General features: G+C 62.5%; 47 protein-coding genes, 3 rRNA genes and 1 other RNA gene (1 of these 51 cut by a window edge). 27 read left to right on the forward strand and 24 right to left on the reverse strand.

What is annotated here, in order from left to right; genetic code table 11:
- Positions 1–356 precede the first annotated feature (356 nt).
- The 4 genes from dnaA to gyrB all read left to right on the forward strand — a co-directional run bounded on the left by dnaA (position 357) and on the right by gyrB (position 6628).
- Positions 357–1817 carry a chromosomal replication initiator protein DnaA gene (dnaA, locus tag OCT39_RS00005; RefSeq protein WP_263585690.1) on the forward strand — a complete coding sequence of 487 codons (1461 nt, stop codon included), beginning with the start codon at positions 357–359 and terminating at the stop codon, positions 1815–1817.
- A 77-nt stretch (positions 1818–1894) separates the two neighbouring features.
- Positions 1895–2998, forward strand: a complete 1104-nt coding sequence (gene dnaN, locus OCT39_RS00010; protein ID WP_263585691.1) for a DNA polymerase III subunit beta — start codon at positions 1895–1897, stop codon at positions 2996–2998.
- 66 nt (positions 2999–3064) lie between these two features.
- On the forward strand, positions 3065–4168 hold the full coding sequence (recF, locus tag OCT39_RS00015; RefSeq protein ID WP_263585692.1) for a DNA replication/repair protein RecF: 1104 nt from the start codon (positions 3065–3067) through the stop codon (positions 4166–4168).
- A gap of 39 nt (positions 4169–4207) precedes the next feature.
- Positions 4208–6628: a DNA topoisomerase (ATP-hydrolyzing) subunit B gene (gene gyrB / locus OCT39_RS00020; RefSeq protein WP_263585693.1), complete on the forward strand. Its 2421-nt coding sequence runs from the start codon at positions 4208–4210 to the stop codon at positions 6626–6628.
- Between the two features lie 86 nt (positions 6629–6714).
- Here gyrB and gmhB read toward each other — a convergent pair whose 3' ends face one another.
- The 4 genes from gmhB to glyQ all read right to left on the reverse strand — a co-directional run bounded on the left by gmhB (position 6715) and on the right by glyQ (position 11304).
- Positions 6715–7278 carry a D-glycero-beta-D-manno-heptose 1,7-bisphosphate 7-phosphatase gene (gene gmhB / locus OCT39_RS00025; protein WP_263585694.1) on the reverse strand — a complete coding sequence of 188 codons (564 nt, stop codon included), beginning with the start codon at positions 7276–7278 and terminating at the stop codon, positions 6715–6717.
- Between the two features lie 11 nt (positions 7279–7289).
- Positions 7290–8084, reverse strand: a complete 795-nt coding sequence (locus OCT39_RS00030) for a lipopolysaccharide kinase InaA family protein (protein WP_263585695.1) — start codon at positions 8082–8084, stop codon at positions 7290–7292.
- 196 nt (positions 8085–8280) lie between these two features.
- Positions 8281–10344, reverse strand: coding sequence for a glycine--tRNA ligase subunit beta (gene glyS, locus OCT39_RS00035; protein ID WP_263585696.1), 2064 nt, complete (start codon positions 10342–10344; stop codon positions 8281–8283).
- Entirely contained in the window at positions 10345–11304 is a 960-nt protein-coding gene (glyQ, locus tag OCT39_RS00040) for a glycine--tRNA ligase subunit alpha (protein WP_263585697.1), read from the reverse strand.
- 107 nt (positions 11305–11411) lie between these two features.
- Between glyQ and rfaD the strand changes: the two genes are divergently transcribed.
- Complete coding sequence (rfaD, locus tag OCT39_RS00045) at positions 11412–12368, forward strand: ADP-glyceromanno-heptose 6-epimerase (protein WP_263585698.1); 957 nt, start codon at positions 11412–11414, stop codon at positions 12366–12368.
- The gene (gene waaF, locus OCT39_RS00050; protein WP_263585699.1) at positions 12361–13407 is read left to right on the forward strand and encodes a lipopolysaccharide heptosyltransferase II; all 1047 of its coding nucleotides are present in this window, start codon (positions 12361–12363) and stop codon (positions 13405–13407) included. The genes rfaD and waaF overlap by 8 nt, the downstream gene beginning before the upstream one ends.
- On the opposite strand, the gene OCT39_RS00055 is transcribed toward waaF, so the two are convergent.
- Positions 13397–15055: a sulfatase-like hydrolase/transferase gene (locus tag OCT39_RS00055; RefSeq protein WP_263585700.1), complete on the reverse strand. Its 1659-nt coding sequence runs from the start codon at positions 15053–15055 to the stop codon at positions 13397–13399. The two genes, waaF and OCT39_RS00055, sit on opposite strands and share 11 nt — an antisense overlap.
- A 146-nt stretch (positions 15056–15201) precedes the next feature.
- Between OCT39_RS00055 and OCT39_RS00060 the strand changes: the two genes are divergently transcribed.
- Entirely contained in the window at positions 15202–15963 is a 762-nt protein-coding gene (locus OCT39_RS00060) for a glycosyltransferase family 2 protein (RefSeq protein WP_263585701.1), read from the forward strand.
- On the opposite strand, the gene OCT39_RS00065 is transcribed toward OCT39_RS00060, so the two are convergent.
- Positions 15874–16965 carry a glycosyltransferase family 9 protein gene (locus OCT39_RS00065; RefSeq protein ID WP_263585702.1) on the reverse strand — a complete coding sequence of 364 codons (1092 nt, stop codon included), beginning with the start codon at positions 16963–16965 and terminating at the stop codon, positions 15874–15876. The two genes, OCT39_RS00060 and OCT39_RS00065, sit on opposite strands and share 90 nt — an antisense overlap.
- An 81-nt stretch (positions 16966–17046) precedes the next feature.
- Between OCT39_RS00065 and OCT39_RS00070 the strand changes: the two genes are divergently transcribed.
- The gene (locus OCT39_RS00070; RefSeq protein ID WP_263585703.1) at positions 17047–18240 is read left to right on the forward strand and encodes a glycosyltransferase family 4 protein; all 1194 of its coding nucleotides are present in this window, start codon (positions 17047–17049) and stop codon (positions 18238–18240) included.
- Here OCT39_RS00070 and OCT39_RS00075 read toward each other — a convergent pair.
- Complete coding sequence (locus OCT39_RS00075) at positions 18222–18938, reverse strand: 3-deoxy-D-manno-octulosonic acid kinase (RefSeq protein WP_263585704.1); 717 nt, start codon at positions 18936–18938, stop codon at positions 18222–18224. The two genes, OCT39_RS00070 and OCT39_RS00075, sit on opposite strands and share 19 nt — an antisense overlap.
- Between OCT39_RS00075 and OCT39_RS00080 the strand changes: the two genes are divergently transcribed.
- The 3 genes from OCT39_RS00080 to waaA are packed head-to-tail and all read left to right on the forward strand — an operon-like array spanning position 18937 to position 22785.
- The gene (locus OCT39_RS00080) at positions 18937–20031 is read left to right on the forward strand and encodes a glycosyltransferase family 9 protein (protein WP_263585705.1); all 1095 of its coding nucleotides are present in this window, start codon (positions 18937–18939) and stop codon (positions 20029–20031) included. The two genes, OCT39_RS00075 and OCT39_RS00080, sit on opposite strands and share 2 nt — an antisense overlap.
- Positions 20021–21451 (forward strand): bifunctional D-glycero-beta-D-manno-heptose-7-phosphate kinase/D-glycero-beta-D-manno-heptose 1-phosphate adenylyltransferase HldE, encoded by a 1431-nt coding sequence (gene hldE / locus OCT39_RS00085; RefSeq protein ID WP_263585706.1) that lies wholly within the window; start codon positions 20021–20023, stop codon positions 21449–21451. The genes OCT39_RS00080 and hldE overlap by 11 nt, the downstream gene beginning before the upstream one ends.
- Positions 21451–22785 carry a lipid IV(A) 3-deoxy-D-manno-octulosonic acid transferase gene (gene waaA, locus OCT39_RS00090; protein ID WP_263585707.1) on the forward strand — a complete coding sequence of 445 codons (1335 nt, stop codon included), beginning with the start codon at positions 21451–21453 and terminating at the stop codon, positions 22783–22785. Before hldE ends, waaA begins: the two co-directional genes overlap by 1 nt.
- Here the strand turns inward: waaA and rpiA are convergent.
- On the reverse strand, positions 22782–23453 hold the full coding sequence (gene rpiA / locus OCT39_RS00095; protein WP_263585708.1) for a ribose-5-phosphate isomerase RpiA: 672 nt from the start codon (positions 23451–23453) through the stop codon (positions 22782–22784). The two genes, waaA and rpiA, sit on opposite strands and share 4 nt — an antisense overlap.
- A 155-nt stretch (positions 23454–23608) precedes the next feature.
- Here rpiA and ilvA point away from each other — a divergent pair, with 155 nt between their 5' ends.
- A complete protein-coding gene (gene ilvA, locus OCT39_RS00100) occupies positions 23609–25123 on the forward strand; it encodes a threonine ammonia-lyase, biosynthetic (RefSeq protein ID WP_263585709.1) in 1515 nt (504 codons plus the stop codon).
- Positions 25124–25536: 413 nt separating this feature from the next.
- On the opposite strand, the gene OCT39_RS00105 is transcribed toward ilvA, so the two are convergent.
- The 3 genes from OCT39_RS00105 to OCT39_RS00115 all read right to left on the reverse strand — a co-directional run bounded on the left by OCT39_RS00105 (position 25537) and on the right by OCT39_RS00115 (position 26727).
- On the reverse strand, positions 25537–26169 hold the full coding sequence (locus OCT39_RS00105; protein ID WP_263585710.1) for a 5-formyltetrahydrofolate cyclo-ligase: 633 nt from the start codon (positions 26167–26169) through the stop codon (positions 25537–25539).
- Between the two features lie 4 nt (positions 26170–26173).
- Positions 26174–26357, reverse strand: a non-coding RNA gene (ssrS, locus tag OCT39_RS00110) — 6S RNA.
- Positions 26358–26418: 61 nt separating this feature from the next.
- A complete protein-coding gene (locus tag OCT39_RS00115; RefSeq protein WP_263585711.1) occupies positions 26419–26727 on the reverse strand; it encodes a cell division protein ZapA in 309 nt (102 codons plus the stop codon).
- A gap of 188 nt (positions 26728–26915) precedes the next feature.
- Here OCT39_RS00115 and OCT39_RS00120 point away from each other — a divergent pair, with 188 nt between their 5' ends.
- The 4 genes from OCT39_RS00120 (at position 26916) to OCT39_RS00135 (ending at position 31468) form a co-directional block, all read left to right on the forward strand.
- Complete coding sequence (locus OCT39_RS00120) at positions 26916–27494, forward strand: YecA family protein (RefSeq protein WP_263585712.1); 579 nt, start codon at positions 26916–26918, stop codon at positions 27492–27494.
- A 28-nt stretch (positions 27495–27522) separates the two neighbouring features.
- Entirely contained in the window at positions 27523–28863 is a 1341-nt protein-coding gene (gene pepP / locus OCT39_RS00125) for a Xaa-Pro aminopeptidase (RefSeq protein ID WP_263585713.1), read from the forward strand.
- 71 nt (positions 28864–28934) lie between these two features.
- The gene (ubiH, locus tag OCT39_RS00130) at positions 28935–30164 is read left to right on the forward strand and encodes a 2-octaprenyl-6-methoxyphenyl hydroxylase (protein WP_263585714.1); all 1230 of its coding nucleotides are present in this window, start codon (positions 28935–28937) and stop codon (positions 30162–30164) included.
- 47 nt (positions 30165–30211) lie between these two features.
- Complete coding sequence (locus OCT39_RS00135) at positions 30212–31468, forward strand: UbiH/UbiF/VisC/COQ6 family ubiquinone biosynthesis hydroxylase (protein WP_263585715.1); 1257 nt, start codon at positions 30212–30214, stop codon at positions 31466–31468.
- 10 nt (positions 31469–31478) lie between these two features.
- Here the strand turns inward: OCT39_RS00135 and OCT39_RS00140 are convergent, their stop codons facing one another.
- From OCT39_RS00140 to gpmI, 3 genes are all read right to left on the reverse strand, one after another.
- Positions 31479–32777 carry a S41 family peptidase gene (locus OCT39_RS00140; RefSeq protein WP_263585716.1) on the reverse strand — a complete coding sequence of 433 codons (1299 nt, stop codon included), beginning with the start codon at positions 32775–32777 and terminating at the stop codon, positions 31479–31481.
- Positions 32778–32857: 80 nt separating this feature from the next.
- The gene (locus tag OCT39_RS00145; protein ID WP_263585717.1) at positions 32858–34009 is read right to left on the reverse strand and encodes a murein hydrolase activator EnvC family protein; all 1152 of its coding nucleotides are present in this window, start codon (positions 34007–34009) and stop codon (positions 32858–32860) included.
- Positions 34006–35571: a 2,3-bisphosphoglycerate-independent phosphoglycerate mutase gene (gene gpmI / locus OCT39_RS00150; RefSeq protein WP_263585718.1), complete on the reverse strand. Its 1566-nt coding sequence runs from the start codon at positions 35569–35571 to the stop codon at positions 34006–34008. Before gpmI ends, OCT39_RS00145 begins: the two co-directional genes overlap by 4 nt.
- A 266-nt stretch (positions 35572–35837) precedes the next feature.
- Here gpmI and OCT39_RS00155 point away from each other — a divergent pair, with 266 nt between their 5' ends.
- The 3 genes from OCT39_RS00155 (at position 35838) to OCT39_RS00165 (ending at position 37611) form a co-directional block, all read left to right on the forward strand.
- A complete protein-coding gene (locus tag OCT39_RS00155) occupies positions 35838–36257 on the forward strand; it encodes a rhodanese-like domain-containing protein (protein ID WP_263585719.1) in 420 nt (139 codons plus the stop codon).
- 66 nt (positions 36258–36323) lie between these two features.
- Positions 36324–36839 (forward strand): protein-export chaperone SecB, encoded by a 516-nt coding sequence (gene secB / locus OCT39_RS00160; protein ID WP_263585720.1) that lies wholly within the window; start codon positions 36324–36326, stop codon positions 36837–36839.
- 19 nt (positions 36840–36858) lie between these two features.
- Positions 36859–37611, forward strand: coding sequence for a 16S rRNA (uracil(1498)-N(3))-methyltransferase (locus tag OCT39_RS00165; protein ID WP_263585721.1), 753 nt, complete (start codon positions 36859–36861; stop codon positions 37609–37611).
- A 26-nt stretch (positions 37612–37637) separates the two neighbouring features.
- On the opposite strand, the gene OCT39_RS00170 is transcribed toward OCT39_RS00165, so the two are convergent.
- Positions 37638–38180, reverse strand: coding sequence for a hypothetical protein (locus tag OCT39_RS00170; RefSeq protein WP_263585722.1), 543 nt, complete (start codon positions 38178–38180; stop codon positions 37638–37640).
- Positions 38173–39801, reverse strand: a complete 1629-nt coding sequence (locus tag OCT39_RS00175; protein ID WP_263585723.1) for a sodium:solute symporter — start codon at positions 39799–39801, stop codon at positions 38173–38175. Before OCT39_RS00175 ends, OCT39_RS00170 begins: the two co-directional genes overlap by 8 nt.
- A 189-nt stretch (positions 39802–39990) precedes the next feature.
- Here OCT39_RS00175 and OCT39_RS00180 point away from each other — a divergent pair, with 189 nt between their 5' ends.
- From OCT39_RS00180 to ruvX, 4 genes are all read left to right on the forward strand, one after another.
- On the forward strand, positions 39991–40683 hold the full coding sequence (locus OCT39_RS00180; protein WP_263585724.1) for a S1 RNA-binding domain-containing protein: 693 nt from the start codon (positions 39991–39993) through the stop codon (positions 40681–40683).
- Between the two features lie 84 nt (positions 40684–40767).
- Positions 40768–41727 carry a glutathione synthase gene (gene gshB / locus OCT39_RS00185; protein WP_263585725.1) on the forward strand — a complete coding sequence of 320 codons (960 nt, stop codon included), beginning with the start codon at positions 40768–40770 and terminating at the stop codon, positions 41725–41727.
- 70 nt (positions 41728–41797) lie between these two features.
- Positions 41798–42355 carry a YqgE/AlgH family protein gene (locus OCT39_RS00190; protein WP_263585726.1) on the forward strand — a complete coding sequence of 186 codons (558 nt, stop codon included), beginning with the start codon at positions 41798–41800 and terminating at the stop codon, positions 42353–42355.
- Entirely contained in the window at positions 42355–42810 is a 456-nt protein-coding gene (gene ruvX / locus OCT39_RS00195) for a Holliday junction resolvase RuvX (RefSeq protein ID WP_263585727.1), read from the forward strand. The genes OCT39_RS00190 and ruvX overlap by 1 nt, the downstream gene beginning before the upstream one ends.
- 37 nt (positions 42811–42847) lie before the next feature.
- Here the strand turns inward: ruvX and pyrB are convergent, their stop codons facing one another.
- Complete coding sequence (pyrB, locus tag OCT39_RS00200) at positions 42848–43873, reverse strand: aspartate carbamoyltransferase (RefSeq protein WP_263585728.1); 1026 nt, start codon at positions 43871–43873, stop codon at positions 42848–42850.
- Positions 43874–44419: 546 nt separating this feature from the next.
- Between pyrB and OCT39_RS00205 the strand changes: the two genes are divergently transcribed.
- From OCT39_RS00205 to OCT39_RS00220, 4 genes are all read left to right on the forward strand, one after another.
- Positions 44420–45954: ribosomal RNA gene (locus OCT39_RS00205) — 16S ribosomal RNA — on the forward strand.
- A gap of 282 nt (positions 45955–46236) precedes the next feature.
- Positions 46237–49124: ribosomal RNA gene (locus tag OCT39_RS00210) — 23S ribosomal RNA — on the forward strand.
- 130 nt (positions 49125–49254) lie between these two features.
- Positions 49255–49370 (forward strand): 5S ribosomal RNA (rrf, locus tag OCT39_RS00215).
- The 16S, 23S and 5S rRNA genes sit together here, the layout of an rRNA operon.
- Before the next feature lie 314 nt (positions 49371–49684).
- Positions 49685–51016 (forward strand): deoxyguanosinetriphosphate triphosphohydrolase, encoded by a 1332-nt coding sequence (locus OCT39_RS00220; RefSeq protein WP_263585729.1) that lies wholly within the window; start codon positions 49685–49687, stop codon positions 51014–51016.
- Here OCT39_RS00220 and OCT39_RS00225 read toward each other — a convergent pair.
- From OCT39_RS00225 to OCT39_RS00255, 7 genes are all read right to left on the reverse strand, one after another.
- Entirely contained in the window at positions 51013–51921 is a 909-nt protein-coding gene (locus OCT39_RS00225; RefSeq protein ID WP_263585730.1) for a nuclease-related domain-containing protein, read from the reverse strand. The genes OCT39_RS00220 and OCT39_RS00225 overlap by 4 nt on opposite strands.
- A gap of 51 nt (positions 51922–51972) precedes the next feature.
- The gene (locus OCT39_RS00230; protein ID WP_263585731.1) at positions 51973–52347 is read right to left on the reverse strand and encodes a translation initiation factor Sui1; all 375 of its coding nucleotides are present in this window, start codon (positions 52345–52347) and stop codon (positions 51973–51975) included.
- Positions 52331–53044, reverse strand: coding sequence for an HAD family hydrolase (locus OCT39_RS00235; RefSeq protein WP_263585732.1), 714 nt, complete (start codon positions 53042–53044; stop codon positions 52331–52333). Before OCT39_RS00235 ends, OCT39_RS00230 begins: the two co-directional genes overlap by 17 nt.
- 269 nt (positions 53045–53313) lie before the next feature.
- Positions 53314–53658 (reverse strand): hypothetical protein, encoded by a 345-nt coding sequence (locus tag OCT39_RS00240; RefSeq protein WP_263585733.1) that lies wholly within the window; start codon positions 53656–53658, stop codon positions 53314–53316.
- 148 nt (positions 53659–53806) lie between these two features.
- A complete protein-coding gene (gene fba, locus OCT39_RS00245; RefSeq protein ID WP_263585734.1) occupies positions 53807–54871 on the reverse strand; it encodes a class II fructose-bisphosphate aldolase in 1065 nt (354 codons plus the stop codon).
- A 49-nt stretch (positions 54872–54920) separates the two neighbouring features.
- Positions 54921–56090, reverse strand: coding sequence for a phosphoglycerate kinase (locus tag OCT39_RS00250; protein WP_263585735.1), 1170 nt, complete (start codon positions 56088–56090; stop codon positions 54921–54923).
- A gap of 34 nt (positions 56091–56124) precedes the next feature.
- On the reverse strand, positions 56125–56797 hold the 3' portion of the coding sequence (locus OCT39_RS00255) for a type I glyceraldehyde-3-phosphate dehydrogenase (RefSeq protein WP_263585736.1). The gene runs 371 nt beyond the window's last position; 673 of the gene's 1044 nt are visible here — the last part of the coding sequence; the start codon falls outside the window, past its right edge — the gene reads right to left on this strand; it ends in the stop codon at positions 56125–56127.

Raw genomic sequence — 56797 nt, forward strand, 5'->3', positions numbered from 1 at the left:
CCTTAAAGCGCGCGCATCGAGACATTACTATTACTAATAAAGTTATTTTAAACCTGCTGTTATTAATGGTGGGGATACTATTTGTGGATAAGTGTTTTTTATATTTTATTAACAGGTGGTTAAAACTATAAAAAATGTGTGCATAAGCGGTCGAAAAGCGGCTTGAAAGATGTGAAAGGGGTGTGGATACTGCCGGAGAAAAACACCGTTAAGCGAACTGTCCCCACACCGCACCGAACTTTTCCCGATAGCTCGTGCCAAGTTGTCCACAGGCCAAAAAGGAGCCCTTGCACGTGTGGATAACAGGAAGGCTGAGCGCTACAATAGTCGGCCGTTTTCAACTGATGGTGAGATGAGTGTCACTCGCGCTTTGGCAGCAGTGCCTGGATTATCTGCAGGACGAACTAAGCTCCCAGCAGTTCAATACATGGATTCGCCCCTTGCAGGCCGAAGAGGGAGGCACCAACGAGCTCTGCTTGCTGGCGCCGAACCGTTTCGTGCGCGACTGGGTGAGCGATAAATACGCCAAGCGCATCAGTGAGCTGATCCGCGAGCTATCACCGGCAAAGCCGCCCAAGGTGAGTCTGACCGTTGGTAGCCGCCGTGCGGCCGCCCCCCAACCGCGAGAGCTGGGTAACCCGGTGTCGGCCGCACCCCAGCGCCCCGCTGCGCCGGCGGTTCATACCCCACCGCGTGGCGATATCGCCGACGAGCGCGAAATCGATGCCGAGCGCGAGGAGTCTGCAAACAAGCGTACCGGCGAGCGTCAGGTACAGGTCGAGGGCAGTCTCAAGCACGCAAGCGGCCTCAATCCCAACTTCACTTTCGACAAGTTTGTCGAGGGTAAGTCGAACCAGCTCGCCCGCGCGGCCTCCCGGCAGGTGTCGGAAAATCCGGGCGGCGCCTACAATCCGCTGTTTCTCTATGGCGGAGTGGGCCTGGGTAAAACCCACTTGATGCACGCGGTGGGCAATGCCCTGGCGGGCAAGCGTGAAAACGCCCGCGTGGTCTATCTGCACTCCGAGCGCTTCGTCGCCGATATGGTCAAGGCGCTGCAGCTCAACGCAATCAACGATTTCAAACGTTTTTACCGTAGCGTCGACGCGCTACTCATTGATGATATTCAGTTTTTTGCCGGCAAGGAGCGTTCGCAGGAGGAGTTTTTCCACACCTTCAACGCGCTGTTGGAAGGCGGTCAGCAGATGATTCTGACCTCGGATCGCTATCCCAAAGAGATCAACGGCGTGGAAGAGCGCTTGAAATCGCGCTTTGGCTGGGGGTTGACGGTGGCCATCGAGCCGCCAGAGCTTGAAACCCGCGTGGCGATCCTGATGAAAAAGGCCGACCAGGCAAGCGTCGATTTGCCGCACGATGCGGCGTTCTTCATCGCCCAAAAGATTCGTTCCAACGTGCGCGAGCTCGAAGGCGCGCTCAAGAAAGTCATCGCCGACTCTCACTTTATGGGCAAGCCGATTACCCAGGATTTCATCCGCGAATCGCTGAAGGATCTGCTCGCGCTTCAGGACAAGCAGGTGGGCGTGGACAACATCCAGCGCACGGTGGCGGAGTACTACAAGATCAAGGTGGCGGATCTGCTCTCCAAGCGCCGTTCGCGCTCGGTAGCGAGGCCACGCCAGGTGGCGATGGCGCTGGCCAAGGAGCTGACCAACCACAGCCTGCCGGAAATCGGCGATGCCTTTGGCGGGCGCGACCATACGACGGTGCTGCACGCCTGTCGCAAGGTCAAAGCGCTGCAGGAAGAGAGCGCCGACATTCGCGAGGATTACAAAAACCTCATGCGCCTGCTCACCAGTTGAGCCTTCGCAATGCGCCTGTTCATACATAGATGTTCGACGAGCCGATGCGGCCATTGATCCTTTAACCCGGAGTAGTGATGAAGTTTTCAATTTCCCGAGAGGCGCTGCTACGTCCCCTCACGCTGGTAGCCGGCGTGGTCGAGCGCCGTCAAACGCTGCCGGTGCTCTCCAACGTGCTGATTCAGGTCGAGGGCGATCAGGTCGCGCTGACCGGCACCGACCTCGAGGTCGAGCTGGTCGGCCGTACGGTGGCAAGCCAGGTGGAGCAGGAGGGCGGCGCGACCGTTCCCGCGCGCAAGTTGATGGACATCTGTAAATCGCTGCCGGATCAGTCCGAGATCCAGCTAGCCCTCGAAGAGGGGCGAGCGGTACTGCGCAGCGGCCGCTCGCGGTTCACGCTATCGACCCTGCCGGTTGCGGAGTTCCCCAACATCGAGGATGGCGAAGGTAGCCAGGAGCTGAGCATCCCGCGCGGCACGCTCAAGCATCTGATCGAGGCGACCTCCTTTGCCATGGCGCAGCAGGATGTACGCTACTACCTCAACGGTATGCTACTCGATATCCAGAATCAGCTGCTGCGCGCCGTCGCCACCGATGGCCACCGGCTGGCGATGTGCTCACGAGACGTCGATGTCAGCATCGAACAGGGCCAGAAAATGATCGTGCCCCGTAAAGGTATCCTCGAGCTTTCGCGCCTTCTGGACGACAGCGATGAGCCGGTGAGCCTGACGTTGGGGGCGACCCACCTGCGCGCTCACACCGGCGACTTCACTTTCACCTCGAAGCTGATCGACGGCAAGTTCCCCGACTACGAGCGCGTGGTGCCCAAAAACGGTGACAAGGTGTTGATCGCCGAGCGCGCCGAGCTACGTCAGGTGCTGTCGCGTACCGCGATTCTTTCCAACGAGAAGTACCGTGGCGTGCGCCTGTATCTGGAAGAAGGCAACCTCAAGGTGATGGCCAACAACCCGGAGCAGGAAGAAGCCGAAGAGAACGTGGCGATCGAATACACCGGTCCCGCCATGGAAGTCGGTTTTAACGTTGGCTATCTGGTCGATGTGCTGGCGGTGCTCAACGAGGACCGTGTGCAGATGACGCTAGCCGACCCGAACAGCAGCGCGCTGCTGGAAGAGCCCGGCGGCGGCGATGCCCTCTACGTGGTCATGCCCATGCGGCTTTGATATCACCCCGCAAGGCGGCGCCTCAAAGGCGCCGTTTTTTTCACGCATTGACAGGGTGATCCCGAAATGAGCCTGACCCAGCTCAACTTTCAAGGCATTCGAAACCTGGCTGCGGTAGAGCTTGCGCCTTCGCCCCACGTCAACCTGATTCACGGTGCGAACGGCAGCGGCAAGACTACCCTGCTGGAAGGCATCCACATCCTCGGTATGGGGCGCTCGTTTCGTACTCGCCAGCTCAAGCACGCCATCCAGTTTGAAGCCCCCGCCATGACGCTCTACGGCCGTCTGGCCGGTGATCCGGAGGTTGCCCTGGGGGTACGCCGTCTTCGTGCCGAGCGTGAGCTGGAACTGCGTTTGAAGGGGCAAAAAGGCGTGCGTCTGGCAGAGCTGGTCGATGCCATGCCGCTTCAGCTCATCAATCCGGATGCCTTTCGCTTGCTGGAGGGGTCACCCGCCGGTCGGCGCGAGTTCATGGATTGGGGCGTGTTTCACGTGAAACATGATTTTTTACACGCGTGGAAACGCGCTCGCCGCGCGGTGAAACATCGGAATGCGCTGCTAAGGCGTGGTAGAATAACCGATGCGGAAATCGCGGTGTGGGAGCAAGAGCTTTGCGAGTCCGGCGAGCGAATGGATGCGCTGCGTCATACATGGTTTAGTGCCTTTTTACCCGTGTTCGAACAAACGCTTGAGCGTCTGTTGCCCATCGAAGGGCTTACCCTGCGCTATGCCCGGGGCTGGGACGTCAAACGCTCGCTTGCAGACGTACTGAAAGCCAGCCGCGCATCGGACCAGCAGATGGGCTTTACCCAGCAGGGGCCACAACGGGCGGACCTGCGAATACGGCTAGGCAAACAGCCAGCAATCGAAGTGCTTTCCAGAGGCCAGCAGAAGCTGGTGGTTAGCGCATTGAAGCTTGCCCAGGGGCGGCTTCTGGAAAGCAGCGCCAAACGGCAATGCATTTATCTGATAGACGATCTACCGGCCGAGCTCGATTTCGAACACCGCAAGCTATTTTGCGCGCTGCTCGAAGAGATGCAGTGTCAGGTATTCATCACCAGCGTCGATCCGGACGTACTTAGCGACGTGTGGCAGCCAGCGACTCAAATTCGAATGTTTCACGTGAAACACGACGAACAGGGTCTCGGTCGGCTAGCCCCAACCGGATAGATGACACGGAACGAGACAGACTTCACGACGGAGTGGTCAATGAGCGAGCAGGCTTACGATTCATCAAGCATCAAGGTGCTCAAGGGGCTCGATGCGGTACGCAAGCGTCCGGGGATGTACATCGGCGATACAGACGATGGCACCGGGCTGCACCATATGGTTTTCGAGCTGGTGGATAACTCCATCGATGAAGCACTGGCGGGCCACTGCAGTGAAATTCGCGTGGTGATTCACCCGGACGAGTCCATCACGGTGAGCGACAACGGTCGCGGTATCCCGACCGAGCTGCACAAGGAGGAGGGCGTTTCCGCCGCCGAGGTCATCATGACCGTCCTGCACGCCGGCGGTAAGTTCGATGACAACTCCTATAAAGTCTCCGGCGGGCTTCACGGCGTTGGCGTGTCGGTGGTCAACGCGCTCTCCTCCGAGCTAAAACTCACCATCTGGCGGCAAGGCGACGTGTTCGAGCAGCACTACCAGCACGGCGTGCCTCAGGCGCCGCTGGGCGTGGTCGGTAAAACGGAGAAAAGTGGCACCAAGGTGCACTTTCGCCCGTCGCCAGACACCTTCGCCAATATCGAGTTCCACTACGACATTCTGGCCAAGCGTCTGCGCGAGCTATCGTTTTTGAACTCCGGCGTGGCGATTCGTTTGATGGACGAGCGCGATGGCCGTGAAGAGCTGTTTCACTACGAAGGCGGCTTGAAGGCGTTCGTGAATCACCTCAACAAGAACAAGTCGACGCTTAACCCGGTGTTTCATTTCAACGCGGTGCGCGACGATGGCGTCGAGGTGGAAGTGGCGATGCAGTGGAGCGACGCTTTTACCGAAAGCATCTATTGCTACACCAATAACATTCCTCAGCGCGATGGCGGTACGCACCTGGCCGGCTTTCGTGCAGCATTGACGCGCACGCTGAACCACTACATCGAAGCGGAAGGGCTTTTGAAGAAAGCCAAGGTCGCCACCTCCGGTGATGACGCCCGCGAAGGCCTCACGGCGATCATTTCCGTAAAGGTGCCGGATCCCAAGTTCTCGTCCCAGACCAAGGACAAGTTGGTCTCGAGCGAGGTCAAGACGGCCGTCGAGCAGGAGATGGGGCGGCTTCTGGCCGAGTACCTGGTCGAGAAGCCCAACGAAGCGAAAGCGATCGTCAACAAGATGCTCGACGCCGCCCGCGCTCGGGAAGCGGCGCGTAAGGCGCGCGACATGACGCGGCGCAAGGGTGCGCTGGATATTGCCGGCCTGCCGGGTAAGCTGGCGGATTGCCAGGAGAAGGACCCGAGCCAGTCCGAGCTTTACCTGGTGGAGGGCGACTCTGCCGGCGGTAGCGCCAAACAGGGGCGCGACCGCCGCACTCAGGCCATCCTGCCGCTGAAGGGCAAGATCCTGAACGTCGAAAAGGCCCGCTTTGACAAGATGCTCTCCTCTGCCGAGGTCGGCACGCTGATTACTGCGCTGGGCTGCGGGATCGGCCGCGAGGAGTTCAACCCGGACAAGCTGCGCTATCACTCGATCATCATCATGACCGATGCCGACGTCGACGGCTCGCACATCCGTACGCTGCTGTTGACGTTCTTCTTCCGCCAGATGCCGGAGCTGATCGAGCGCGGTCACGTCTTCATCGCCCAGCCGCCGCTTTACAAGATCAAGCGCGGTAAGCAGGAGCTCTACCTGAAGGATGAGCAGGCGATGGTCGACTACCTGACCACCACCGCGCTCGACGGCGCCGGATTACACGTCAACGCCGACGCACCGGCGATCACCGGCTCGCAGCTCGAGTCGCTGGTGAATCAGTACCGTAACGTCATGAAGCGTATCGACCGGCTCGGTCGCGTGTTTCCCATCGAAGTACTGCGCCAGGCGGTTTACGCAAGCGCGCTGCAGGGCGAGGCGAGCCTCAAGGATCGCGTCACCATGGAGAACTGGATTGCCGAGCTGCAAACCACCATGGACGAACGTGTGGCCTACGAAGGCGGCCCGCGCTACCACTTCTACCTGAAAGAGGATAGCGAGCGCGGTCTGATGCTGCCCACGGTGTCGCTGATCGCTCACGGCGTGACCACCGAGTACGTGTGGGGGCTCGATTTCTTCGAAAGCACGGATTACCGCGCCATGACGGCATTGGGTGAAACGCTCAACAATCTGCTGGAAGAGGGCGCCTTCATCGCCCGTGGCGAGCGCCAGAAGCCGGTTCAGGACTTCTCCGAGGTGCTGGCGTGGCTGATGCACGAAGGTCAGCGTGGTCTCTCCGTCCAGCGCTACAAGGGGCTGGGCGAGATGAACCCGGATCAGCTTTGGGAAACCACCATGGACCCGGACAGTCGTCGTATGCTGCGCGTGACCATCGAGGACGCCGTCGCAGCGGACATCATGTTCAACACTCTGATGGGCGACGAAGTCGAGCCGCGCCGCGACTTTATCGAAACCAACGCGCTGGTCGCCAACCTGGACATCTGATACCACGTGTTTCACGTGAAACAGTGCAAACTAAAAACGCCGCGAAAGATCGCGGCGTTTTTTTATACGGGTTGAAGCCACGGTAATCAGTGAGCGTACTCTTTCAGCAGCCAGCGGGTAAACGCAGCGAGATCGTCAAAAACGCGCGCGTTATCGAGCCCTTCGTTCTTCTCCAGTGTTCTTTGCCCCTTCCCGGTTTTGACCAGAACCGGCTGGCTCCCCGCTGCCTCACCGGCCTGTAAATCGCGCAGGCTATCGCCCACCAGCCAGCTACCGTCGAGCGAATCCAGGTCGAGCGCGCTTTGTATTTCGAGGAGCAGCCCCGGTAGCGGCTTACGGCAGCTACAGTCGTCGGAAGGCCCGTGGGGACAAAAAGCGATATGCGCGATCTTTCCCCCTACGTTTTCAACCAGCCGTTCGAGCTTTTCGTGCATGGCAGTGAGGGTCGCTTCATCGAAGTAGCCTCGAGCGAGGCCGGACTGGTTGGTGGCCAGCGCCACGGTATAGCCCGCGCGGGTCAGCTCGCCGATGGCGGCGATCGAAGCGGGGTAGGGCACCCACTCGTCGAGGGTTTTGATGTAATGATCGGAATCCTGGTTGATCACGCCGTCACGATCGAGAATCACCAGTTTTTTGGCAGTAAAAGGCATGTGAATACGTCTCACGCAATACGCCGCTGCAAAATGGCGAGCGATTGCAGGGTTGAATGAATTTTTCTACCGTCGCTTCCGAAGCGCTTGAACGGAATACGCTGCAGGCGAAGAAGCGGCGACAGGGCCGCCTTGAAAGCGGTGGAGACGTCACTGCGGGTACGATTGAGCCCTTCGATCAATGCCGGGGTCAGGCGTTCACGTTGAAGCGGCGAAGTGTGCAGCTTGCCGTAGAGCGAGAAAATAAAGCAGTACCAGTCGCGTACCATACAATCGAGCGGCGTGTGTATGTCACCCGGGTCGGTCTCGAAATCGATGAAGACGATGTGGCGCCCGTTCACGACCAGGATGTTGCGCGTAAAGGCCTCGCTCAGGTAAAAGCCGCGACGATGGACATCGTTGAGCGCCTCGATGCCCAGCCGCAGAAGACGGTCGACATCTTCCGGCGACTCGGCTCGCTTCAAACAATGCAGCAGCGTCGAGGCGGGGGCTTCCGGCGTACCCGCGTCCGCCAGCAGCAGCGCCTGAGAATTAAACGCCAGCAGCCGTGGTACAGGAATGCCGGCGGCGTCGAGCGCTTCAAGGCGGGCTACTTCCGTTTGGATGCTTTTTTCACCGCCTGGATTCGGTACGGGCTTGAGCGCTTCGACCTTGAGCACGCGAGCAAACAGATTAAGCGGCGTATAGGCAAAGCGTCCGTTGCGTTTTACGGCTCGCTTGAGCCAAACCCGCTCTTCACCCAATTGATGGTAAGCCATCGAGGCGTGTTGGTGGGGGTAGGCTTGCTTTAAAAACTCGTCATACATATATGTTCTCGGTAGGCCGCGATCACCTTTACCACAATGAAAACGTCGCAGCGTAGCGCTAATGCCGGTGAGTTTAGCACGCGGTTTAAAAGTGTTTCACGTGAAACACGGCGCTTGAAAAATGGGCTCAAGAGATATGGGTAATCATAAAAAAAGGGGCGCAAGGCGCCCCTCTCGACATCGCGTTTCAAGGAAGTTACTGCGGCAGTAGTGAAATATCCGCCACTTCCAAAAAGAGTGCTTGAAGGCTCGCCAGCAGCGCCAAACGGTTCTGGCGCACGCCTGAATCTTCTGCCATGACCATTACCTCGTCGAAGAACCGGTCGACCGGGGCTCTAAGCTCCGCGAGCGCGTCCAGCGCCTGCTGGTAGTGGCCTTCGGCAAACAGCGGGGCGACCCGTGTCTGGCTCTGGGTGACCGCCTCATACAGCGCGCGCTCGGCGTCTTCCTGCAGCAGCGCTTCATCGACCCGAGTGCTGCCGTCGTGCTCCTGCTTGGCGAGGATGTTGGAGACGCGCTTGTTAGCTGCGGCCAGCGCCGCTGCTTCCTCGCGCTGAGTGAAGGCCTTGACCGCGCGCAGGCGGCGGGCGAAGTCCAGCGGCCTGGTCACCGGGCGGGCGCGAACGGCCAGATACATCTCGGCACTGATGCCCTCGTCCTGACCCCAGGCGCGGAAGCGATCCAGCATATAGGTCAATACGTCGTCGACCAGGCCATCCTTGGCAAGCTCGCGATGCTGCTCGGCGGCCACGCTCAGAAGCTCGCGCAAATCCAGGTCGAGCTCGCCCTTGACCAGAATGTTCAGCGCCCCGATGGAGGCGCGACGCAGGGCGAACGGGTCCTTGGCGCCGGTCGGGCGCTGGCCGATGGCGAAGATGCCTACCAGCGTATCGAGGCGGTCCGCCAGCGCCAGCGCCCGGCCGGCCTGGCTTTGCGGAATATCGTCCGCGGCGAAGCGGGGCAGATACTGCTCTTCGAGCGCTTGCGCGACCTCGGCGGGCTCACCGTCCTGCTCGGCGTAGTAGCGGCCCATGATGCCTTGAAGCTCGGGGAATTCGAGCACCATTTCGGTCACCAGATCGCACTTGGCCAGCGCTACCGCGCGCTGGGCGTGGCCGGTGTCACCGCCGATTTTTTGGGCGATGTAAGTGGCGATCGCGGTGCTACGGCGCACCTTGTCGGCCAGCGTGCCGAGCTGCTGCTGGAAGACGACGCTTTCGAGCTGGGGAATGCGCGAGGCGAGGCTCTGCTTGCGATCGGTGTCATAAAAGAACACCGCATCCGCCAGGCGCGGGCGAATCACCTTTTCGTTACCCGAGATGACCTGCTGCGGATCCTGGCTCTCGATGTTGGAGATGGTAATGAACAGCGGCTTGAGCGCGCCATCGTCATCCAGCAGATGGAAGTACTTCTGGTTCGCCTTCATCGACGAAATCAGGCACTCGCCGGGCACTTTCAAAAAGCGCTCGTCGAAGGTGCCGGTCAGCGCCACCGGCCACTCGACCAGACCGCTCACTTCGACCAGAAGATCCTCGTCGATTACCGCGGTAGCGTCGTGCACTTCGGCTTCCGCCAGCACTTGCTCGCGAATACGCTCGCGGCGCCGGGTGCGATCCGCCAGCACGTAGGCGTTCTCCAACGTCTCGAGGTAGTCGTCGGCGTGCGTAAGCTGAATCGCGTCCGGGGCGTGGAAGCGGTGGCCGTAGGTCGTGCGGCTCGCCTCGAGACCCAGCGCCTCGGCGGCGATCACATCACTACCGTAGAGCGCGAGCAGCCAGTGAACCGGACGGGAAAATTCGATGCGCGAGCTGCCCCAGCGCATGTTCTTGGGCACCGGCAGCGAGCCCAGCGTCTTGCGCAACAGCGCCGGCAGCAGATCCTGAACGCTTTCACCGGCCTGATGCTCGCGATAGCCAAGCCAGGTGCCCTTGTCGGTTTCCAGATGAATCAGCTCGTCGATGCTGACCCCGCAGGAGCGAGCGAAGCCTTCGGCGGCCTTGGTGGGGGCGCCGTCCTTGAAGGCGGCCGCCAGCGCCGGGCCGCGCTTTTCGACTTCGCGGTCGGGCTGCTTGTCGGCGAGCCCCTCGACGCGCACGGCGAGCCGGCGCGGCGTGGCGTAGGCGATCACGTTATCGAAGGCGATCTCGGCCTCACGCAGGCCTTTTTCGATACCGTCGGCGAAGGCGTCCGAGAGCGCGTCCAGCGCAGTCGGCGGAAGCTCCTCGGCACCGAGTTCGAGTAACAGCGTATCAGCGGCCATTCAGGCGTCTCCCTGGTCGTCTAGTAGTTCACGGCGAAGCGCCTCGCTTGCCATCGGAAAGCCTTCGGCCTTGCGCGACTCAAAATAAGCGTGGGCCACGTCGCGGGCCATGGTGCGCACGCGCAGAATAAAACGCTGACGTTCGGTCACCGAGATCGCGTGGCGGGCATCCAGCAGGTTGAAGGTGTGCGAGGCCTTGAGCACTTGCTCGTAGGCGGGCAGCGGCAGCTTCGCTTCCAGAAGCTTTGCGCACTCCTTCTCCTGGTGGTCGAAGTTGGCGAAGAGCTGGTCGACGTCGGCGTGCTCGAAGTTGTAGGTCGACTGCTCGCGCTCGTTTTGCAAATAAACGTCGCCGTAACTGACCTTGCTTCCATCCGGGGCGATCGCCCAGACCAGGTCATAGACGCTGTCCACGTCCTGCAGGTACATGGCGATGCGCTCGAGCCCGTAGGTGAGCTCGCCGGTTACCGGGTAGCACTCGATGCCGCCGGCCTGCTGGAAATAGGTGAACTGGGTCACTTCCATGCCGTTGAGCCACATCTCCCAGCCAAGCCCCCAGGCGCCGAGCGTCGGCGACTCCCAGTTGTCCTCGACGAAGCGCACGTCGTGCACCAGCGGGTCGAGTCCCAGGCGCTTGAGCGAGCCCAGGTACAGATCCTGGAAGTTTTTCGGCGAGGGCTTCATCACGACCTGGAACTGGTAGTAGTGCTGCAGGCGGTTCGGATTTTCGCCGTAGCGCCCGTCGGTGGGGCGCCTGGACGGCTGTACGTACGCGGCGTTCCAGGTTTCCGGACCAATCGAGCGCAGGAAGGTGGCCGGGTGGAACGTGCCCGCACCCACTTCCATGTCCAGCGGCTGAAGAATCACGCAGCCCTGTTCCGCCCAGTACTGCTGCAGCGCAAGGATCAAGCCTTGAAAGGTCGACACATCCGGCGTCGATTGGTTCGTCGAGACACTCATCGCAAAAAGCACCATTGGCCATGAATTCAGAAGCCGTCAAGTATACAATCCCAGGCAGATGGGTTATAGGCACCAAAGCCAACCAGAGCGCTTTTCAAGGAGTTCTTATGATCGTAGTGACCGGTGGGGCCGGCTTTATCGGCGCCAATATCGTCAAGGCGCTCAACGCACGCGGGCGCACCGACATCATCGTGGTGGACGATCTGTCTGACGGCACCAAGTTCGTCAACCTGGTCGACTGCACGCTGTATGACTATCGCGACAAGGACGCCTTCCTGATGGAAGTGCAGGCATCCTTGCGCGGTGAGCCGTGTGATCTGCCTGCGATCGAGGCGATCTTTCACGAAGGCGCCTGCTCGGATACCACCGAGTGGGACGGCCAGTACATGATGGAGAACAACTTCGAGTACTCGAAGGTACTGCTCGAGTACTGCGAGCAGCACGGCATCGCCTTTTTGTACGCCTCCTCGGCGGCCACCTACGGCGGTAGCGAAATATTCAAGGAGTCGCCCGAGTTCGAAAAGCCGCTCAACGTTTACGGCTACTCGAAGCTCTTGTTCGACCAGCACGTGCGCGCGCGCATGCCGGCGCTCACCACTCAGGTCGTCGGGTTTCGCTACTTCAACGTCTATGGCCCGCGTGAGCAGCACAAGGGCAAGATGGCGAGCGTGGCGTTTCACAACCACGGCCAGGTCAAAAATGGCCAGACGCTGAAGCTCTTCGGCGCATTCGACGGGTATGAGGCGGGCATGCAGAGCCGCGACTTCGTTTTCGTGGGCGACGTGGTGGACGTTAACCTGTGGTTTCTCGATCACCCCGGCGTTTCCGGCATTTTTAATCTGGGCACCGGGCGCGCCGAGCCGTTCAAGGCGATCGGCGAGGCGGTCATCGACTACTACGGCCAGGGCCAGATCGACTACATCGATTTTCCCGACGAGCTCAAGGGGCGCTACCAGAGCTACACCCGCGCGGATATATCGCGGCTTCGCGACGCCGGCTGCGACGTCGAATTCAAGACCGTGGCTCAGGGCGTGAAGGCGTACCTGGAGTGGCTCAATGGCTGACACCGCCAAGCGGCTTCTGGTCGTGGGGCCCTCCTGGGTGGGGGACATGGTGATGGCCCAGAGCCTGTTCATCGAGCTCAAGGCGCGCCATCCAGGGGCGACCTTGAGCGTGGTCGCTCCCGGGTGGTCGCAGCCGATTCTGGCGCGCATGCCCCAGGTCGACGAGGTGCTGCCTCTGGGCGTGGGTCACGGCGAGTTTGGCCTCAAAAGCCGCCGCGAGCTGGCCGCGCGCTTGAAAGGCCGGTTCGATATGGCCATCGTGCTGCCGCGCTCCTGGAAGGCGGCGCTGGTGCCGTTTCTGGCGCGCATTCCAACGCGGGTCGGTTTTCTCGGCGAGTACCGCTACGGGCTGTTGACCGAGGCGCGAAAGCTCGATAAACGCGTGCTCGACCAGACCGTGAAGCGCTTCGTCTCGCTGGGTGTCTCCAGGGATGAAGCGCGGCGCGGCGATTTTCCCATCACTGCGCCCCGCCTTTCGGTGGATCACGACAACCTGGTGAATCTGCGCCTGAAGCTTGCGCTGTCGTCGCGCCCGGCGATCGGCATGATGCCCGGCGCGGAGTATGGCCCGGCCAAGCAGTGGCCGCCTGAGTACTTTCATGGGCTGGCCAAACGGCTGGTGGAGGAGGGGTTCGAGGTGCGTATTTTCGGCGGGCCGAAGGATCACGCGGTGGGGGAGGTAATCAGCGCAGGGCTTGGCCACGTTCACAACCTGTGCGGGCAGACCGCGCTCGCCGATGCGGTGGATTTGCTCGCTGACTGCCGCCAGGTGGTCACCAACGACTCGGGGCTTATGCACGTGGCCGCGGCGGTGGGGGTGTCGATCCACGCGCTCTATGGCTCGTCGTCGCCGCGCTATACCCCGCCGCTGACCGACAGCGCCACGGTGCACTACCTGGGCCTTTCGTGCTCGCCCTGTTTCAAGCGGGTCTGCCCGCTGGGGCATACCAACTGTTTGAACCAGCTGACCGAGGCGAGCGTTTTCGAGGCCGTGGGCGCGGTGCAGTCCGGCACGCCCGGCGTGATCGTCAGCGGCTGACATTCTCCACTTCCAGCGGGGCGTCGGACGGCGTTTCGACGACCTGCTCGGCGGGGGAGGGCGTCGCGTTCTGGCGCTGCGGGGCAAGGCCCTCCCACAGCCGGTGCTGCAGCGCGGTTTCCTCGCGCAGCCGCTCGTTGAGCACGTTGAGCCCGTGCGTCTCGGTAAGCGTCGAGCGGTCGCCCAGAAGCGATACTCCAAGCCCCGCGCGGTGCTCATCCAGCGTCATACCCATCGCCTCCAGAAGCGTCGGGAAAACGTCGAGCATGGTGGCGTTTCGCCGGATACGCCGGGGCTCTAGCCCGTCACCGAGCATGATCAGGGTATTGTCGCGGTCGAGCGCGGTGAGCTGGTCCCACACCGGCACGCGCATGGTCAAATGATCGCTCTGGAGCACGACGAGCGTATTGTCCAAAAGGCCCTCGGCTTCGAGGCGCTCGATCAAATCCCGCGCCTGCCAGGCGGAGCACTTCACCGAGAAGAGAATGTCCTGGCCGTCGAAGTCGCCCTGGCGGTCGATGCAGGTTTGCGACGGAAAACCGTGGGGGGAGTGGCCAGCCAGGCTCAGGTTGACCACCGCCCAGGGGCCGTCGTCCTCATTTTCGAGCCGTCGAATCTCGCGCTCGGTTTCGCTGTAGAGGGTGTCGTCATAAACGCCCCAGCTGTTGACGTACTGCTGGTCGTCGAGCTTGGCGAGCCAGTCCTCCTTGCCCTTGACCGTTTGGAACTGGTGGCCGTTGTAGAAAAGCCCCTTGCCGGCAAACTGCGAGCTGGCCCCGCCCAGGTAGCTCAGCCGGTAGCCCTGGCCTGCCAGCACGTCGCCCAGGCAGTTCACCCCGGGCACCACCTGCGTGAGCGGCTCGAACTGGGTGTCGTGTAAAAGCCCCGCCGGCATCAGCGGCACGCCGCACTGGCTTGCGATCATGCCGGCCATGGTCCAGCCGGTGTTGTCCATCTGGCGCACGCCTTCGAACACCCAGCCGCGCTCGCCCAGCGCCTCCAGGTCGGCGTAGGCGTCGCCGAAGATGTCGCTTGAGTAGGTACGCTCCAGGCTCTCCAGGTACATCAGCAGCAAATTGGGCGGGTCGTCGGAGCGCATTGCGGTGGGCGGGGCCACGTAGCGCCGGTCGAGCCACTCACCGTCGTCGGTGACGATTGCTGCGCTGCGCTGACCGAGGCCATAAAGCAGCGGGTTGATGGCCAACAGCGCCAGCGCGAAAAAGCGCTCCGTCAGCCGCCAGCGCGGGTCGCGGCGGGCCATCCACGTGATCGAAATTAACAGCGCGAGCATGGTCAGCACGTAGAGCGCGGCGATGACCATCTTGCCCCCACCGCCGTGGTCGGTCATGCCCGCCTGCAGATGGAAAAACACCGCGCCGAGATCCACATTGCCGAAGCTGTCGGCGAGATACACGTAGATACCCAGAAGACTCAAGGGCACGAGCGACCAGGGCCATACCGGTTTGTAGCGCTCGCGTTGGGGTGCGCCCCAGCGAAGCTTGAGCCCCAGGGTGAGCCAAAGCGCCGCGATGGGGAAAAGTGTCCACCAGGGCAGGCGGGTGACCACCGTCACGGCGTAGCCAAGGCTTGCGCCAACGATCAAAAGCGGCAGCCAAGGGGTGAGTCGATAGCTCCTTATCAACGCCATGCCATATCCCTTTCCATCCTTAACCAAATGAGTATGCTAGCTTACCAAATGTGTCGTGCGCGGGTGGCAGATTCCCGTCCGGGTAATGATGAATGAGTCCAACGAAGGCGGCCGGGTCGCGGCCTTCGAACGCACAAGGGTAATTTGTGGCCATTTCCGCCGTACTGATCGTCAAAAACGAAGCGCACCACCTGCGCGCCTGCCTGGAAACCCTCACCTTCGTCGACGACATCGCCGTGCTCGACGCCGGAAGCCAGGACGAAACGCTCGCCATTGCCCGGGAGTTCACCGACAACGTCAGCGTTGAGGCCGACTGGCAGGGTTTTGGCGTTCAGCGCCAGCGCGCCGAGGCCCTGGCCCGCGGTGACTGGATTTTGATGATCGATGCCGACGAGCGCGTTACCGACGAGCTCAGAGAGAGCATCCTGAAAGCGGTCGAAAACGGGCCCGCGGTATATAGTCTGCCCAGGCTCTCCTGGTGCTTTGGCCGCTTCATCCGCCACTCCGGCTGGTACCCGGATCGGGTGCTGCGCCTTTATCCCAAGGGGGAAGCTTCCTATAACGCCGCGCTGGTGCACGAAAAGCTCGTCGTGCCGGATTCGCTCAAGGTACTTCCCTTGGGCGGTGATCTTTTGCACTACACCTACCGCGACGTGCGCCACTACCTGGAAAAGTCCGCCCACTACGCCGATGCCTGGGCCGAACAGCGCGCCGCCCGGGGCAAGAGCGCCTCCCTCGGCCAAGGGTTGATGCATGGGCTGGGCTGTTTTCTCAAGATGTATCTGCTCAAGGCGGGCTTTCGCGACGGCGCACAGGGGCTACTGCTCGCCATTCTCTCTGCCCACTCCACCTTCAACAAGTACGCCGCGCTCTGGGTGCGCAGCAAGCAGGGTGTCGAGAAGCGCTGAGATCTCGCTGGCGGCAGCGTCGAGTTCGATGGCCGTCATCTCCTGCTCGCCGGCGCTCGACGGCGGACTGAACGCCAAGCGCTTGTCGGCGTCGTTGCAGGTTTGCCAGCGAAGCGGCGTGGCCGAGCGCCTGGCCGGATAAAAACCGGCGGTGGCGATGTTCAGACACCCGGCGATGTGCAGAGGCCCGGTGGAGCCGGCGATCAAGAGATCACTGCCGGCAAGCTGATAGGCGAACCCCTCGACGCTTTCACTCGGCGTGAGCCGCTTGGCCGCGATGCCCTGCGCGGCCAGCGCCTGGATCAGGGCATCGGCTTGGGCCTCTTCTCCCGGCCCTGCGCTGATCCACCAGGCGGGGGCGGCATCGGTTCGTGTGTTTACCTTCGCGATCAGCGCGGCGTACTGCTCGAGCGAGAGATTCACCGCCGAGCCGCCGCTGCCCGGATGAACGATGACCGCGCAGGCAGTTGCGTCCATCGCCAGCGCCTTTCGCTGGCGCGCGACCACCTCGCGCTCCAATGGCCAGAAAGGCGGCGCGGGCAAACGAGCGAGCTTGAGCGAAAGCCGCTCCAGCAGTGCGCAGGCCAGATCGACGTTGTACTGATACTCGGGCTTTATTGATCGCGAGCGGCGCTGGGTCACCCGCGCGTTGTAGAACATCTGGGCCCACTTGGTCGCGGGCGCCAAACGTAGCGGTATGCCCGCCCGCCAGCCAAGAAGGCCAACACGCGGCGTCGAGAAAAGCGTCAGCAGGGCATCGAAGCGGGCGGCCTTGACCGTATCGAGCAGCGCCTTTTGCGCGCGCTTGCCACCACGCTTGCCCGGGTCGACGATCACCTCGTCCACCCAGGGGCAGGCGCGGGCCAACGCCTCGGTGTAGGCCGGTACCAGCACGCTGACGTGTGGTGTCGGCGAGGCGCTTTTCAGGCAGGCAAGCGCCGGCCAGGCCAGCATGAAATCCCCGATTTTGTCGTTACGCACGACCAGCACTTTCTGCGCCATGGTGAATACCCCGTTAATTGCAGCCTGTATACTACAAGACAACCGAGAACTTGTTGAACGGCGCAGAGAAGGCGGGGCGTAATGGCCAAGGGTTTAGAAACTGACGGTGTAGAAGCTGGCGGTGCAAACACAGAGGGCGACCACCCGGCGGGTGGAAAAGCGGCGAAGGTGCTACAGCTTTGCATGTCGGATGGTAAGGGCGGCATGGAGCTCTACGTCGACCGGGTCATCGAGGATCTGCACGCGGAAGGGGTCGAGGTTATCGGCATCTGCCTGCGCCAGACCCGTATCGAAACCTACTTCCAGCGACACGGCGTGGCCTTCAAGGCGTTTTCGAGCAACCTGGATGCGCTGAAAAACGCCTGGCGTATCCGCCGCTGGCTGATCGATGAAAACGTACGCATCGTCCACTGTCACAAGTCGAGCGACTTGCGCCTCACCGCGCTTTTGAAGCTGCTGCTGCCGAACCTTCGCGTGCTCTATACCGACCACGTGGGCGGCCAGCGCGCCAAGAAAAGCCCCTATCACCGCTTCGCCTATCGAAACGTCGACTACGTGCTCTCCATCAGCCAGGCAACCCACGCACGCAACGTCAACAACCTGCCGGTGCCGCGCGAGCGCGTGATCTGCCTGCCCCACGGCGTCAATATCGATACCTACCACCCGGTAACGGATAGGGCGAGCATCGCCGCCAAACGCGCCGAACTCGGCATTCCCGAATCAGCGGTGGCGATCGGGCTGCCCGGGCGGGTGACGCCAGGCAAGGGGCAGGACGTGTGGGTGAAGGCGCTTTTGGCGCTGCCCCAGGAGCTCGACTTCTTCGCGGTCTCGATTGGCGGTACCGACTACGCCTCCGGCGGCACCGAGGAGTTCTATCAAACGCTCGTGGAGCTGATCGACGGCACACCGCTTGCCGACAAAATCCGCTTTTTAGGCCACCGCTCGGATCTCACCGAGATCCTGCCGGTGCTCGATCTGGTGTGCATTCCCTCGGAAAACGAGGCGTTTGGCCTGACGATCATCGAGTCCATGGCGTGCGCCATGCCGATCATCGGCTCCAATACCGGCTCGCTGCCCGAACTCGTCGACAAGGATTCGGGCGTGCTGGTGGGGCCTTTCGATATCGACGCCTGGCAACGCGCCATGGCCGCGCTCATTGAAGACGATGCGCGCCGCCGGGCGATGGGGGCGGCGGCGCGTACACGGGTCGAGCGCCACTTCAGCAACAGGCAGCACGTCAAACGCTTGATGGGCTACTACGACGCGCTGGCGTAGCCCGCCGAAATCGCCGCCAGAACGGCGTCGGTCGCTGCGCTGAATTTGGCCACCGAGCGCGCCAGCCGTTCGAGATTGTCCGTCTGCCACCTGCCCGGCTGGCGAAACCGGCAGCGGTCGAAGTCGATCAGCCAGGGCGTATTCTCGTCGTCGATCAGGATGTTACGAGCGTTGAGGTCGACGTGGTCGAGCCCGCTCTTGTGAAAGCGCGCGATCATCTCACCCACCCGTTCGAGCAGGGCTTCATCGACGCTTTCCTCGGACAGGCGCGACGCCAGCGCCCGGGCGCCTTCGATGCGCACGGTGATCAGCGCGGCCTGGTAGACGAGACCTTCGCGCTTCACCCCGGCGGCCACCGGGCGGGGCACCGGTAGGCCCTGATCATAAAGCGCGGCGGTCAGGCGCAGTTCACGAAAGGCGCGGGTGCGCTCGACGCCGAGCCACAGGTAGCGCTTTTGGCACAGATGGGCGACGAGCCCGCCGCGCTGGTAAGGGCGCAGCACCCACTGCTCGTTGCCGCGGTCGATGAACAGGCTTTCGCCGCGCCCCGGCGCCTCGCCGGTGACCAGCCCCGCCCGGCGCCACGCTTGCCCGTCGAAGAGCGCGGGCCCGGGTTGGTGTGGCGCCGCGTCGTCACTTAAACTGTCCACATCGTGTAGAATCAGCCAATTTTTTTGCCGGAGTGCCGCTAAGCGCATGAAGCCCTCTCTGCCCAAGGATCCTCGTCATATTGCCATCCTGCGCCTTTCCGCGCTGGGCGACGTGTGCAATCTCGTGCCCACGGTGCGCGCGCTGCAGCGCCAATGGCCAAAGGCGCGCATTACCTGGATCATCGGTAAAGGCGAGCACAGTCTACTGGCGGGCCTGTCCGGGGTCGAGTTCGTCGTCTTCGACAAGGCCACGGGCCTGGCCGGCATGCGCCGGATCTGGCGCGAGCTCGCCGATACGCGTTTCGATGTGCTTTTGCACATGCAGCAGGCGATTCGCGCAAGCGTGTTGTCGCTCGGGCTCAAGGCGAAGGTCCGCGTGGGCTTTGACAAGGCCCGCGCCAAGGATTTCCAGCACTGGTTCACCCAGCGCCAGATCACACCTCGCAACAATCCTCACGTGCTCGAATCCTTCATGGATTTCGCCCGCCTGCTCGGCGTCAGTGACGACCGCCTGATGTGGGATCTGGCCATCCCCGACACCGCCTACCAGGAGGCGCGGGCGCTGGCGGGCGAGGCGCCCTATATCGTCATCAACCCGTGCAGCAACCCGCGGCTGCGCAATTTTCGCAACTGGTCGGTGAAAGGTTATGCCAGCGTCATCGAGCACGCCTTTACCCACCACGGCTTGAAAAGCGTGTTGACTGGCGGCGGCAGCGCCGCCGAGCGTGAAATGGGGGATGCGATCGAGGCGCTCTGCCAGCCCGGCAGCGTCGTCAACGCGATCGGCGGCACCTCCTTGAAAGGGGTGCTGGCGCTGATCGATGAGGCGCGCGCGGTGATCGCCCCGGACACGGGCCCGGCGCACATGGGTAACGCCTTGGGCACGCCGACCCTCGGGCTCTACGCCACGACCAATCCGCAGCGCGCCGCGCCCTATTTGTGGCGCGATTTCGCCGTCAACGCCTACCCCCAGGCGGTGCGTACCTATCTGAATAAATCGGTGGGAGAGGTGAGCTGGGGTCAGCGCGTACGTCACGCCGACGCCATGGACCTGATCAGAACCGACGAGGTTATCGAAAAGCTCGACGCGCTGCTCGAGCACACCCGACCCACCACCACGGGGCCTACCAATGAAAGTTGATCTCAACGCGCTTGCCCGCGCCCGCGTACTGGTCGTGGGCGACGTCATGCTCGACCGCTACTGGCACGGCAGCACCTCGCGTATCTCGCCGGAGGCGCCGGTGCCGGTGGTTCGCGTGGACGGCGCCGACGACCGCCCGGGCGGGGCGGCCAACGTCGCGCTCAACGTCGCCTCGCTCGGCGCCCAGGTGTCGCTTGCCGGCGTCGTGGGCCGCGACGAGCACGCCATTTTGCTCCGCAATGCGTTGTCTGATGCTGGTGTGAGCACTCACTTCCAGGTAAGCGAGGCGCTTCCCACCATCACCAAGCTGCGCGTCATGAGCCGCAACCAGCAGCTCATTCGCCTCGATTTCGAACAAACGCTGGCCGGTACCGACACCGACGAGCTGCTTGGGCGGGTGGAGGCGGCGCTGGCGGATGTCGACGTGATGATCCTCTCGGACTACGGCAAGGGCACGCTCAACCAGGTCGAGCGGCTGATCCAGATGGCCAACCGGTTGGGCAAGACGGTGCTGATCGATCCCAAGGGGGTCGATTTCACCAAATACCGCGGGGCGAGTCTGATCACGCCCAACCTGGGCGAGTTCGAGGCGGTGGCCGGGGTGTGCGATTCGGATGAGGCGCTGGAGCGCCGGGGCGAGGCGCTGCGCGCCGAGCTCGAACTCGAGGCGCTGTTGATCACCCGCAGTGAAAAGGGCATGACGCTGATTCGCCGCGACCACGCGCCCCTGCACCTGCCCACCCGGGCGCAGGAGGTGTTCGATGTGACCGGCGCCGGCGACACCGTGATCGCGCTTTTAGGGCTGGCGCTGGCGGCGGGCAGTACACTTCCGGACGCGATGATGCTGGCCAACCTGGGCGCGGGGCTCGTCGTCGCCAAGCCCGGCACCGCCACGCTCAGCGTCGAGGAGCTTTCGCGCGCCCACTACGGCGACCGGCCCGCCGAGTTCGGCGTGACCGACAAGACGGCGCTTTGCGAGGCCGTACGCGCCGCCCACGGCCGCGGCGAGCGGGTGGTGATGACCAACGGCTGCTTCGATATTCTGCACGCCGGCCACGTCAGCTACCTGGAACAGGCCAAGCGGCTGGGTGACCGGCTGATCGTTGCGGTCAACGACGATGCCTCCATTCGCCGTTTGAAAGGCGAGAAGCGCCCGATCAATCCGCTCGAGCGGCGCATGCAGGTGCTGGCCGGGCTCGGCGCGGTGGACTGGGTAGTGCCCTTTAGCGAGGACACCCCGCAGGCGCTGATCGAGGAGGTGCTGCCGGACATTCTGGTCAAGGGCGGCGACTACCGCGTGGACGAGATCGCCGGCCATCAGGCGGTGCTGGCCAACGGCGGCGAAGTGAAAGTGCTCGGCTTCGAGGACGGCGTCTCCACCTCCACCATGATCGACACCATCCTCGAGCGCGAGCGCTGATGCCCGCGTCGCCGACCGAGTCCGGCGCCCGTCAGCGGCTGGCGCGGGGGCTGTATTCGGCGGCGCTCTACGCGCTCTCTGCGCTGATTTTTCGGCGTATCTGGCGTGAGCAAGTGCCCACTCACCCGCGCCGCCAGCGCCTGGGCTTTGGCCTCGGCGTGCTCCCGCCCGCCCCCAGGATCTGGCTGCACTGCGCCTCCGTTGGCGAGGTGCGCGCCGCAAAAGCCTTGATCGAAGCGCTGCTGGCGCGCTACCCGCGCCACAGCCTTTTGATCACCACCATGACTGCGACCGGCGCCGGCCAGGTACAGGCGCTGATCGATGCTCAAACCGAGACAACGCGGCCGCGCCTGGCCCACCGCTTTCTGCCGCTGGATTTTCCCGGTGCGGCGCGGCGCTTTGTCGCCCGCGTGAAGCCGGCGATGGCGCTGATGTTCGAAACCGAGCTCTGGCCGAACCTGCTGCACGCCTGCGCCCGGCGCGGCGTGCCGGTGGCGGTGGTCAACGGACGCCTCTCCGAGCGAGCGTTTTCGCGCTATCGCCGCATTCGCCCGCTGATGACCGCTGCCCTTGCTAACGTCGACTGGCTGGCGGCGAAGTCCGTCGCCGATGCCCACCGCTTCCAGGCCCTGGGCGCACCCAGGCGCGTCAGCGTGATCGGCTCGCTCAAGTTCGACGTGGCCGTCAGCGATAGCCGTCTTGAAGAGAGTAAGCGCTCACTACTTGGCAAGAGCGACTGCCCGGTATGGGTGGCGGGCTCGACCCGGGACGGCGAGGAGGCGCTCATCCTGAACGCCCACCGGGCGCTGCGCCAGCGCTTTCCACAGGCGCTTTTGATTCTTGTGCCGCGCCACCCTCAGCGCTTTGACGAGGTGGCCGCGCTTTGCGAGCGAGAAGGCTGGAGAACGGCGCGGCGAAGCGAGAACGCCGCTGTTGCTGATGACGTCGCGGTCTATCTGGGCGATACGTTGGGCGAGCTCGCCACGCTTTACGCGGCGGGGGACGTGGCGTTCGTGGGCGGCTCGCTGGTAAAGCTTGGCGGGCACAACGTACTCGAACCCGCCGCCCTGGGCCGGCCCGTGCTCTGCGGGCCGTCGCTCGAGAACTTCATCGACGTGGCCGAGCCGCTTTTGCAGGCGGGGGCGCTCGAGCAGGTCGAGACGCCGGCGGCGTTGGCATCGGCGGTCGCGGCGCTGCTAAACGATCCCGCGCTTGCCAACGCGCGGGGCCAGGCCGGCATTGAGGTCATTCGCGACCATCAGGGGGCGCTGTCGCGCACGTTAAAGGGGCTCGACGCGCTGCTTTCCCGGGATGGTGAAGGCCCGGTGAGTTAGCGCTCGCTTCGCTCGACGCCCTTGTCGGTGCCCAGCAGCAGCACGTCGGCGCCGCGAGCGGCGAACAAGCCGTTGGTAACCACGCCGACGATGGCGTTCAGGCGCGCTTCCATCGCGACCGGGTCGTCGATCGCCAGATCATAGCCATCGATGATCTGGTTGCCGTTATCGGTCACCACGCCCTGACGATACACCGGGTCGAAGCCCAGTTTGACGAGTTCCCGAGCGACGTACGAGCGCGCCATGGGGATCACCTCGATGGGGAGCGGAAAGCGCCCCAGCGTCTCGACGCGTTTGGAGCCGTCGGCGATGCAAATGAAGCGCTCGGCGCAGGCGGCCACGATCTTTTCACGCGTCAGCGCCGCACCGCCGCCCTTGATCATGTGAAAGTGAGCGTTCACTTCGTCGGCGCCGTCGATATAAAAGGGCACCGATCCCACTTCGTTGAGTTCGAATACCTCGATACCGAGCGCCTCGAGGCGCGCTTTCGAGGCGTCCGAGCTTGCCACCGCCCCCTTGAAGCGATCACGCAGCGGTTTCAAGCGGTCGATGAAAAGATTCGCCGTCGAGCCGGTACCGATCCCCAGCACGGTGTTGGCTTCGAGGTGCGGGGTGATTTCGTCGATGGCGGCATCGGCGACGGCGGCTTTGAGTTCGTCCTGGGTCATGAAAGGCTCCGGGCAGTGATAGGCGGCGCCAGTATAGCGTTTCTGGCGCGATCTGTTGATGCGCGCCTATAACGCTGGACGCGACCAGGTACGATCTGCTACCAATAAAGGCTTTTCTCTCGGCCCTTGGGCCTTTTTACCGTCTGGATATCCGCATGCTCGAAGCTACCGTCAAAAAGATCCTCCAGGCCCGCGTGTACGAAGCGGCCTGCGAGACCCCCATTTCACCCGCCCCCTTTTTGTCGCGTCGCTTTCACAACCAGATTCTGATCAAGCGCGAGGACCTGCAGCCGGTTTACTCGTTCAAGATTCGCGGCGCCTACAACAAAATGGCTCAGCTTTCCGAGGAGCAGAAAGCAAAAGGCGTGATCGCCGCCTCTGCCGGCAACCACGCCCAAGGGCTGGCCATGGCGGCGAAGCTGATGGGGGTGAAGGCGACCATCGTGATGCCGCGTAGTACCCCGGAGATCAAGGTGCAGGGCGTGCGCTCGCGCGGGGCGCGCGTGGTGCTCAAGGGCGACGCCTTTTCTGACGCCGCCGCCCACGCCCAGGAATTGATCGCCGAGCACGGCTACACCTACATTCCGCCCTTCGATGATATCGACGTGGTGGCGGGCCAGGGCACCATTGGCGTGGAGATTCTGCGCCAGCATAGCGGCCGCCTCGATGCGATCTTCGTGCCTGTCGGCGGCGGCGGGCTGATTGCGGGCGTGGCCGCTTATGTTAAGTACCTGCGCCCGGATATCAAGGTGATCGGCGTCGAGGCCGAGGACAGCGCCTGCCTCAAGGCGGCGCTGGCCGCCGGCGAGCGCGTGGTGCTCGACCAGGTCGGCACCTTCGCCGAGGGCGTGGCGGTGTCGCAGATCGGTGAGGTGCCCTTCAATCTGGCCAAAACGCTGATCGACGACGTCATCACGGTCAACTCCGACGAGATCTGCGCGGCGGTGAAGGATATCTTCGAGGATACCCGGGCGGTATCGGAAACCTCCGGAGCGCTGTCACTGGCCGGCTTGAAAAAGTACATTCAGCAAACCGGCGCCGAAGGGCAGACGCTTTTGTGCATCAACTCCGGCGCCAACACCAATTTCGACCGGCTGCAGCATATTGCCGAGCGCACCCAGCTTGGCGAGCAGCGTGAAGCGATTCTCGCCGTGACCATTCCCGAGAAGCCCGGCAGCTTCAAGAAATTCTGTCAGACGCTTGGCCGGCGCATGGTCACCGAGTTCAGCTACCGCTACGCCGACGACAGCGATGCCCACATCTTCGTTGGCGTACAGATCAAACCCGGCGGCGAGGACCGCCGCGCCGTCATCGACCGGCTGGTTGAAGGCGGCTACCCGGTGGAGGACCTGACCGATAACGAGCTCGCCAAGCTGCACATTCGCCACCTGAGCGGCGGACGCCCCAGCGAGCGCTTTGAGGAAGAGCTCTACCGTTTCGAATTTCCCGAGCGCCCGGGCGCTTTGATGAATTTTCTCACCCAGCTGCCCCACGACTGGAATATTTCGCTATTTCACTACCGCAACCACGGCGCCGCCTATGGGCGTGTGCTGGTCGGTATGCAGGTGCCCGCCGATGACCGCACCCACGTGGCCGAGTATCTCGACGCCATCGGCTACCGCTACTGGCAGGAGAGCGACAACCCGGCCTACAAGCTCTTCATGGCCTGAGTTTGTTAGCACTCACTAACCTTCTGCTCCACGCCGTTCGCGTTATTCTGGTGCATGAAAATGCTGGGGGGTGATCAAAAAAGTGGGACGTAGGCTATTGTCAACGCCCCGCCATTGGCCCTATAGTCGACTTCGAAAATTAGTCAAGCCAGCCATCCTTGAAACCACCTATTGATGACTGGCTTTAGGGCATCGGTCATCATAAAAACGTTGGAGACAAGGCATGCGGCGTAGGAAGCCTGACGTAGTAATGGCGTTGACGGTCGTCTTTTTGTTGGGGGTACTGGTCACCGGATACGCACAGGCGCTGGCAGGAAGTTGATCGTTGCAAGGGCGGCGCTTTCAGCGCTGACCTCGATATAAAAAAAGGGCCGATCGCTATCGGCCCTTTTTTTGTGGCGCTTATTAAGCGTTCAGCCATTACCGCGGCGAACGATCCCCTGATCGCTCACCACCGCATCCAGCGGAATATCCCAGGGCTCGAGTTCGAGTTTATTCACCTGCTGGCAGGCGTGGGCCACGCCGATCAGCGCGGGTTTGGGGCCCGGGCGGCGCATGAAAGCGAGCGTGCGATCATAAAAGCCGCCACCCATGCCCATCCGGTTGGCCTCTCCATCGAAGCCGACCAGCGGCACGATCAGCGTATCCAGCGCCCAGGCGGGAATCCGGTTTTGTCGCCGCGCGCCAAAGCGCGTGCAGGGCTCAGAAATGCCGAAGCGGTTTTCGACCATCGGGGTGTCGTCGTCAAAGCGCACGAACCAGAGCGCGTTGTGGCTCAAGGGGCGCAGTACCGGCAGATAAACCGTTACCCGGCGCTGTTGCAACCAGCCAAGGAGCGGAGTCGGGTCGATTTCGCCGCCGACCGGCAGATAAAGGCTTACGCGCCTGGCGCGCTGGATCTCGGGAAGGGTGTTGAGACGCTGACAAAGCGAGGTCGCCGCCGTTTGCTGCTCGGCATCGCTCAAGGCACGGCGCCTTCGGCGAAGCTCGCGGCGCAGGGCGCGTTTGTCGAGGTGGTCGGTGTCGGTAATGGAAGGATCGAGCATGGTGGTGTTCCCCAGAGTGCCGCTGTCGTTCTGGCCCTGAACCTACTGGTTCAGAGTGGGTGGCCGCAGCCAAACCGTCAGGCTTTCCGACGCACGGACATGCACACGGGTCTGGCTAGCATTTGGCCCCCTGGGTACTGCGCATAGGCTCGAGGGACTATAACGACTGGCGCACACTCCAGAGAACCGCTTTATCTTAACAGAGCGAGCGCCGATGCCATAGGTTTGGGCCCGGTTTGTGCGAAGGCGTCAGGATTTTTCGACGGGGCGGGCTTTTTGCAGCGCTTTTTCCAGCCGGTCGTGCAGGCGGTTCAGGCTCGCCTCGCCGGCGCGGTGTTCGTCGAGCGCCTCTAAAAGCTCGTGGGTGATGTTCAACGCCGCCATGATGGCGATGCGCTCGCTGCCCAGCACGCTGCTTTGCGCATGAATGCCCTGCATGGCGCGGTCCAGATAGCGAGCGGCGCGTTCAAGCTTGGCCTGCTCGCCGGTATCGCAGGCGATCATGTAGCCGCGACCCAGCAGGGTAATTTCTTTGGTTGGCCGCTTGGCGTTACTCATCGAAGACTCCGGCACGGGCACGTCAGGGCCCGAATGCGTTAACATCACGGTATAGAAAGGAGGGGCGGCGTTCACTATAAGAGAGCGGCTTGCGCGGGGTCAACGCGCTTTCCCGCCGAGGCGCCGCCCATCGATCCTCCTTCGCTTTTTCGACACCCCTTCGTTCACTGCCCAAAGCGAGAGCCCCCATGTCCCTCATCGAGCAGCGCCAGGACTTTTCCGACGTGGCCGACGTCTTTCTTCTTCACGGCAGCATGCAGTCGCCTGCCTTTCTCGACGGCCGGCTCTGCGCGCTTCTAGCCCTTCGTGACGTCACCGCCGAAAGCTGGCTCGAGGAAGTCTGTATGAGCCTGGGCGTCGAGCAGCCCAGGGATCCACAGAGCGCCGAGCGCCTGCTCGGCTGGCGCCGGCAAACCCTGGACGCGCTCAGCGCCAACGACTTGAACTACGCCCCGCTGCTGCCCGACGAGCTCTTCTCGCTCGGCGAGCAGGCTCAGGCACTCAAGGAGTGGGCGCTGGGCTTTACCGAGGTCATCGAGGAGGTCGCCGACGAGGCGCTGAAAAAGCGCTGGTCGCAGCCGCTCAAGGAAGCCATCGACGATCTTGCAAGCTTTGGCCAGATCGAGACCGACATCGACGACAGCCCGGAAAACGAGAACGACCTGTTCGCGCTCTCCGAGCACGCGCGCATGGCCGCGATGCTGCTCTACACCGAGCAGCACCCGGGCCAACCCCAGGTCGAGCAGACCGACGCCCCGGTCCACTGAGTTTTTCCGGCCGTTCAAAGGAGCTTCAATGTCATTCGATACGCTTTCGCGCCCCGCCGCGATCACCCTTGACGAGTACCGCGCCCGCCGTGAGGCGCTGATGGCGAAATTACCCGACGGCGCAGCGCTGATCGTGCCCGGCGCTTCGCTCACGACTCGCTCGAACGACAGCGAGTATCCGTTTCGCCAGCAAAGCGATTTTTTTTATCTGACCGGCATCAACGAGCCCGACGCGCTACTTCTGCTACTGCCCGGCCGTGAAGCGGGTCAAAGCGTCGTGTTTTGTCAGGATCGCGACCCAACGATGGAGGCCTGGACCGGGCGGCGGCTGGGCGCCGAGGGCGTCATGGCCGAGCACGGTATCGACCAGGCGTTTGAAAACGCCGAGCGCGACGACTTCCTGCTGGCAATGCTCGAAAGCCGCACGCTGCTCTACGCACCGCTGGATCACCCCGAGGCTCAGGCCATTGCCGAAGAGGCACTTGCCCAGGCCCAAAAAGGCCAGCGCCGCGGCAAGCCGATGCTCAAGGGCTGGCTCGACAGCCGCGAGCTGATCCACGAGCTGCGGCTGATCAAAAGCCCGGCGGAGCTTGCGCTTTTACGCCACGCCTGCCGCATTTCCGCTCGCGCGCACTGTCGCGCGATGCGCACCTGCGCCCCCGGGCTCTTCGAGTACCAGCTGCAGGCCGAGCTCGAGCACGAATTTCTCTGGCACGGCGGCAGCGGCCCGGCCTACAGCACCATTGTGGGCGGCGGCGCGAACGCCTGCGTGCTTCACTATATTGAAAACGCCGACGCACTCGAGAAGAACGCGCTGGTACTGATCGACGCCGGCGCCGAGTTCGATCTTTACGCCGGCGACATCACCCGCACGTTCCCGGTCAGCGGCCGTTTCAGCGAGGCTCAGCGCGCGCTTTACGAGGTGGTGTTGGGGGCCCAGCAGCGCGCCGTCGCCGCCGTGGTCCCCGGCGCCACGCTTACCGATATCCACGCGGGGGTCGTCGAGGATCTCACCCGTGGGCTGATCGAGCTGGGGCTTCTGGAAGGTGAAGTGCAGGCGCGTATCGATGATGAGAGCTACCGGCGCTTCTATTTGCACTCCACGTCCCACTGGCTGGGCCTCGACGTTCACGATGTCGGCACCTACCGGCTCGACGAGCAGACGCCTCGCCCGCTCGAGCCCGGCATGGTCGTGACTGTCGAACCCGGCCTCTATATTCCCGAAGACGACGATCTGCCCGCCGCCTACCGCGGCATCGGCATTCGTATCGAGGACAACGTGGCCGTCAATGGGAAAGGCGGTGAAATATTGACCAGTGACGTTCCCAAGCGGATAGACGAAATCGAAGCGCTGATGGCTAAAAATTAATCAGTTTTAACATGCCAAAAATACCATTATGTAAAGGATTACGAAATTACACTTAATCACGGAGGCTTTCGATGCCCGCGAATGTGCCGGAAAATGTATTAAAAACGGCTGCTTACGATATCGTGATCGTGGGGGGCGGGCTGGTGGGGGCAAGCCTTGGCTGCGCGCTGGCGCCGCTGATCGAACGCTTTGCCCTGCGGGTGGCGATCGTGGAGGCCGCGGCGGTGCCGAAAGCCGATGAGCTCACCTGGCAGCCGAGCTTCGACGCCCGCGCCAGCGCCATCGCCGCGGGTTCCGCCCAGCGCTTTCGCGAGCTCGATGTCTGGCCGGCGATGCAGCGCGAAGCCTTACCGATTTCGCGCATTCATATCAGCGAGCGCGGTCGCCTGGGCGCCACTCGCCTGTCCGCCGCCGAGGTGGGGGTCGAGGCGCTTGGCTACGTGATACCCAACGCCTGGATGGGGCAGGTGCTGCATCAGCGCCTTGGAGAGCTTTCCATCGACTGGTACTGCCCGGCCACGGTCGACACCATGACTGCCGTCGAGGGTGGCCACTGTCTGGCGCTTTCCACCGGGGATCGGCTCCATGCCCGCCTGACCGTGCTGGCCGATGGCGGCCGTTCCGGGCTCAAGGAGCAGCTGGGTATCCAGAGCGAGCGCCGCTCCTACGAGCAGACCGCAGTGATCGCCCACGTCGGCATTAGCCAACCGCACAAGGGGGTGGCCTTCGAGCGCTTCACCAGTGAAGGGCCGATTGCGCTGTTGCCGCTGCCTCACCAGGCGATGGAACTGATCTGGACCCACCAGGGCGGTGAGGAGCGCTCGAGGCTTTCGCTTGGTGACGGCGCGTTTCTGGATCAGCTCCAGCGCGCTTTCGGTGACCGGGTGGGGCGTTTCACCAAAGTCGGCAAGCGCTTTAGCTATCCGCTCTCGCTGGTCACCGCTCGTGAATCGGTGCGTCCGGGGTTGGCGGTACTCGGCAACGCCGCCCACGCGCTGCACCCGGTGGCGGGCCAGGGCTTCAACCTGGCGCTGCGCTCGGTGATGGACCTGGTCGAGGCGTTGGAAGAGGGCCGCGAGCAGGGCCGCGACTTCGGTGACATGGAGACGCTGCTCGCGTTCGAGAGCCGTCGGGCGAAGGATCGCGCCAACGTGATTCGCTTTAGCGATAGCCTGGTGCGACTGTTCGGCGCCTCGTTTCCGCTCTTGCCTCATGCCCGCGCCGCCGGGCTCATTGGCCTCAATTTGGTCGGGCCGCTGCGCCGGGGGCTGGCGCGCCGCGCCATGGGCCTCGAGCGCTAGCGCTTATACTCGTCATTCACGATTCACGATTCACGACAGGAAGCGGTATGCAGACCCAACAGGCGTCACCCGGCAGTACCTTCGAGCAGTTTGACGCCGTCATCGTCGGCGCCGGCATGGTGGGCACGGCGCTGGCGGGGCTTCTGGCCGGCGCCGGCATGCGCACCGCGCTGGTCGAGTCGCAGGCTGCGCCGCTCGAGTTGAGCACCCTCGACACGCGCACGCTCGCCCCCAGGGTGAGCGCGCTAACGCCGGTGTCCCAGCGGCTGTTGAAACACCTCGGCGCCTGGGACGACATGGCGGCCACGCGGGTAACGCCGTATCGCTACATGCATGTGTGGGACGGCGAGGGCAGCGGCAGCATCCACTTCAGTGCCGACGAGGCGGGCACGCCAGTGCTTGGGCATATCGTCGAAAACGGCGTGACGCTGGCCGCGCTCAATCGCCACGTGCTGCGGCTTCCGACGCTGAGCCTCTTTTTTGGCGCCGAGGTCGCCGCGCTGCAAACGACGGCCAAAGGGCGCAGCCTGGTGCTCAAGGATGGGCGCGAGCTCAATACGCCGCTGGTCATCGCCGCCGACGGCGCCCGCTCGGCGCTTCGCGCGCTGGCCGGTATCGAGGTGGCAGAAGAGTCCATGGAGCAGGACGCGGTGGTGACCACCGTGCGCTGCGAAAAGCCCCAGGGCGGCACCGCCCGCCAGGTCTTCGTCGATGGGCGGCCATTGGCCTTTTTGCCGCTGACCGACGGCGACGATGTGCGCTACTGCTCGATCGTCTGGTCGACGACGCCGGCGCACGCGCAGCAGCTCCAGGAGCTTTCCCGCGACGCGCTGGGCCAGGCACTACAGGAGACGTTCGGCCCCTCGCTTGGGCGTATCGAGGTAGTGGACGACGCTTACCGCTTTGCGCTCATCCAGCGCCACGCCAAACGCTACGTGCTGGATCACTTCGCACTGGTCGGCGACGCTGCGCACACGCTACATCCGCTGGCGGGCCAGGGCGTGAATCTTGGGTTGATGGATGCAGCCGTGCTGGCCGAAGAGGTGGTGCACGCCTGGCGGCGCGGCGCCCCCTGGGGGGAGCGCGCCACGCTTGCGCGTTACGAGCGCCGGCGGCGCTTCGACAACGCCGCCATGCTCGCCTTGATGAAGGGGTTCAAGCAGCTCTTTGGCAGCCGCTTGCCGGCCCTGACGCTGGCGCGCAACCTCGGCATGAGCGCGATGAGCCAGGCAATACCGCTCAAGCGGCTGATCATGCGTCAGGCCACCGGCGAGCGCGGCCGCCTGCCGCGCTCATGTCGCTAACCCGGCAGGGTTAGCGGCGCCGGTCGACCACGTTGAGCGCTTTCAACAGATTTAGCGCTTCGCTGAGCTGGTAGTCGTCGCGCAGCCGCTCGGAGAACTCGCCGCGATCGGGCGTGCCGCCGGCCTGGTTATTCAGATGGCCGTCGAGGTCGATTTCGCGAATTTCGCGGCGCCCTTCGGCGACTTCCAGCCGCCCGCGCACGACCTCGACATCCGGCTCGATGCCTTGGGCCTGGATCGAGCGGCCGTTAGGGGTGTAGTAGAGCGCGGTGGTGAGCTTCAAGCCTTCGCCGTTACCCAGCGGCATGATCTGCTGCACCGAGCCCTTGCCGAAACTTTCGGTACCCATGATGATGCCGCGGCGCTGATCCTGCAGGGCACCGGCCACGATCTCGGCGGCGGAGGCGCTGCCGCCGTTGATCAACACCACCAGCGGCGTATCGCGGGCAGGTGTTGCCGGGTTGGCAGAGAACGACATCTCGGTGTTGGCCAGACGCCCTTCGGTGTAGACGATCAGCCCGCTGTCGAGAAACAGATCCGCCACGCCCACCGCCGACTGCAGCACGCCGCCGGGGTTGTTGCGAAGGTCCAGCACCAGCCCGGCAAGCGGCTGCTCGCGGCTCATGCGTGAGAGCGCATCAGCGGCCTGCTCCGGGGTGCGCGACTGGAACTGGCTGATACGCAGGTAGCCGTAGCCGGGCTCTAAAAGCTCGTGCTTGACGCTTTCGCTGCGAATCACTTCGCGGGCCAGGGTGATTTCGCGCGGGCTGTCCTCGCCGGCGCGCAGAATGCTCAGCGTGAGCTCGCTTCCGGGCTCGCCGCGCATCAGCGTGACCGCCTCCTGCAGCGACAGGCTCTCCGTCGGCGTGCCGTCGATGGCAATGATCAGATCGCGGGCGAGCAGCCCGGCCTGGGAGGCGGGCGTGTCGTCGATCGGCGTAATGACCATCAGCTGGCCATCCTCGTTACCCACCTCGATGCCGATGCCGCCAAACTCGCCCTCGGTCGATTCGCGCAGGCTCTGAAACTCGTTGACGTCCAGGTAGGCGGAGTGCGGGTCGAGCTCGCTCAAAAGCCCGCGCATGGCGTTGCGCAAAAGCGTTGCGTCGTCCACCTCTTCGACGTAGCCGCGCTTGATGCGCTCGAACACCTCAGCGAAGGTCTGGATCTCCTCGAGGGGCAGCGCCTCTGGCGCGCCGTTGGCGGGCTGCGCCCAGAGCGGCAGCGGCGCGCCGAGCAGCGAAAGCGAAAGCAGGGGCGCTATCAGCCGCCTGGCGGGGGCCAGTACTTCGTTCACAGTTAGCGTCATGCAGACTCCGCAAGGCAGAAGGCGCCGGGGTAGCGCGTGTAGTGAAATGTCGTCGTATCGTGTCGTGCCAGCTTATCCCGTCAGCGGCGCGCAATCCAACGCTCGGGATTAATCGGCTCGCCACGGTTTCGTACCTCGAAGTAAAGCGCGGCGCGGCGCTGGCCGCCACTATTTCCGACGCGGCCGATCTCTTCGCCGGCGCCGACGGCCTGGCCCGCCCGGGCGCTGAACTGCTGCAGGTGAGCATAAAGCGTCATCACCTGGTCGCCGTGGTCGATGATCAACAAATTGCCAAAGCCGCGCATCCAGTCGGCGAACACCACCCGGCCTTCATGCACCGCGGTGACCGGCGTGTTGGCGCCGGCCTCGATGACAATGCCGTTATAGTGGACGCCGTCCTGGCCGCGAAAGCCCGCGCTGATCGCGCCCTGAACCGGCCAGGGCAGATCGCCCTGGGTGCGGCCGATGTGGGTGGTCGGCGTGGCCTCGGCCAGCCGCGCCATTTCCGCCTGGATACGGCGAAGCTGCGCCTCGGCCTCTTCGCGAGTCTGATTGAGATCCGCCAGCCGGTCGGCTTCGCTTTCGTAGCGATCGTCGAGCGTGGCGACCACGCTCTGGCGCTCGGCGCTGGTCTCGGCAAGCATCGCGCTCTGCGTCTCGAGCTCCTCGGAAAGCGTGGCCAGCTGGCTCTGGCGCTGGTCGAGCTCGGCTTCCGTGTCGGCAAGCGCGGTGTCGAGGCGCGCGAGCTCATCGAGCTTGGCCTCTCGCGCGCGCGTCAGACGGTTCAGGTACGCCTGCATGCGATCGAGCTCCGCCGGGTCGCTCTGGTTGAGCAGAAGTTTCAGCTGCGGGGTCGGCCCCAGGCGGTAAAGCGCGGCGAACTGCTGCGCCAGCGCGGCCACCTGGACGCTGCGCTCGGCCTGCAAACGGTCGCGGTGGCGGCGAAGCGTTTGGGTTTCGTCGTCGAGCGTGCGCCGCTCGGCCTGCAGGCGATCGAGGCGTTGGTGGGTCTGGGCAAGCTCGGTTTCCACCGCCTGAAGCTCGCGCTCGGCGCTGTCGCGCGCCTGGCCGGTGTTTGAAAGCCGGGTATTGAGCGACTCGATCTGCTGGCCCAGGGCGTCGAGCTGCTCGCGGGCGGCGCGCTCGTCCTGGCCAAGCGCGCCGCCCGCGAGCCCTAGCGCGCTCAGCAGGGCAACGCAGCGCGCCGCCCGCCTGGCGAGCCGTGACCTCATTCGTCGAAGGTAAGTAGCGGCGTGCCGGTCATCGCCTCGGGCACGCTTTGGTCCATCAGGGTCAAAAGCGTGGGCGCCAGGTCGCATAGCCGGCCCTCAATGAGGCGCGCCGGGCGCTCACCGACATACACCAGCGGCACCACGAAGGTGGTGTGCGCGGTTTGCGGCGCGCCGGTCTCCGGGTGGATCATCTGCTCGGCGTTGCCGTGGTCGGCAGTGATCAGGCAGGCCCCGCCGGCGCGCTCGATCGCCTCGACCACGCGGCCCACGCAGGTGTCCACGGTTTCGACCGCTTTCACCGCGGCGTCGAAGTCGCCGGTGTGTCCGACCATGTCACCGTTGGCGTAGTTGCACACGATGAGATCGAAGCGGTGGGCATCGATCGCCTCGACCAGCGCCTCGGTGATCTCGAAGGCGCTCATCTCGGGCTTCTCGTCGTAGGTCTTCACGTCGCGCGGCGAGGGCACGAGGATACGCTCTTCGCCCTCGTATTCGGCCTCGAAACCGCCGGAGAAGAAGAACGTCACGTGGGGATACTTCTCGGTTTCGGCGATACGCAGCTGCGAAAGCCCGCGCTTGGCGACCACTTCACCCAGGGTGTCGGTCAGATCCGTCGGCGGGAAGGCGGCGGGGGCGTCGATGTCCGCGGCGTAGCGGGTCATCATCACCAGGCCCTGGCCGGCTAGCCGGGCGCGCTGCTCGCGGGTAAAGCCGTCGAAGGCGTCGTCGGTGAAGGCGCGGGTCAGCTCGCGGGCACGATCGGAGCGGAAGTTCAGAAACAGCGCCGCGTCGCCATCGGCAATCGCTACGCCCTGGCCTTCCTTGCGTACCTGGCCGGCTTCGACGAACTCGTCGGTTTCGCCGCGAGCGTAGGCGGCTTCCAAAAGCGCCTCGGCGCTTTCGGCGGTGTGCTCGGCATCGCCCTGGGTAAGCAGGCGGTAGGCCTTCTCGACCCGCTCCCAGCGGTTGTCGCGGTCCATGGCGTAGAAGCGCCCGATGATCGAGGCGACGAAGCCGTTGTCCGCACCGACCAGATCAGCCAGTTTGGCGTTAGCCCGCTCGATCGACGAAAGCGCACTTTTCGGCGCGGTATCGCGGCCATCCAGAAAAGCGTGCACGTAGATACGCGTGGCGCCGCGGCTGGCGGCAAGCTCGGCCAGCGCTAAAAAGTGATCTTCGTGGCTGTGCACGCCGCCGGGCGATAAAAGCCCCAGCAGGTGCACCGCGCGGCCCTGGGCGATTGCTTCATCGATGGGCGCGGTGAGCGCCTCGATGCGCGCAAGCTCGCCTTCCTTGATTGCCTTGGTGATGCGGGTGAAATCCTGATACACCACGCGTCCCGCGCCCAGATTCATGTGGCCGACTTCGGAGTTGCCCATCTGGCCGTCGGGCAGGCCCACATGCTCGCCATCGGTGTGTACGAAAGCGTGGGGACGCTGGGCCCAAAGTGCATCCATGACCGGCGTATTGGCGGCGGCCACGGCATTGTGTGCGGCATCCGGGTTATGGCCGTAACCGTCCAGAATGATCAGCGCTACCGGGCGCGGGGTCTGTGTTGCCATTGAAGCCTCGTCGTATCGGATGGTCGTTCAAAGTGGTCGTTTTAAAGCGCGCCAGTCAAGCCAGGCGTTCGAAAAGAGCGCGGGTCGTTTCCTTTTCGAATACCCCCTTTTGGTCGGGGTCGCGACCCGCGTACGCTTGGGGCATCATAACGCAGCCAGTCGTTAGGCGTCATGGTCTGCGCGTCGGCGCCCGTGACGTGTATACTTGTCGCGTTTGACGGTGGCCTGGCCGCTTTTTTTGCATATACCAAGAGATTGTGTTCGCGATGATCGATCAGCTGTTCGAATTCGTAATGAACCACCCTTTGCTGGTGGGCGCATTTTTGCTGGTGCTGCTGGCGTGGCTCGTCTATGAAACCCGCAGCGCGTCCACCCACGCGGTGAGCTCCTCTGAGGCGACGCAGCTCATCAACCGGGAAGACGCGGTGATAGTGGACGTGCGCGAGAGCAAGGAGTTCAAGGCCGGTCACATCGCCGGCGCGCGCAACATCCCGCAGTCCAATCTGGACAGCCGCATGAACGAGCTTGAGAAAGTGAAAGACAAGCCCATCATCGTGGTGTGCAAGCATGGTCAGAGCGCGGGCGCGGTGCAGGCCAAGCTCGCCAAGGCGGGTTTCAATGCCAACAAGCTCAAGGGCGGCATGGCGCAGTGGCAGGCGGACAGCCTGCCGGTGGTGAAAAAGTAAGCGCTGCGGCGCCGCTTTATCCAACGCAGTAATTTATCCAACGTAACAATGACCAGGAGTACTCCCATGGCGGAAGAGAACAACGCCCCTCAGCAAGGCGCCGGTGCGGCAGAAGGCGAAAAGCCGCAGCTGAAATTCTCGCTGCAGCGCATCTATGTCAAGGACATCTCCTTTGAGGCGCCGAACTCGCCGTCGGTGTTCAAGCAGTCGTTCAAGCCCAAGGTCAATCTGGATTTGAACACCACCAGCACCAAAATCGACGACGACCAGTATGAAGTCGTGGTGAAGGTGACCGCTCAGGTCAACGACAGCGAATCCGGCACCACGTCCTTTTTGGCCGAAGTGGAGCAGGCGGGGCTTTTCCGTATCTCCGGCATCGAAGGCGCGCAGCTGGATCAGACCCTCGGCGCGTTCTGCCCGAATCTGCTCTTCCCCTACGCCCGCGAGTGCGTCGACAACCTGGTCAACCGGGGCGGCTTCCCGCCGCTGATGCTGGCGCCGGTCAATTTCGAAGCCATGTATGCCCAGCGCAAAAAGCGTGAAGCGCAGCAGGCTCAGGGCGCGGCCGAAAACACCCACTAAGCCGGATATCCCATAAGTCATGAAAGCCGACTGGTACGCCTTGAACGGTAAAATGCCCCGCCTGTACGTTGCCGCCGCGCTCAGCGTCGGCGCTCGGGTAGAGCTGCCGGAAGGCCCGGCGCGTCACGTCACACGCGTGCTGCGCATGGGCGAGGGCGCGCCGCTGGTGCTGTTCGACGGTCAGGGCCAGGAGGCCGGTGTGCGCCTGGTCGAGGCCGGGCGCAAGCGTAGTGTCGTGCTGGTCGAGTGCGTGTGGTCCGGCGAAGGCGAGTCGCCGCTTTCGGTTCACCTGGGCCAGGCGATCTCCAAGGGCGACCGGATGGACTACGCCATCCAGAAAGCCGTGGAGCTTGGCGTGGCCGCCATCACTCCGCTCTATACCGAGCGGGGTGATGTGCGCTTGAAAGACGAGCGCGAAGCCAAAAAGCACGCCCACTGGCAGGCGGTGGCCGAAAGCGCTTGCGAGCAGAGCGGGCGGGCGACGGTGCCGGTGGTGCATCCACCCATGGCGCTTGATGCCTGGCTTGCCACGCGCGATGAATCGCTAAAGTTGATGCTGCACCTGGCCACCGGTAACCGCTTCGATCTCGCCGAGCGCCCGGCGAGTGCCGCGCTTCTGATCGGCCCGGAAGGTGGGCTGACCGAGCAGGATATCGCCGCCGCCGAGTCTCATGGCTTTACGCCGCTGACGCTGGGCCCGCGCGTACTGCGTACCGAAACCGCGCCGGTTGTGGCGCTGACGCTTCTACAGCACCATTTCGGCGATTTGTAAGCGCTCACTCACCTGCCAAGCGCCTTTCATATCGGCTCACCGCCGCTCTCCTCCAACACCCCTTCCGATTGACGTTGCCCTTCGCGCGCCCGTCGTTTGAGCGCGCTCAGTACCAGCGGCTTGAGCTGGGGCAGCGCCTGGCCCGAGAGTCCGCTCAGCACCAACAGCCGGCGCTGGCGATGGGCGGTATAGCCAAGCCAGCAGGGCAGCCAGAGTAGGGTCGGGGGCGACTCCTTAAGCGTCAGCGGCCAGCGTTTGGGGCTGGCCATGCGCTCCCAAAACCACTGACGGGACAGCGGCGCGTGCTCGGGCGGCTGGCCGCCGTCGAGCGTGAGTTCGTCCGAGGGCTTCTCGGCCTGCGCTGTCAGCGCCGTGTGGGGAAGCAGCAGCGGGCGGGCGAGCGCCTGGCTTGCCAGCAGCCACGCGGCGGGCTCACAGTGCAAGGCGCCAAGATTAAACGCCCAAAGCGATATCCAGGCGGGCTCGAAGTTCGACCCCCCAAGCCGCGCGAGCCGCTCCCGCGCGTCCTCGGCATCGATATGCCGGGCCAGCGTGATGGTCTCAGGCATTGGCCCAGCCCTGGAGCAGCGCGAGCATCATTAGCATCAAAACGAACCAGACCAACAGCCCCAGGCAGCGCCGCCGGGTCAGGCGCGCCTCATGACCAACCTCCGGGGCGCTGCCGGCGCGGGCGGTGAGAATGGCCTGCATGTCCGGGGCGGACTCGTCGATGACCACGTCACTTAGCGCCTCGGCACTGGGCGCGGGCGCACTCAGGCTCACCAGATACCCGACCAAGACCGAGACCACCACGCCCACGGTGTTGTTGTAGAGCCAGGAGATATCCAGAAAGGCGGTGGTTGCCCACACCGCGAGCATACCGGTACACAGCCCCGTCATCGCCCCGCGGGCGTTGCTGCGGTGGCTGAAAATTGCCAGTAAAAAGGTGCCCAGAAGCGCCCCGTAGAACCAGGAGCCCACCTGATTGACCGCCTCGATCACCGGGCCCAGATTGCCGGCAAAGAACGCGAACAGCGTCGCGTAGCCGCCCCAGAAGACCGTTGCCCAGCGCGAGGCCTTGAGATAATGGGCGTCGCTGGCGTCTCGTTTAATATAGCGACTGTAGAAGTCGCGTATCGAGACCGCAGAGAGCGAGTTGAGCGCCGAGTCCAGACTCGACATCGCCGCGGCGAACACGCCGGCGATTACCAGCCCCGCCATGCCGGAGGGAAAGGTCTCGACCACGTAGCGGGGCAGCAACTCGTTGAGGTTCTCCGGTGCGCTCAGGCCGTTTTGCTGGTAGTAGGTGGCCAGGATGATCCCGACGAACAAAAACAGCAGCATCTGGGGAATCAGCAGATAGCCGCCGATCAGAAGCGAGCGCTGGGCGTCCGGCACCGAGGGGCTCGACAGCACGCGCTGGATCTGGCTCTGGTCGGTGCCGAAGTACGCCACGTGAAGAAAAAAGCCGCCGAAAAGCCCGGCCCACAGCGAGTAGGTCACATTCGGGTTGAGTGAGAGGTCGATGGCGTTGAACAGGCCGCTTTCAGCGCCGAACGCGAACACATCGCCCCAGCCGCCGGGCAGGCTCGTGACCAGAAAGATGACGCTCAACAGCGCACCAAGCCAGAGCACGAACATCTGAATGACGTCAGTCCAGATCACCGCGCTGATGCCGCCAAGCACGGTGTAGCTGATCGCCAGCACCGCCATGATGATGATGGTTAGGTTCACGCTCCAGCCGGTGACCACCGCCAGCACCAGCGCCGGAGCGTAGAGCACCACGCCGGTGGCGAGGCCGCGGGCGATCAAGAACAACAGCGCCGTCAGCGTGCGCGTGTTGGGGCCAAAGCGGCGCTCCAAAAGCTCGTAGATGCTGTAAATGCCCGCCCGGTGAAACACCGGCACCAGCACCAGAATCAGCACGATCATTGCCAGCGGCACGTTAAGGAAGGTCACCAGGCGCTCGAGGCCGCCTTCGAATCCCCAGCCCGGCGCGCCGATGAAGGTAATGGCGCTGGCCTGGGTGGCCATCACCGAAAGCCCGATCGCCCAGCCGGGAATGCTGCGCCCGCCCAGAAAGTAGTCTTCCGGGCTGTGCTGGTTTTTACCAAAGCGCGAACCGATCCAGGCGATGAGCGCGATATAGCCGATCAGCACCCCCGTATCCAACAGCGTGAATCCTTCCATGCCGCCGCCCCTTTTTTTATGAACTGTTTTGAGTGATCCGTTTTTAATGATCCATTTCTTATTGACCCATTGAGCATAGCAGCTCGGCCTAAACGCATTTAACGCAAGGCCGGGCGCATCGCTGCCGCCCGCTTTGCCCCCGGCAGGCCCAGGGCTCATAATGAGGATTCATTTATCGAGGAAGTGCTCATGGCTGACGACGCGCGCCCCACCTCTGGGCCTACAAGCGATGCAATCGCCCGCATCGGGGAAGTGGCCTATTTGACGGTGGTGACCGTCAACGACACCGGCGCGTTTCTGCGCTGGGGCCTGCCCAAGGACGTGCTGTTGCCTTATGGGGAGCAGCGCTTTCGCCCCGACCCCGGCAAGCGCGTGCTGGTTAAGCTGTATGAGGACGACCGCGGTCGCCCGGTCGCCTCGCAGCGCCTCGACCGCTTCTTGAGTGACGATGCATCGAGCCTTGAAAACGGCGAGGAAGTCGCCATTATCGTCGCCGACCGCACCGATCTGGGTCTCAAGGTCGTGGTCAACCATCGCTACTGGGGGCTGATCTACCAGGACGACATCACCAAGCCCCTGCGTCGCGGTCAGTCGGTGACCGGCTACGTCAAGCAGCGACGCGACGACGGCCGAGTCAATATTTCGCTACTGCCGCCAGGTGCTGCGCGCCTGGACGTGGTCGGCGAGACGATCCTGGCCGCGCTCAGAGAGAGCGGCGGCTATCTGCCGCTGGGCGACAAGAGCGACGCCCACGCCATCAAGGCGCGGCTCGGGGTCAGCAAGAGCGCCTACAAGCAGGCGATCGGCCGGCTTTACAAGCAGCAGCTGATTACCCTCGCCCCGGATGCGATCCGCCTGGTGCCCGGTGCGCTCACCCCGTGAGGTTTTGCACCGTCCATGAGGTTTGCGCCGCCTTGGAGGTGCGTCATACTGCTTCTCTACCGTTTATGAAGGGATAGTGCCCCGATGAGTCAACCGAATCTGCAGCTTGGCGTCGTAATGGACCCCATCAGCGCCATTGCCTATAAAAAGGACACGACGCTAGCCATGCTGTGGGCCGCCCAGGAGCGCGGCTATACCCTGTACTACATGGAGCAGGGCGACCTTTTCCTGGAGGCAGGCAAGGCCCATGCCCGAATGCGTGCGCTGACCGTTCACCGCGACCCGGCGCACTGGTTCGATCTGGGTGAGGTCGAATCGCGCCCGCTAACAAGTCTGGACGCGGTGCTGATGCGTAAGGATCCGCCGGTAGACGCCGAGTTCATCAACGCGGTGCACCTGCTGGGCTTTGCCGAGCGCGAAGGCGTGCTGATCGTCAACCCGACTCAGGCGCTTTTGCAGTGCAACGAGAAGCTCTTCGCCCAGCAGTTTCCCGAGTGCTGCGCGCCAACCATCGTCGCCAGCCGCGATGATGTATTGCGCGCCTTCCACGCCGAGCACGGCGACGTCATCTTCAAGCCGCTCGACGGCATGGGCGGCACCGGCATCTTTCATATCGAACCAGGCGGGCGCAACATCGGTGCCGTGATCGAGCAGCTCACCCTGCGCGGGCAGCGCCAGATCATGGCCCAGCGCTACCTGCCCGAGATCAAGGATGGCGACACGCGCATTCTGCTGGTCGACGGTGAGCCGGTGCCTTATGGGCTGGCGCGCATTCCTTCCGCCGGGGAGACGCGCGGCAACCTGGCTGCCGGCGGGCGCGGCGTCACCCGCGAGCTCACCGCCCGCGATCATTGGCTGATCGATCAGGTCAAACCGGTCATCAGGGAGAAGGGGCTGATGTTCGTGGGACTTGATGTGATCGGTGACTACATCACCGAAATCAACGTCACGAGCCCCACCTGCGTGCGCGAAATCGACGATCAGCGCGGCACCGACATCGCCGGGCTCCTGCTGGACGCCGTCGAGCGCCGCCTTGGCGCCTGAAGGCGCCACACGCGCCATTCACTGCCTATCAAGCGAGGCGCGCTGACGTTCGGCGCGCCGTAGGAGACGCATGCAAAGCTTAAAACACCACTTCTTAATGGCAATGCCGCACCTCGACGACGCCAATTTTGCCGGCAGTCTGATCTATCTGTGCGACCACGATCACAACGGCTGCATGGGTGTGATCATCAACCACACCCTTGAAATCACCCTCGACACGCTGTTCGAGCAGCTCTCGCTCGGCGGTGAGGAGAGCCCGCACCGCAACGCGCCGGTTTATTACGGTGGCCCGACTCACAAGGACCGCGGCTTCATTCTGCATGTCGGCGACAGCCAGGAGTGGGACTCCAGCGTTCAGGTCGATGACAACGTCGCGCTTACCACCTCGATGGATATCCTCAAGGCGCTCGCCGACGGCGAAGGCCCAGAGCAGTTTCTGGTCTGCCTGGGCTGCGCTGGCTGGGAAGTCGGGCAGCTCGAGGACGAACTCAAGGAGAACAGCTGGCTGACCGTGGAAGGCGATGAGCGCGTGATTTTCGCCACGCCCCCCGCTGAGCGGCTGGCGAGCGCGGCGGGCATCCTCGGCGTGGATTTGAACCTCATGACCCGCGACGCGGGGCACGCCTAGTGGCAACGCCCGGTCAGCGGCTGGTGCTCGCCTTCGATTACGGCACGCGGCGTATTGGCGTGGCGGTGGGCAACGAGCTTTTGAAAAGCGCCCGCGAGCTCGACCCGCTTACCGCCCGCGACGGCATCCCCGACTGGCAGCGCGTCGAGACGCTGCTAAAAGAGTGGCAGCCGGATCTGCTGGTGGTTGGGCTTCCGCTCAATATGGACGATAGCGAATCGGAGATGAGCCGGCGCGCGCGCAAGTTCGGCAATCGGCTTCACGGGCGTTTTGGCAAGCCCGTCGAGATGGTCGACGAACGCGGCTCTACCAGGGAAGCCAAAAGCATCGCCCGCGACGCCGGCCACCGCGGCAACTACCGTGAAGAGAGCGTCGATGGCATCGCTGCCGTGCTCATACTGGAGGGCTGGTTTGCCCACCGGGAAGGGCTCCCCGGCGGGCGTCTCTCGCTCTAACCGCTACGTCTCTTTATAGCCTTTCTACTTCTATTGCTTAGCGATCCAGCGTGCCGGTCTGATGGGGGACGAACCAGCGGACCGGGCGCAGATCCTCGGCGATCAAATCGTCGACTTTCAAAAGCGTGGCAAAAATCGCCATGCGCATTGGAATGCCATTGTCGGTCTGGCGGAAGATCGCAAGTCGGGGGTCACCGTTCAGGTCCACGTTGAGATCGTTCACGCCGGGGCGGCTGTCGCGGGGCAGCGGGTGCATGACGATCGTGGAACTTGTGCAGTGGCGATCGAGAAAGCCCTTGTTGACGACGAACTCGTTCGAGACGCCCTTGAAGCTTTCGTTCATCTCCTCGGTGAAGCGCTCCTTTTGAATGCGCGTGGTGTACACCACGTCCAGATCACTGAAGTCCGTGCCCAGGTGCTCGCGCATCTCGACCCGGTGGCCGCGCGAGGTCACCAGGTCCACAAGGTGCGCCGGCATTTCGAGGCCCGGCGGCGACACCAGCGTGATGCGTAGCGGGTCATAAAGCGAGAGCAGCTTGATCAACGAATGCACGGTGCGCCCGTACTTCAGGTCGCCGGTGAGTAGAATGTGGGCGCCTTCGAGGCGCTTGCCCAGACGCTGAAACTCCTTATCGATCGTATAGAGATCCAGTAGCGCCTGGCTTGGGTGCTCGCCTGGGCCGTCGCCTCCGTTGATCACCGGCACGTTGGTCGCCTCGGCGAACTCGGCCACCGACCCCTGCTCCGGGTGACGCATCACGATCGCATCGCAGTAGCCACTCATCACGCGGCTGGTATCGTAAAGCGATTCGCCCTTCGCCATGGAGGAGAAGGTAAAGCCGGTGGTATCACAGACGCTTCCGCCCAACCGGCAGAACGCGGCGTTGAAGCTCACGCGCGTACGGGTACTGGCTTCGAAAAACAGATTGCCCAGTACCGCGCCTTCCAGCACGCGGGTGACCTGTTGGCGGCTGGCGATCGGCTCCATCTGCGCGGCCACACGCAGCAGATGATCGACGCCTTCGCGGTTCAATGAATCAACGGATAGCAGGTGGGGGCTCATCAAGGACCTCGGAGATGGTGGGCGAGAGCGCTAGTTTAACCGTTAACCGGGGCGGGGCCGAAATGCTTTGAAAAGGCCAGACGATTAGCCGTGAAATATTTTTACAAAACCGCTTGCACTCGCCCCGCCAAATCCGTAAAGTACGCATCCGCTGCCGGGGACGCCAAGCGTTTCCAGCGGTGGATGAAGGTGAAAACCTTCGATTTGTCAGGAAGTTAGAGCACTGTTCGGCAGGTTTGAATGGCTCGCTTCACTCGCTGAAATCAGCGGTTGACAAATTCACCGGAATGCGTAGAATACGCCTTCCTCGACGGGCAAGCGGTTCAGGTCATCGAACGGTTCGTCGAACAGCTCTTTAACAATTTGATCAGGCAATTCATGTGGGCGTTTGCCGATGAGGGTGACAAGTCACCTTATATCAAGGCAGACGAACACAGCGATACCTTTCGAGGTATCACGGTAAATTCGTTTGAACCTTGAGCCAGGATTGATTCGCCTCTGCGTCATGTCTTCGTATGTGGGGCAGGCAAGAATCACACTGATTTTAAACTGAAGAGTTTGATCATGGCTCAGATTGAACGCTGGCGGCAGGCTTAACACATGCAAGTCGAGCGGCAGCACGGGAAGCTTGCTTCCTGGTGGCGAGCGGCGGACGGGTGAGTAATGCATGGGAATCCACCCGATAGTGGGGGATAACCTGGGGAAACCCAGGCTAATACCGCATACGTCCTACGGGAGAAAGGGGGCTTCGGCTCCCGCTATCGGACGAGCCCATGTCGGATTAGCTAGCTGGTGAGGTAACGGCTCACCAGGGCGACGATCCGTAGCTGGTCTGAGAGGATGATCAGCCACATCGGGACTGAGACACGGCCCGAACTCCTACGGGAGGCAGCAGTGGGGAATATTGGACAATGGGCGCAAGCCTGATCCAGCCATGCCGCGTGTGTGAAGAAGGCCCTCGGGTTGTAAAGCACTTTCAGTGGGGAAGAAGGCCTGCCGGTTAATACCCGTCAGGAAGGACATCACCCACAGAAGAAGCACCGGCTAACTCCGTGCCAGCAGCCGCGGTAATACGGAGGGTGCAAGCGTTAATCGGAATTACTGGGCGTAAAGCGCGCGTAGGTGGCTTGACAAGCCGGTTGTGAAAGCCCCGGGCTCAACCTGGGAACGGCATCCGGAACTGTCAGGCTAGAGTGCAGGAGAGGAAGGTGGAATTCCCGGTGTAGCGGTGAAATGCGTAGAGATCGGGAGGAATACCAGTGGCGAAGGCGGCCTTCTGGACTGACACTGACACTGAGGTGCGAAAGCGTGGGTAGCAAACAGGATTAGATACCCTGGTAGTCCACGCCGTAAACGATGTCGACCAGCCGTTGGGTGCCTTGTGCACCTTGTGGCGAAGTTAACGCGATAAGTCGACCGCCTGGGGAGTACGGCCGCAAGGTTAAAACTCAAATGAATTGACGGGGGCCCGCACAAGCGGTGGAGCATGTGGTTTAATTCGATGCAACGCGAAGAACCTTACCTGCTCTTGACATCCTGCGAACCCGGAAGAGATTCCGGGGTGCCTTCGGGAACGCAGAGACAGGTGCTGCATGGCTGTCGTCAGCTCGTGTTGTGAAATGTTGGGTTAAGTCCCGTAACGAGCGCAACCCTTGTCCCTATTTGCCAGCGCGTAATGGCGGGAACTCTAGGGAGACTGCCGGTGACAAACCGGAGGAAGGTGGGGACGACGTCAAGTCATCATGGCCCTTACGAGCAGGGCTACACACGTGCTACAATGGCCGGTACAAAGGGCAGCGAACTCGCGAGAGCAAGCGAATCCCGAAAAGCCGGTCTCAGTCCGGATCGGAGTCTGCAACTCGACTCCGTGAAGTCGGAATCGCTAGTAATCGTGGATCAGAATGCCACGGTGAATACGTTCCCGGGCCTTGTACACACCGCCCGTCACACCATGGGAGTGGACTGCACCAGAAGTGGTTAGCTTAACCCTCGGGAAAGCGATCACCACGGTGTGGTTCATGACTGGGGTGAAGTCGTAACAAGGTAGCCGTAGGGGAACCTGCGGCTGGATCACCTCCTTAAACGATGCGTCATCCTCGCGGTAAACGTCCACAATGAATTGCCTGATCAGATGCTGTTGATGAGCAGTGACAAGCCAGACGCCACGCGTTGTCTTGTCACTGCTTATGGCAGTCGCTCTTTAACAATGTATATCATGCTGACAGTATCGAATGACGATACGGTGACATGAGCTTCGGCTCCTGTAATCGTGACGTGATCTCGATACGCAATTGTTTTGTGATACGTCTCAAGCGTATCCGGCAATCGTTGTCATTGCGGGCCCGGACTCCTTCGGGTTATAGGGTCAAGCAATGAAGCGCACACGGTGGATGCCTAGGCAGCCAGAGGCGATGAAAGACGTGGAAGCCTGCGATAAGGTTCGGTGAGGTGGCAAACGACCTGCGACCCGAACATCTCTGAATGGGGAAACCCACCGACCACAAGGTCGGTATCGTATCCTGAATACATAGGGATACGAGGCGAACCGGGGGAACTGAAACATCTAAGTACCCCGAGGAAAAGAAATCAACCGAGATTCCCCCAGTAGCGGCGAGCGAACGGGGACCAGCCCTTAAGTTGTGCAATCGATAGGCGAACAGTCTGGGAAGTCTGACCATAGCGGGTGATAGTCCCGTAGCCGAAATCCGAGCACAGTGAAATCGAGTAGGTCGGGGCACGAGAAACCCTGATTGAAGACGGGGGGACCATCCTCCAAGGCTAAATACTCCTGGCTGACCGATAGTGAACCAGTACCGTGAGGGAAAGGCGAAAAGAACCCCGGCGAGGGGAGTGAAATAGATCCTGAAACCGTGTGCGTACAAGCAGTGGGAGCAGACTCGTTCTGTGACTGCGTACCTTTTGTATAATGGGTCAGCGACTTATATTCAGTGGCGAGCTTAACCGAATAGGGGAGGCGTAGAGAAATCGAGTCTTAACTGGGCGACCAGTCGCTGGATATAGACCCGAAACCGGGCGATCTATCCATGAGCAGGGTGAAGGTTGAGTAACATCAACTGGAGGCCCGAACCAGGATCTGTTGAAAAAGATTTGGATGACTTGTGGATCGGAGTGAAAGGCTAATCAAGCCCGGAGATAGCTGGTTCTCCTCGAAAGCTATTTAGGTAGCGCCTCACGTATCACCACCGGGGGTAGAGCACTGTTTCGGCTAGGGGGTCATCCCGACTTACCAACCCGAGGCAAACTCCGAATACCGGTGAGTGCAGCGTGGGAGACACACGGCGGGTGCTAACGTCCGTCGTGAAAAGGGAAACAACCCGGACCGTCAGCTAAGGTCCCCAAATCCTGGTTAAGTGGGAAACGATGTGGGAAGGCTCAGACAGCCAGGAGGTTGGCTTAGAAGCAGCCATCCTTTAAAGAAAGCGTAATAGCTCACTGGTCGAGTCGGCCTGCGCGGAAGATGTAACGGGGCTAAACCAGGTACCGAAGCTACGGGTTCATCCTCTGGATGAGCGGTAGAGGAGCGTCGTGTACGCCGATGAAGGTGGATCGAGAGGTCTGCTGGAGGTATCACGAGTGCGAATGCTGACATGAGTAACGATAAGGGAGTGAAAAACTCCCCCGCCGGAAGACCAAGGGTTTCTGTTCGATGCTAATCAGAGCAGAGTGAGTCGGCCCCTAAGGCGAGGCCGAAAGGCGTAGTCGATGGGAAACGGGTCAATATTCCCGTACCGGACATGATTGCGATGGGGGGACGGAGAAGGCTAGGTGAGCCGGGCGCTGGTTGTCCCGGTGAAAGCAGGTAGGCTGAATGCTCAGGCAAATCCGGGCGTTCAAGGCCGAGATGCGAGACGAACTGACCACGGTCAGGAAGTCACTGATGCCACGCTTCCAGGAAAAGCCTCTAAGCTTCAGATCATGTGCGACCGTACCCCAAACCGACACAGGTGGTCAGGGTGAGAATCCCAAGGCGCTTGAGAGAACTCGGGTGAAGGAACTAGGCAAAATGGTGCCGTAACTTCGGGAGAAGGCACGCCGGCGTAGGGTAGAGGGACTTGCTCCCCGAGCCCGAACCGGCCGAAGATACCAGGTGGCTGCAACTGTTTAGTAAAAACACAGCACTCTGCCAACGCGCAAGCGGACGTATAGGGTGTGACGCCTGCCCGGTGCCGGAAGGTTAAGTGATGGTGTTAGCCCTCGGGCGAAGCTCCTGATCGAAGCCCCGGTAAACGGCGGCCGTAACTATAACGGTCCTAAGGTAGCGAAATTCCTTGTCGGGTAAGTTCCGACCTGCACGAATGGCGTAATGATGGCCACGCTGTCTCCACCCGAGACTCAGTGAAATTGAAATCGCCGTGAAGATGCGGTGTACCCGCGGCTAGACGGAAAGACCCCGTGAACCTTTACTATAGCTTCACACTGGATACTGATGTTGCCTGTGTAGGATAGCCGGGAGGCTAGGAACTCCGGACGCCAGTTCGGAGGGAGCCACCCTTGAAATACCGGCCTGGCATCATTGGTGTTCTCACTCCGACCCGTCATCCGGGTCGAGGACAGTGTGTGGTGGGTAGTTTGACTGGGGCGGTCTCCTCCCAAAGAGTAACGGAGGAGCACGAAGGTACCCTCAGCACGGTCGGACATCGTGCAATGAGTGCAAGAGCATAAGGGTGCTTGACTGCGAGACAGACACGTCGAGCAGGTGCGAAAGCAGGTTCTAGTGATCCGGTGGTTCTGTATGGAAGGGCCATCGCTCAACGGATAAAAGGTACTCCGGGGATAACAGGCTGATACCGCCCAAGAGTTCACATCGACGGCGGTGTTTGGCACCTCGATGTCGGCTCATCACATCCTGGGGCTGAAGTCGGTCCCAAGGGTATGGCTGTTCGCCATTTAAAGTGGTACGCGAGCTGGGTTTAGAACGTCGTGAGACAGTTCGGTCCCTATCTGCCGTGGGCGTTGGATGTTTGAGAAGGGCTGCTCCTAGTACGAGAGGACCGGAGTGGACGCACCTCTGGTGTTCCGGTTGTCACGCCAGTGGCATTGCCGGGTAGCTATGTGCGGACGGGATAACCGCTGAAAGCATCTAAGCGGGAAGCCCCCTTCAAGATGAGACATCCCCGAGGCCTTGAGCCTCCTGAAGGGCCCAGCGAGACCAGCTGGTTGATAGGCACGGTGTGGACGCACCGCAAGGTGTTGAGCTAACGTGTACTAATGGCCCGTGAGGCTTGACCCTATAACACCCAAGGGGTTCGGCCCGCAGTGACAACGAAGCAAGAACCGGATACGCACGAGCATGAAGCGAAAGGCTTCATGTCGAACGGGACGATCACGAAACCGTCAGCCGATATACATTGAAAGTTACGCCTGACGACCATGGCTTGCGTGAACCACCCGATCCCTTGCCGAACTCGGAAGTGAAACCGCAACGCGCCGATGGTAGTGTGGGGTCTCCCCATGCGAGAGTAGGTTATCGTCAGGCACCTATTGTGCAGAGAACCCGGCCCCTGGCCGGGTTTTTTGTGTGCGCGAGAAAAGGGCAGCGGCGTATGAGTACCCCCCGTGCGAGGGTACCGGGGCGCCGGCCGCCGGGGCGCCGGTCGCCGGGACGCCGGTCGGGTCATCGTCAGGCACCCATCCCGAAAATCCCCCGTCTCCCCGAGGCGGGGGATTTTTTTATGCGTGCAGAAAAGAATCAGCACGCTAGCCAACATCTGCGTTTACTATACCCCGCTCGACCTCACGTCCCGCTACTACCCGTTTTGTGTCAAAATGCACGCCTCAAGGAGGATTGCCATGACACACATGCGCTGGGAGCAGCTGCTCTCGCCCCGTCGTTTGCACGACAAGCGTTCGACCACCGGCCGTGAAATGGGGCGTACTCCGTTTCACAAGGATCATGACCGCATCGTCTTTTCCGGCTCGTTTCGTCGGCTGGGTCGCAAGACTCAGGTGCATCCGCTCACCGAGAACGACCACATCCATACTCGGCTGACCCACTCGCTGGAGGTGGGCTGCGTGGGCCGTTCGCTCGGCATGATCGTCGGCGAGCTCTTGAGCGACCAGCTGCCCGAGTGGATTACCCCGGCGGATCTCGGTGTGATCGTGCAGACCGCTTGCCTGGGCCATGACATCGGCAATCCCCCTTTTGGCCACGCCGGTGAGTACGCCATTCGCGACTGGTTTCGCCGCGCCCAGGGAAGCGGGCTGCTCGACGGGCTTTCCGAGGCAGAGTGCGAGGATTTGCTCACCTTCGAGGGCAACGCCCAGGGCTTTCGCGTCATTACTCAGATCGAGTACAACCAGTTCAATGGCGGTATGCGACTCTCGGCGGCGACCCTTGGCACGCTGTTGAAATATCCCTGGACCGTTCGCTACGGCGGCCGCATGGGCAAGTTCGGCTGCTATCAATCGGAGCAGGCGCTGCTTACGGAAGTGGCCAATGCGGTGGGGCTCTTGCCCCAGGGCGAGCAGCGCTGGTGTCGCCATCCGCTGGCATGGCTGGTCGAGGCCGCCGACGATATCTGCTACGCGCTGCTTGACCTGGAAGACGGCCTCGAGATGGGCATTTTGCGCTACGAGGAGGTCGTGGAGATTCTGCGCCAGATCGCCGGTGAGTTTCCGCCGGAGTACGACGATATGCTCAGTCGCAACGTCTCGCAGCGTCGGCGCATCGCGCTTTTACGCGGGGCGGCCATGGAGCGTGCAGTCAACGAAGTGGCGTCGGTGTTCGTGCAAAACGAACAGGCGCTGTTGAGCGGCACGCTGGGTGAGGATCTGCTGGAGCTTTGCCACCCGGATCTGGGATGGGGCGTGCAGGCGGCCAAGCAGCTCGCCCGGGAGCGTATTTTTCAAAACGAGCGCAAGGCGAAACTCGAGATCGGCGCCTACACGACGCTGGGCATTCTGCTGGAGGCGTTCATCGGCGCCGCCCATGAGCTTCACCACACGGGCCAAAGCTCGTTCAAGCATCAGCGCGTATTGGCACTGATCGGAGAAAACACGCCGCTCCCCTCCTGGTCGCTGTACGACAGCTACCGGCGCATGCTCGATTTCATTGGCGGGATGACCGACCACTACGCGGTGGACCTGGCTCAGGAGATGGGCGGTCGGCTTCGCGGCGACTAGACCGAGGCCTTCTGCAGATGGGGCGGCTCGACCATGCGCGAGCGCTCCAGCAGCGCGTGGATGATCTGGTCGTGAAGCGCGTCGGACAAACGCGTCGACGTGAACTCGGTGAGCTCGCGCGCGAGCTGCTCACCGCTGACCACGAGGATGTCCGGTGCCGCCTCGGACGTATCGATGGTCCAGCCCGGTAGCGCCAGCACGCCTTTTACCTCGACCGCCGCGCCGCAGCGCTGCGCCAGCCAGTCGGAAAGCCAGGCAACGCCTTCGCGCGTCTTGAGCAGCGGGCGGCGCTCCTGCCAGTGAGGAAAGCGCAGCCGTTCGTGCTCGACCGCGACCTCGTTGAGCTCCTTGCCGTCAGGACCGAGTGCCAGCGTTCGCGCGCGGGTTTCCACCACGAACACACCGTGCGGCGTCACGACCACGTGGTCGATGGTGAAGTGATCGGTGGGCACATCGTGAAACACGCAGTAGGGATGCGCTTGCGGGCGAATCAGTTGCTCGAGCTCCTGGCCCACCGCCAGCTCGCAGGCAAGGCCTAGCTTGAGCCGGCGGATACGCTGATAGTCGCGAATCAGCAGCAGCGAAAATGCCACGACCAACAAGGTGCTGATAAGCCCATAGAGCGCCCATTCGCCCCACTCCTGATGCTCCACGAACAGCATACGGCCCATCCCGTAAATGAGCGGCGCAAGGCTTACGATAGGGCCAAGGGCGCCGTTGAGAAAGAGCGCGGAGTAGGCACGATCGAGGCGGGTGCGAAGACCCTGGCCGGGTTCTCTGAGCGGGGCGTTGAAGGGGGAATCGACGCGCGCGTCGTGAAGGCTGCGCAGCGCCAGTACGACGCTGGCCATGGCCGCCATCGGAAACAAGAAAATCAGCGGTAGCAGATACTCCAGCCAGACCATTGCAGTGCCTTACCTGTGTGCAGAATCGCTCTGCGGTGCGCGCCGGGCCGTTTAGCCGCCCGCCAGTTTGACCTTATAACCCAGCGCTTCGAGCGCCGTTTTAAGCGTTTCGCGGTGGTCGCCCTGAATCTCGACGACCCCATCCTTGACGGCGCCGCCGGTACCGCAGCGCTTTTTGAGCGTTTTCGAAAGCGCCTTGAGCTCCTCGCCGGCTAGCGGAATCCCGCTGAGCGTGGTGACACCCTTGCCCTTGCGCCCGCTGGTTTCGCGGCGAATGCGCACGATACCGTCGAGTGAGGCGAGCCTTGCCTGCTCGCTTTGCTCCTCGCAGCGGCACTCGTCGATGGGTGCGCGGCAATCGGGGCAGGTTCTGCCCTGCTCGGTTGAGTATACAAGACCACCCAACTGATCACGTAATGAGGCCATACTGTTTCTCTAACAAATACTCGGGTATTGCCACGCTTTTTCGCCCCGCGACCAGCTGTGCCACGACCCCCGGCAGCTGCTGCATGCGCTCGATCGTAATCGCGCCTTCCGGCGTGGTTTCGGTCTCGGGGAAGCGGTTCAAATGAATCACGGTCATGCCCGCTTTCAGCGCGGCGCGAACGCCCACCAGCGCATCGTCGATGGCGATGCATTCACTGGCGCTGTAGCCCATGATACTGGCTGCGTGCAGATGTAGACAGGGTTCCGGCTTCCAGCAGTTGGCGGTATAGCCGCTGAAAAAACGCTTGCCGAAGTAAAGCGTCAGGTCGACGGCCTTGAGCGCGGACTGGATCTTGCTCTCCGGGCCATTGGAGACCACGGCGCTGGGGAAATGGCGAAGCTTTTTGAGCGCCGCCATGACGCCGGGCAGCGTGGTGAGCTCGCGACTCAGGCGGTGAGCGAGGTTGTCGCGCATGAGCCGCTCAGCCGTGGCGAGCCGGTCGGGGTCGACGGCGCCAAAGCGCGCCTGAAGCTCGGCGACGATATTGCGAAAGCGGGCGCCGCGAAATTCGCCCATGTAGTCCTGGCGTTTAAAAGGCAGACCCACCGCGCAGAGCGCGATCGCCATCTCTTCAGCGAGAAGAGGTTCGCTGTCAACCAAAGTGCCATCACAATCGAATAACAAAAGTGGAAGCATCGGTGATCCTTGCAGCGCCGTTGGCTGCGTGTAATAAACCCGTGGTACAAGGTTATCGGGCATTCAATAGCCGACTTTAGTTCTATTGAACGGGATTTTTTTGACTTTGTGAACACTGTTTTATAATTTTTTGAGCCTGCTGAACGTGAAAAAGCGCGCTCTGGGCGCGCTTGAAAATCGGATGATCGAAAAAACAGCAGCTAAAACCTTCACTTCCCGACGGCGTTAACGAAACGGCAAGAGGGATAACGCAGATTAAAAAAATGTGCTCAGCGTGAAAGCCTGCGTGAATTGGCGCGGCTGCGGCGATGATACGGCGACATCGTTTTCTGACTGGTGACCCACCAGGGCGCATAGTGGCCATTCATGGCGCCGAAAAAGGCCTTTTGCATCGCCATGCCCGCCTCGATGCTCGCTTCCATCTTTTCGGTCACCATGCGCTGATTCTCGAGCATCATGCCCGGGCTGAAAAACGGCTGGGTTTGCCAAAGGTGTTGGCGCTGAGCGATCGTCGAAAGCGACGTGCTCCAAAGCTCCAGCGCCATCATGGTGGCGCTATAGATCCCCATCATGGGAACGAAGGGAGCGCTGAACGGCGTGGCGGAGTGCTTCATGGCGATTACCTTCAGTTGATGAAACAGAGTCGATACGGTGATGGCGCCATACTACGCCGATGCTGCGCTGCAACAAGCGTTTTTGATAAGTGATGGCAATAAAAAAGGCGGCCAGGGCCGCCTTTCTCGATTCATGAACGCGAGGTGTTTACTTCACCTTCGGGTCCAGCTCGCCGCGGGCGTAGCGCTCGTACATGTCTTCCAGGTTGATCGGTTTGATCTTGCTGGCATTGCCGGCGGTGCCGAACGCTTCGTAACGAGCGATACACAGATCGCGCATGGACGACACGGTTTCCTTGAGGAATTTACGCGGGTCGAACTCGGACGGGTTCTGGGCCAGGAAGCGGCGAACCGCGCCGGTGGAGGCCAGGCGCAGGTCGGTGTCGATATTGACCTTGCGTACGCCGTGTTTGATGCCTTCGACGATCTCTTCGACCGGCACGCCGTAGGTTTCGGGAATCTCGCCGCCGTACTGGTTGATGATCTCGAGCCACTCCTGGGGTACCGAGGAGGAGCCGTGCATGACCAGATGGGTGTCCGGGATGCGCGCGTGGATCTCCTTGATACGCTGGATCGAAAGCGTATCGCCGGTGGGGGGCTGAGTGAACTTGTAGGCGCCGTGGCTGGTGCCGATGGCGATGGCCAGTGCGTCGACGTGGGTCGCCTTGACGAACTCGGCGGCCTCTTCCGGATCGGTCAGAAGCTGCTCCATGTCGAGCTTACCTTCCGCGCCGATGCCGTCTTCTTCGCCGGCCATGCCGGTTTCCAGGCTTCCCAGGCAGCCAAGCTCGCCTTCGACGGAGACGCCGCAGGCGTGGGCCATTTCCACCGTGCGGCGGGTGACGTCGACGTTGTAGTCGTAATCCATCGGCGTCTTGCCGTCTTCACCTAATGATCCGTCCATCATCACCGAGGAGAAGCCGAGCTGGATCGAGCGCTGGCACACCGCGGGGCTGGTGCCGTGGTCCTGGTGCATGACCACCGGGATATGCGGAAACTCTTCCACCGCGGCCAGAATCAGGTGGCGCAGAAACGGCGCGCCGGCGTACTTGCGCGCCCCGGCAGACGCCTGCACGATCACCGGCGAGTCGGTCTTGTCGGCGGCTTCCATGATGGCGCGCATCTGCTCGAGGTTGTTGACGTTGAAGGCCGGGATGCCGTAGCCGTGTTCGGCGGCGTGGTCGAGCATCTGGCGCATGCTGATTAAAGCCATGAAGTCACCTTACTGGTTGTCGATCGTGAGGGTCGGTGGTGTTAACGGGTTACGCGCCGCGGGCAGCGGCTTCGAGGGCGGTCACGGCGGGAAGCGCCTTGCCCTCGACGTACTCCAAAAACGCGCCGCCGCCGGTGGAAATATAGGAGACGCGATCGCTAATGGCGTACTTGTCGATCGCGGCCAGGGTGTCGCCGCCGCCGGCGATCGAGAACGCCGCGCTTTCGGCGATCGCTTTCGAGAGCGCCTCGGTGCCCTTGCCGAACTGGTCGATCTCGAACACGCCCACCGGGCCGTTCCATAAAATCGTGCCGGCGTCCTTCAAAAGCCCGGCCAGGCGGCCGGCGGTGTCCGGGCCGATATCGAGGATCATCTCGTCGTCCGCCACCTGATCGACCGGCTTGACCGTCGCTTTCGCGGACTCGGAAAACTCGGTGGCCACGACCACGTCGGTGGGCAGCGGAATGTTGACCGTCGCCATCAGCGTTTTGGCCTGATCGACCAGATCCGCTTCAAAAAGCGATTTGCCCACATTATAACCCGCCGCGGCGATGAAGGTGTTGGCGATGCCGCCGCCGACGATGAGCTGGTCGCACTTCTCGGAGAGCGCATTGAGCACGTCGAGCTTGGTCGAGACCTTCGAGCCGCCGACGATCGCCGTCATGGGCCGTTTCGGCGTGGCCAGCGCCTTCTCGAGCGCTTCAAGCTCGCCGGCGAGCAGCGGGCCGGCGCAGGCGATGGGGGCAAAGCGCGCCACGCCGTGGGTCGAGGCCTGGGCGCGGTGGGCGGTGCCAAAGGCGTCCATCACGAAAATGTCACAAAGCGCGGCGTAGCGTTTGGCCAGCGCCTCGTCGTCCTTTTTCTCGCCGGTGTTGAAGCGCACGTTTTCGAGTAGCACGACATCACCGTCGTCGAGTTCCGGCGCCTTGTCGAGGTAGTCGGTGGCAAGCATGACCGGCTGGCCCAGCAGCTCGCCAAGGTGCTCGGCGACCGGGCCGAGCGAGAACTCCTCGGCGGGCTCGCCTTCGGTGGGACGGCCCAGGTGGCTCATCAGCAGCACTTTTGCGCCGGCATCCCTGGCCGCCTGAATGGTCGGCAGGGCGGCGCGCAGACGCGCGTCGCTGGTGACGCGGCCATGCTTGATCGGTACGTTCAGATCCTCGCGGATCAGCACGCGCTGACCCTTTAGCGAGTGCTCGGACATCGTTTGCACGTTCATCCAGACGGCTTCCTTGTGGTTGGGCGTTGGTACGTCAGTGGCTTGGAGGCGGCGCGAGCGACGCCAGGCGTCGGCTGATATCCAGCATTCGGTTGGCAAACCCCCACTCGTTGTCGAACCAGCAGAGCAGTTTGACCAGCCGCTTGCCGGCGACCCGGGTCTGGGTGGCGTCCAGAATGCCCGAGTGCGGGTCGTGATTGAAGTCGACCGAGGCCATTGGGGCCTCGGTGTAGTCCAGCACGCCTAGAAGACGCGTGCGGCACACTTCCTTCAACAGCGCGTTGACTTCCTGGGCGTCGGTATCGCGCTTCACGGTGAGCGCGGCATCCATCGCCGAAACGTTAATGGTCGGCACGCGCACGTGCAAGCACTCGAAGCGCCCCTTGAGTGCCGGCATCAAGCGGCTGATGCCCACGGCCAGGCCCGTATCGACGGGCACGATGGAGTGCATCGCCGAGCGGGTCAGGCGCAGGTCGGTCTGGTGGTAGGCATCGATCACCGGCTGGTCGTTCATCGCCGAGTGAATGGTGGTGGTCACGCCGTGCTCGAGCCCCAGCGCCTCGTCGAGCACGGTGAGAAGCGGCACCAGACAGTTGGTCGTGCACGACGCCGCCGACAAAATGCGCTGCTCGGCCGACAGCGTCTGTTCGTTGATCCCCCAGACGATAGTGGCGTCGACGTCGGACTCCGCCGGCTGCGAGAACAAA

The organism is Halomonas sp. GD1P12 (genome assembly GCF_025725645.1).
Lineage (GTDB): Bacteria > Pseudomonadota > Gammaproteobacteria > Pseudomonadales > Halomonadaceae > Vreelandella.

Excerpts from the sequence above, each read along its gene's own strand:
- OCT39_RS00140 (WP_263585716.1), bottom strand. The coding sequence starts at position 32,777 with ATGACGCTAACTGTGAACGAAGTACTGGCCCCCGCCAGGCGGCTGATA.
- OCT39_RS00115 (WP_263585711.1), bottom strand. The coding sequence starts at position 26,727 with ATGAGTAACGCCAAGCGGCCAACCAAAGAAATTACCCTGCTGGGTCGC.
- OCT39_RS00155 (WP_263585719.1), top strand. The coding sequence starts at position 35,838 with ATGATCGATCAGCTGTTCGAATTCGTAATGAACCACCCTTTGCTGGTG.
- gshB (WP_263585725.1), top strand. The coding sequence starts at position 40,768 with ATGAGTCAACCGAATCTGCAGCTTGGCGTCGTAATGGACCCCATCAGC.
- OCT39_RS00030 (WP_263585695.1), bottom strand. The coding sequence starts at position 8,084 with ATGTATGACGAGTTTTTAAAGCAAGCCTACCCCCACCAACACGCCTCG.
- OCT39_RS00175 (WP_263585723.1), bottom strand. The coding sequence starts at position 39,801 with ATGGAAGGATTCACGCTGTTGGATACGGGGGTGCTGATCGGCTATATC.
- OCT39_RS00135 (WP_263585715.1), top strand. The coding sequence starts at position 30,212 with ATGCAGACCCAACAGGCGTCACCCGGCAGTACCTTCGAGCAGTTTGAC.
- OCT39_RS00225 (WP_263585730.1), bottom strand. The coding sequence starts at position 51,921 with ATGGTCTGGCTGGAGTATCTGCTACCGCTGATTTTCTTGTTTCCGATG.
- OCT39_RS00250 (WP_263585735.1), bottom strand. The coding sequence starts at position 56,090 with ATGAACGTGCAAACGATGTCCGAGCACTCGCTAAAGGGTCAGCGCGTG.
- rpiA (WP_263585708.1), bottom strand. The coding sequence starts at position 23,453 with ATGACCCAGGACGAACTCAAAGCCGCCGTCGCCGATGCCGCCATCGAC.
- OCT39_RS00065 (WP_263585702.1), bottom strand. The coding sequence starts at position 16,965 with ATGGCGCAGAAAGTGCTGGTCGTGCGTAACGACAAAATCGGGGATTTC.
- ilvA (WP_263585709.1), top strand. The coding sequence starts at position 23,609 with ATGCTCGAAGCTACCGTCAAAAAGATCCTCCAGGCCCGCGTGTACGAA.
- OCT39_RS00180 (WP_263585724.1), top strand. The coding sequence starts at position 39,991 with ATGGCTGACGACGCGCGCCCCACCTCTGGGCCTACAAGCGATGCAATC.
- OCT39_RS00235 (WP_263585732.1), bottom strand. The coding sequence starts at position 53,044 with ATGCTTCCACTTTTGTTATTCGATTGTGATGGCACTTTGGTTGACAGC.
- OCT39_RS00105 (WP_263585710.1), bottom strand. The coding sequence starts at position 26,169 with ATGCTCGATCCTTCCATTACCGACACCGACCACCTCGACAAACGCGCC.
- glyS (WP_263585696.1), bottom strand. The coding sequence starts at position 10,344 with ATGGCCGCTGATACGCTGTTACTCGAACTCGGTGCCGAGGAGCTTCCG.
- OCT39_RS00070 (WP_263585703.1), top strand. The coding sequence starts at position 17,047 with ATGGCCAAGGGTTTAGAAACTGACGGTGTAGAAGCTGGCGGTGCAAAC.
- OCT39_RS00055 (WP_263585700.1), bottom strand. The coding sequence starts at position 15,055 with ATGGCGTTGATAAGGAGCTATCGACTCACCCCTTGGCTGCCGCTTTTG.
- OCT39_RS00190 (WP_263585726.1), top strand. The coding sequence starts at position 41,798 with ATGCAAAGCTTAAAACACCACTTCTTAATGGCAATGCCGCACCTCGAC.
- gmhB (WP_263585694.1), bottom strand. The coding sequence starts at position 7,278 with ATGCCTTTTACTGCCAAAAAACTGGTGATTCTCGATCGTGACGGCGTG.
- OCT39_RS00240 (WP_263585733.1), bottom strand. The coding sequence starts at position 53,658 with ATGAAGCACTCCGCCACGCCGTTCAGCGCTCCCTTCGTTCCCATGATG.
- waaA (WP_263585707.1), top strand. The coding sequence starts at position 21,451 with ATGCCCGCGTCGCCGACCGAGTCCGGCGCCCGTCAGCGGCTGGCGCGG.
- waaF (WP_263585699.1), top strand. The coding sequence starts at position 12,361 with ATGGCTGACACCGCCAAGCGGCTTCTGGTCGTGGGGCCCTCCTGGGTG.
- OCT39_RS00220 (WP_263585729.1), top strand. The coding sequence starts at position 49,685 with ATGACACACATGCGCTGGGAGCAGCTGCTCTCGCCCCGTCGTTTGCAC.
- OCT39_RS00080 (WP_263585705.1), top strand. The coding sequence starts at position 18,937 with ATGAAGCCCTCTCTGCCCAAGGATCCTCGTCATATTGCCATCCTGCGC.
- gpmI (WP_263585718.1), bottom strand. The coding sequence starts at position 35,571 with ATGGCAACACAGACCCCGCGCCCGGTAGCGCTGATCATTCTGGACGGT.
- OCT39_RS00170 (WP_263585722.1), bottom strand. The coding sequence starts at position 38,180 with ATGCCTGAGACCATCACGCTGGCCCGGCATATCGATGCCGAGGACGCG.
- glyQ (WP_263585697.1), bottom strand. The coding sequence starts at position 11,304 with ATGAGTGTCTCGACGAACCAATCGACGCCGGATGTGTCGACCTTTCAA.
- gyrB (WP_263585693.1), top strand. The coding sequence starts at position 4,208 with ATGAGCGAGCAGGCTTACGATTCATCAAGCATCAAGGTGCTCAAGGGG.
- pyrB (WP_263585728.1), bottom strand. The coding sequence starts at position 43,873 with ATGAGCCCCCACCTGCTATCCGTTGATTCATTGAACCGCGAAGGCGTC.
- dnaN (WP_263585691.1), top strand. The coding sequence starts at position 1,895 with ATGAAGTTTTCAATTTCCCGAGAGGCGCTGCTACGTCCCCTCACGCTG.
- secB (WP_263585720.1), top strand. The coding sequence starts at position 36,324 with ATGGCGGAAGAGAACAACGCCCCTCAGCAAGGCGCCGGTGCGGCAGAA.
- recF (WP_263585692.1), top strand. The coding sequence starts at position 3,065 with ATGAGCCTGACCCAGCTCAACTTTCAAGGCATTCGAAACCTGGCTGCG.
- pepP (WP_263585713.1), top strand. The coding sequence starts at position 27,523 with ATGTCATTCGATACGCTTTCGCGCCCCGCCGCGATCACCCTTGACGAG.
- fba (WP_263585734.1), bottom strand. The coding sequence starts at position 54,871 with ATGGCTTTAATCAGCATGCGCCAGATGCTCGACCACGCCGCCGAACAC.
- rfaD (WP_263585698.1), top strand. The coding sequence starts at position 11,412 with ATGATCGTAGTGACCGGTGGGGCCGGCTTTATCGGCGCCAATATCGTC.
- OCT39_RS00145 (WP_263585717.1), bottom strand. The coding sequence starts at position 34,009 with ATGAGGTCACGGCTCGCCAGGCGGGCGGCGCGCTGCGTTGCCCTGCTG.
- OCT39_RS00230 (WP_263585731.1), bottom strand. The coding sequence starts at position 52,347 with ATGGCCTCATTACGTGATCAGTTGGGTGGTCTTGTATACTCAACCGAG.
- hldE (WP_263585706.1), top strand. The coding sequence starts at position 20,021 with ATGAAAGTTGATCTCAACGCGCTTGCCCGCGCCCGCGTACTGGTCGTG.
- ubiH (WP_263585714.1), top strand. The coding sequence starts at position 28,935 with ATGCCCGCGAATGTGCCGGAAAATGTATTAAAAACGGCTGCTTACGAT.
- OCT39_RS00075 (WP_263585704.1), bottom strand. The coding sequence starts at position 18,938 with ATGCGCTTAGCGGCACTCCGGCAAAAAAATTGGCTGATTCTACACGAT.
- OCT39_RS00120 (WP_263585712.1), top strand. The coding sequence starts at position 26,916 with ATGTCCCTCATCGAGCAGCGCCAGGACTTTTCCGACGTGGCCGACGTC.
- OCT39_RS00165 (WP_263585721.1), top strand. The coding sequence starts at position 36,859 with ATGAAAGCCGACTGGTACGCCTTGAACGGTAAAATGCCCCGCCTGTAC.